Source organism: Streptomyces sp. XD-27 (genome assembly GCF_030553055.1).
In the GTDB taxonomy this organism is placed as follows: Bacteria; Actinomycetota; Actinomycetes; order Streptomycetales; family Streptomycetaceae; genus Streptomyces.
In genome coordinates this window covers 6,897,746-6,951,662 of record NZ_CP130713.1, presented here as the reverse complement: position 1 = coordinate 6,951,662, position 53,917 = coordinate 6,897,746, and the positions used below count along the sequence as shown (strand labels likewise).

At 72.4% G+C, this 53,917-nt stretch carries 60 protein-coding genes and 6 pseudogenes (2 of these 66 cut by a window edge); 32 read left to right on the top strand and 34 right to left on the bottom strand.

The annotated features are described in order from the left end of the window. Positions 1-1,311: the 5' portion of a hypothetical protein gene (locus Q3Y56_RS30445; protein WP_304465870.1), read on the bottom strand. Its footprint begins 933 nt before the window's first position; 1,311 of the gene's 2,244 nt are visible here — the first part of the coding sequence; its start codon is at positions 1,309-1,311; its stop codon lies beyond the left edge, outside the window. Between the two features lie 418 nt (positions 1,312-1,729). On the opposite strand from Q3Y56_RS30445, the gene Q3Y56_RS30440 reads away from it, so the two are divergent. The 3 genes from Q3Y56_RS30440 (at position 1,730) to Q3Y56_RS30430 (ending at position 3,574) form a co-directional block, all read left to right on the top strand. After that, entirely contained in the window at positions 1,730-2,578 is an 849-nt protein-coding gene (locus tag Q3Y56_RS30440; RefSeq protein WP_304464975.1) for a DeoR/GlpR family DNA-binding transcription regulator, read from the top strand. A 117-nt stretch (positions 2,579-2,695) separates the two neighbouring features. Beyond that, a complete protein-coding gene (locus tag Q3Y56_RS30435; RefSeq protein ID WP_304464974.1) occupies positions 2,696-3,025 on the top strand; it encodes a hypothetical protein in 330 nt (109 codons plus the stop codon). 66 nt (positions 3,026-3,091) lie between these two features. Further along, on the top strand, positions 3,092-3,574 hold the full coding sequence (locus Q3Y56_RS30430) for an SRPBCC family protein (protein ID WP_304464973.1): 483 nt from the start codon (positions 3,092-3,094) through the stop codon (positions 3,572-3,574). A gap of 34 nt (positions 3,575-3,608) precedes the next feature. On the opposite strand, the gene Q3Y56_RS30425 is transcribed toward Q3Y56_RS30430, so the two are convergent. Further along, positions 3,609-4,739 (bottom strand): PLP-dependent cysteine synthase family protein, encoded by a 1,131-nt coding sequence (locus Q3Y56_RS30425; RefSeq protein ID WP_304464972.1) that lies wholly within the window; start codon positions 4,737-4,739, stop codon positions 3,609-3,611. A gap of 161 nt (positions 4,740-4,900) precedes the next feature. Here Q3Y56_RS30425 and Q3Y56_RS30420 point away from each other — a divergent pair, with 161 nt between their 5' ends. The 5 genes from Q3Y56_RS30420 to Q3Y56_RS30400 all read left to right on the top strand — a co-directional run bounded on the left by Q3Y56_RS30420 (position 4,901) and on the right by Q3Y56_RS30400 (position 7,905). Further along, positions 4,901-5,236, top strand: a complete 336-nt coding sequence (locus tag Q3Y56_RS30420) for a hypothetical protein (RefSeq protein ID WP_304464971.1) — start codon at positions 4,901-4,903, stop codon at positions 5,234-5,236. Between the two features lie 188 nt (positions 5,237-5,424). Further along, positions 5,425-5,988 (top strand): ATP-binding protein, encoded by a 564-nt coding sequence (locus Q3Y56_RS30415; RefSeq protein ID WP_304464970.1) that lies wholly within the window; start codon positions 5,425-5,427, stop codon positions 5,986-5,988. Between the two features lie 160 nt (positions 5,989-6,148). Beyond that, positions 6,149-6,280: a hypothetical protein gene (locus Q3Y56_RS30410; RefSeq protein ID WP_304464969.1), complete on the top strand. Its 132-nt coding sequence runs from the start codon at positions 6,149-6,151 to the stop codon at positions 6,278-6,280. A gap of 102 nt (positions 6,281-6,382) precedes the next feature. Further along, positions 6,383-6,967: a DUF4865 family protein gene (locus Q3Y56_RS30405; RefSeq protein ID WP_304464968.1), complete on the top strand. Its 585-nt coding sequence runs from the start codon at positions 6,383-6,385 to the stop codon at positions 6,965-6,967. After that, a complete protein-coding gene (locus tag Q3Y56_RS30400) occupies positions 6,961-7,905 on the top strand; it encodes a phosphotriesterase (RefSeq protein ID WP_304465869.1) in 945 nt (314 codons plus the stop codon). The genes Q3Y56_RS30405 and Q3Y56_RS30400 overlap by 7 nt, the downstream gene beginning before the upstream one ends. Here the strand turns inward: Q3Y56_RS30400 and Q3Y56_RS30395 are convergent. After that, complete coding sequence (locus tag Q3Y56_RS30395; protein WP_304464967.1) at positions 7,890-8,297, bottom strand: PPOX class F420-dependent oxidoreductase; 408 nt, start codon at positions 8,295-8,297, stop codon at positions 7,890-7,892. The two genes, Q3Y56_RS30400 and Q3Y56_RS30395, sit on opposite strands and share 16 nt — an antisense overlap. 169 nt (positions 8,298-8,466) lie before the next feature. Continuing rightward, complete coding sequence (locus tag Q3Y56_RS30390; protein ID WP_304464966.1) at positions 8,467-9,681, bottom strand: ROK family protein; 1,215 nt, start codon at positions 9,679-9,681, stop codon at positions 8,467-8,469. 107 nt (positions 9,682-9,788) lie between these two features. Between Q3Y56_RS30390 and Q3Y56_RS30385 the strand changes: the two genes are divergently transcribed. The 4 genes from Q3Y56_RS30385 to Q3Y56_RS30370 are packed head-to-tail and all read left to right on the top strand — an operon-like array spanning position 9,789 to position 12,331. Then, positions 9,789-10,574, top strand: a complete 786-nt coding sequence (locus Q3Y56_RS30385) for a maleylpyruvate isomerase family mycothiol-dependent enzyme (protein ID WP_304464965.1) — start codon at positions 9,789-9,791, stop codon at positions 10,572-10,574. A 22-nt stretch (positions 10,575-10,596) separates the two neighbouring features. Further along, entirely contained in the window at positions 10,597-11,109 is a 513-nt protein-coding gene (locus tag Q3Y56_RS30380) for a DUF4442 domain-containing protein (protein ID WP_304464964.1), read from the top strand. Between the two features lie 3 nt (positions 11,110-11,112). Continuing rightward, positions 11,113-11,394: a DUF6332 family protein gene (locus Q3Y56_RS30375; protein ID WP_304464963.1), complete on the top strand. Its 282-nt coding sequence runs from the start codon at positions 11,113-11,115 to the stop codon at positions 11,392-11,394. A 37-nt stretch (positions 11,395-11,431) separates the two neighbouring features. Then, positions 11,432-12,331 carry a DUF2797 domain-containing protein gene (locus tag Q3Y56_RS30370; RefSeq protein WP_304464962.1) on the top strand — a complete coding sequence of 300 codons (900 nt, stop codon included), beginning with the start codon at positions 11,432-11,434 and terminating at the stop codon, positions 12,329-12,331. 38 nt (positions 12,332-12,369) lie between these two features. Here Q3Y56_RS30370 and Q3Y56_RS30365 read toward each other — a convergent pair whose 3' ends face one another. From Q3Y56_RS30365 to Q3Y56_RS30355, 3 genes are all read right to left on the bottom strand, one after another. Further along, positions 12,370-13,035, bottom strand: coding sequence for a response regulator transcription factor (locus Q3Y56_RS30365; protein WP_304464961.1), 666 nt, complete (start codon positions 13,033-13,035; stop codon positions 12,370-12,372). Further along, on the bottom strand, positions 13,032-14,357 hold the full coding sequence (locus Q3Y56_RS30360; RefSeq protein WP_304465868.1) for a sensor histidine kinase: 1,326 nt from the start codon (positions 14,355-14,357) through the stop codon (positions 13,032-13,034). The genes Q3Y56_RS30365 and Q3Y56_RS30360 overlap by 4 nt, the downstream gene beginning before the upstream one ends. A 404-nt stretch (positions 14,358-14,761) precedes the next feature. Beyond that, complete coding sequence (locus tag Q3Y56_RS30355; RefSeq protein WP_304464960.1) at positions 14,762-15,967, bottom strand: geranylgeranyl reductase family protein; 1,206 nt, start codon at positions 15,965-15,967, stop codon at positions 14,762-14,764. Positions 15,968-16,165: 198 nt separating this feature from the next. On the opposite strand from Q3Y56_RS30355, the gene Q3Y56_RS30350 reads away from it, so the two are divergent. Next, complete coding sequence (locus Q3Y56_RS30350) at positions 16,166-17,533, top strand: dipeptidase (protein ID WP_304464959.1); 1,368 nt, start codon at positions 16,166-16,168, stop codon at positions 17,531-17,533. Between the two features lie 153 nt (positions 17,534-17,686). Here the strand turns inward: Q3Y56_RS30350 and Q3Y56_RS30345 are convergent, their stop codons facing one another. Beyond that, entirely contained in the window at positions 17,687-18,721 is a 1,035-nt protein-coding gene (locus Q3Y56_RS30345) for an NUDIX hydrolase (protein WP_304464958.1), read from the bottom strand. Positions 18,722-19,019: 298 nt separating this feature from the next. After that, positions 19,020-19,976, bottom strand: a complete 957-nt coding sequence (locus Q3Y56_RS30340; RefSeq protein WP_304464957.1) for an ROK family protein — start codon at positions 19,974-19,976, stop codon at positions 19,020-19,022. A gap of 204 nt (positions 19,977-20,180) precedes the next feature. Here Q3Y56_RS30340 and Q3Y56_RS30335 point away from each other — a divergent pair, with 204 nt between their 5' ends. Then, positions 20,181-21,176 carry a LacI family DNA-binding transcriptional regulator gene (locus tag Q3Y56_RS30335; RefSeq protein ID WP_304465867.1) on the top strand — a complete coding sequence of 332 codons (996 nt, stop codon included), beginning with the start codon at positions 20,181-20,183 and terminating at the stop codon, positions 21,174-21,176. Positions 21,177-21,268: 92 nt separating this feature from the next. Here Q3Y56_RS30335 and Q3Y56_RS30330 read toward each other — a convergent pair whose 3' ends face one another. The 5 genes from Q3Y56_RS30330 to Q3Y56_RS30310 form a co-directional block, all read right to left on the bottom strand. After that, positions 21,269-22,549, bottom strand: a complete 1,281-nt coding sequence (locus tag Q3Y56_RS30330) for an aldolase/citrate lyase family protein (RefSeq protein WP_304464956.1) — start codon at positions 22,547-22,549, stop codon at positions 21,269-21,271. A gap of 151 nt (positions 22,550-22,700) precedes the next feature. Beyond that, entirely contained in the window at positions 22,701-23,663 is a 963-nt protein-coding gene (locus tag Q3Y56_RS30325; RefSeq protein WP_304464955.1) for an electron transfer flavoprotein subunit alpha/FixB family protein, read from the bottom strand. 52 nt (positions 23,664-23,715) lie between these two features. Then, entirely contained in the window at positions 23,716-24,501 is a 786-nt protein-coding gene (locus tag Q3Y56_RS30320; protein ID WP_304464954.1) for an electron transfer flavoprotein subunit beta/FixA family protein, read from the bottom strand. A 186-nt stretch (positions 24,502-24,687) separates the two neighbouring features. Beyond that, on the bottom strand, positions 24,688-25,194 hold the full coding sequence (locus Q3Y56_RS30315; protein ID WP_304464953.1) for a flavin reductase family protein: 507 nt from the start codon (positions 25,192-25,194) through the stop codon (positions 24,688-24,690). 148 nt (positions 25,195-25,342) lie between these two features. After that, positions 25,343-25,660 carry a thioredoxin family protein gene (locus Q3Y56_RS30310; protein WP_304464952.1) on the bottom strand — a complete coding sequence of 106 codons (318 nt, stop codon included), beginning with the start codon at positions 25,658-25,660 and terminating at the stop codon, positions 25,343-25,345. A gap of 243 nt (positions 25,661-25,903) precedes the next feature. On the opposite strand from Q3Y56_RS30310, the gene Q3Y56_RS30305 reads away from it, so the two are divergent. Continuing rightward, complete coding sequence (locus Q3Y56_RS30305; RefSeq protein ID WP_304464951.1) at positions 25,904-26,635, top strand: 1-acyl-sn-glycerol-3-phosphate acyltransferase; 732 nt, start codon at positions 25,904-25,906, stop codon at positions 26,633-26,635. Positions 26,636-26,685: 50 nt separating this feature from the next. On the opposite strand, the gene Q3Y56_RS30300 is transcribed toward Q3Y56_RS30305, so the two are convergent. The 5 genes from Q3Y56_RS30300 to Q3Y56_RS30280 all read right to left on the bottom strand — a co-directional run bounded on the left by Q3Y56_RS30300 (position 26,686) and on the right by Q3Y56_RS30280 (position 32,168). Further along, complete coding sequence (locus tag Q3Y56_RS30300; RefSeq protein WP_304464950.1) at positions 26,686-28,131, bottom strand: glyceraldehyde-3-phosphate dehydrogenase; 1,446 nt, start codon at positions 28,129-28,131, stop codon at positions 26,686-26,688. 58 nt (positions 28,132-28,189) lie between these two features. Continuing rightward, on the bottom strand, positions 28,190-28,801 hold the full coding sequence (locus Q3Y56_RS30295) for a transglutaminase family protein (protein ID WP_304464949.1): 612 nt from the start codon (positions 28,799-28,801) through the stop codon (positions 28,190-28,192). A gap of 72 nt (positions 28,802-28,873) precedes the next feature. Continuing rightward, positions 28,874-29,980 (bottom strand): low specificity L-threonine aldolase, encoded by a 1,107-nt coding sequence (locus Q3Y56_RS30290; protein ID WP_304464948.1) that lies wholly within the window; start codon positions 29,978-29,980, stop codon positions 28,874-28,876. Then, complete coding sequence (locus Q3Y56_RS30285) at positions 29,959-30,744, bottom strand: SDR family NAD(P)-dependent oxidoreductase (protein WP_304464947.1); 786 nt, start codon at positions 30,742-30,744, stop codon at positions 29,959-29,961. The genes Q3Y56_RS30290 and Q3Y56_RS30285 overlap by 22 nt, the downstream gene beginning before the upstream one ends. A 26-nt stretch (positions 30,745-30,770) precedes the next feature. Then, positions 30,771-32,168, bottom strand: a complete 1,398-nt coding sequence (locus Q3Y56_RS30280; RefSeq protein ID WP_304464946.1) for a DUF6421 family protein — start codon at positions 32,166-32,168, stop codon at positions 30,771-30,773. Positions 32,169-32,510: 342 nt separating this feature from the next. Here Q3Y56_RS30280 and Q3Y56_RS30275 point away from each other — a divergent pair, with 342 nt between their 5' ends. Beyond that, entirely contained in the window at positions 32,511-33,194 is a 684-nt protein-coding gene (locus tag Q3Y56_RS30275; protein ID WP_304464945.1) for a glycerophosphodiester phosphodiesterase family protein, read from the top strand. 220 nt (positions 33,195-33,414) lie between these two features. Here Q3Y56_RS30275 and Q3Y56_RS30270 read toward each other — a convergent pair whose 3' ends face one another. Continuing rightward, positions 33,415-33,969 (bottom strand): GNAT family N-acetyltransferase, encoded by a 555-nt coding sequence (locus tag Q3Y56_RS30270; RefSeq protein WP_304464944.1) that lies wholly within the window; start codon positions 33,967-33,969, stop codon positions 33,415-33,417. Between the two features lie 150 nt (positions 33,970-34,119). Between Q3Y56_RS30270 and Q3Y56_RS30265 the strand changes: the two genes are divergently transcribed. The 5 genes from Q3Y56_RS30265 (at position 34,120) to Q3Y56_RS30245 (ending at position 38,510) form a co-directional block, all read left to right on the top strand. Further along, positions 34,120-34,512 (top strand): VOC family protein, encoded by a 393-nt coding sequence (locus Q3Y56_RS30265; RefSeq protein WP_304464943.1) that lies wholly within the window; start codon positions 34,120-34,122, stop codon positions 34,510-34,512. Positions 34,513-34,834: 322 nt separating this feature from the next. Beyond that, a complete protein-coding gene (locus tag Q3Y56_RS30260; protein ID WP_304464942.1) occupies positions 34,835-35,458 on the top strand; it encodes a DUF5134 domain-containing protein in 624 nt (207 codons plus the stop codon). Between the two features lie 308 nt (positions 35,459-35,766). After that, a complete protein-coding gene (locus Q3Y56_RS30255; protein WP_304464941.1) occupies positions 35,767-36,702 on the top strand; it encodes a M56 family metallopeptidase in 936 nt (311 codons plus the stop codon). A 153-nt stretch (positions 36,703-36,855) separates the two neighbouring features. After that, positions 36,856-37,545 carry a phosphatase PAP2 family protein gene (locus tag Q3Y56_RS30250; RefSeq protein WP_304464940.1) on the top strand — a complete coding sequence of 230 codons (690 nt, stop codon included), beginning with the start codon at positions 36,856-36,858 and terminating at the stop codon, positions 37,543-37,545. Continuing rightward, positions 37,542-38,510 carry a pirin family protein gene (locus Q3Y56_RS30245; RefSeq protein ID WP_304464939.1) on the top strand — a complete coding sequence of 323 codons (969 nt, stop codon included), beginning with the start codon at positions 37,542-37,544 and terminating at the stop codon, positions 38,508-38,510. Before Q3Y56_RS30250 ends, Q3Y56_RS30245 begins: the two co-directional genes overlap by 4 nt. A gap of 528 nt (positions 38,511-39,038) precedes the next feature. On the opposite strand, the gene Q3Y56_RS30240 is transcribed toward Q3Y56_RS30245, so the two are convergent. Next, on the bottom strand, positions 39,039-39,347 hold the full coding sequence (locus Q3Y56_RS30240) for a glyoxalase (protein WP_304464938.1): 309 nt from the start codon (positions 39,345-39,347) through the stop codon (positions 39,039-39,041). Between the two features lie 138 nt (positions 39,348-39,485). On the opposite strand from Q3Y56_RS30240, the gene Q3Y56_RS30235 reads away from it, so the two are divergent. After that, positions 39,486-40,265, top strand: a complete 780-nt coding sequence (locus Q3Y56_RS30235) for a transposase (RefSeq protein WP_304461596.1) — start codon at positions 39,486-39,488, stop codon at positions 40,263-40,265. A 124-nt stretch (positions 40,266-40,389) separates the two neighbouring features. On the opposite strand, the gene Q3Y56_RS30230 is transcribed toward Q3Y56_RS30235, so the two are convergent. From Q3Y56_RS30230 to Q3Y56_RS30215, 4 genes and pseudogenes are all read right to left on the bottom strand, one after another. Next, on the bottom strand, positions 40,390-40,668 hold the full coding sequence (locus Q3Y56_RS30230) for a hypothetical protein (protein WP_304461597.1): 279 nt from the start codon (positions 40,666-40,668) through the stop codon (positions 40,390-40,392). 68 nt (positions 40,669-40,736) lie between these two features. Beyond that, positions 40,737-41,006: an SH3 domain-containing protein gene (locus Q3Y56_RS30225; RefSeq protein WP_304461598.1), complete on the bottom strand. Its 270-nt coding sequence runs from the start codon at positions 41,004-41,006 to the stop codon at positions 40,737-40,739. A gap of 273 nt (positions 41,007-41,279) precedes the next feature. Further along, positions 41,280-41,399 (bottom strand): TetR family transcriptional regulator, encoded by a 120-nt coding sequence (locus Q3Y56_RS30220; protein WP_304464937.1) that lies wholly within the window; start codon positions 41,397-41,399, stop codon positions 41,280-41,282. 109 nt (positions 41,400-41,508) lie between these two features. Further along, positions 41,509-41,625 (bottom strand): annotated as a pseudogene (locus tag Q3Y56_RS30215) (IS5/IS1182 family transposase); the annotation flags it as partial. 354 nt (positions 41,626-41,979) lie between these two features. Between Q3Y56_RS30215 and Q3Y56_RS30210 the strand changes: the two are divergent. Then, positions 41,980-42,728: pseudogene (locus Q3Y56_RS30210) on the top strand (class I SAM-dependent methyltransferase). A gap of 45 nt (positions 42,729-42,773) precedes the next feature. Continuing rightward, positions 42,774-43,647 (top strand): IS5 family transposase gene (locus Q3Y56_RS30205; RefSeq protein ID WP_304464936.1). Its coding sequence is split into 2 segments (ribosomal slippage): positions 42,774-43,159 and positions 43,158-43,647, totalling 876 coding nucleotides; the frame shifts between segments, so codons are not numbered across the junction. Between the two features lie 21 nt (positions 43,648-43,668). Here the strand turns inward: Q3Y56_RS30205 and Q3Y56_RS30200 are convergent. From Q3Y56_RS30200 to Q3Y56_RS30185, 4 genes are all read right to left on the bottom strand, one after another. Next, positions 43,669-44,451, bottom strand: coding sequence for an SDR family oxidoreductase (locus tag Q3Y56_RS30200; protein ID WP_304464935.1), 783 nt, complete (start codon positions 44,449-44,451; stop codon positions 43,669-43,671). Between the two features lie 76 nt (positions 44,452-44,527). After that, a complete protein-coding gene (locus Q3Y56_RS30195; protein WP_304464934.1) occupies positions 44,528-45,106 on the bottom strand; it encodes a TetR/AcrR family transcriptional regulator in 579 nt (192 codons plus the stop codon). An 80-nt stretch (positions 45,107-45,186) separates the two neighbouring features. Next, a complete protein-coding gene (locus Q3Y56_RS30190) occupies positions 45,187-45,387 on the bottom strand; it encodes a hypothetical protein (RefSeq protein ID WP_304464933.1) in 201 nt (66 codons plus the stop codon). Beyond that, positions 45,387-45,575, bottom strand: a complete 189-nt coding sequence (locus Q3Y56_RS30185) for a hypothetical protein (RefSeq protein WP_304464932.1) — start codon at positions 45,573-45,575, stop codon at positions 45,387-45,389. The genes Q3Y56_RS30190 and Q3Y56_RS30185 overlap by 1 nt, the downstream gene beginning before the upstream one ends. A 441-nt stretch (positions 45,576-46,016) precedes the next feature. On the opposite strand from Q3Y56_RS30185, the gene Q3Y56_RS30180 reads away from it, so the two are divergent. Then, on the top strand, positions 46,017-47,030 hold the full coding sequence (locus Q3Y56_RS30180) for a helix-turn-helix domain-containing protein (protein WP_304464931.1): 1,014 nt from the start codon (positions 46,017-46,019) through the stop codon (positions 47,028-47,030). 52 nt (positions 47,031-47,082) lie between these two features. Then, on the top strand, positions 47,083-47,667 hold the full coding sequence (locus Q3Y56_RS30175; protein ID WP_369696823.1) for a 2'-5' RNA ligase family protein: 585 nt from the start codon (positions 47,083-47,085) through the stop codon (positions 47,665-47,667). 212 nt (positions 47,668-47,879) lie between these two features. Here Q3Y56_RS30175 and Q3Y56_RS30170 read toward each other — a convergent pair whose 3' ends face one another. Beyond that, positions 47,880-48,275 carry a Dabb family protein gene (locus Q3Y56_RS30170; protein WP_304464930.1) on the bottom strand — a complete coding sequence of 132 codons (396 nt, stop codon included), beginning with the start codon at positions 48,273-48,275 and terminating at the stop codon, positions 47,880-47,882. Positions 48,276-48,358: 83 nt separating this feature from the next. On the opposite strand from Q3Y56_RS30170, the gene Q3Y56_RS30165 reads away from it, so the two are divergent. The 4 genes and pseudogenes from Q3Y56_RS30165 (at position 48,359) to Q3Y56_RS30150 (ending at position 50,816) form a co-directional block, all read left to right on the top strand. Beyond that, positions 48,359-49,057 (top strand): TetR/AcrR family transcriptional regulator, encoded by a 699-nt coding sequence (locus Q3Y56_RS30165; RefSeq protein ID WP_304464929.1) that lies wholly within the window; start codon positions 48,359-48,361, stop codon positions 49,055-49,057. Positions 49,058-49,131: 74 nt separating this feature from the next. After that, positions 49,132-49,791, top strand: a pseudogene (locus tag Q3Y56_RS30160) (IS701 family transposase); the annotation flags it as partial. 10 nt (positions 49,792-49,801) lie between these two features. Further along, positions 49,802-50,293, top strand: a pseudogene (locus Q3Y56_RS30155) (IS5 family transposase); the annotation flags it as partial. Between the two features lie 34 nt (positions 50,294-50,327). Next, complete coding sequence (locus tag Q3Y56_RS30150; RefSeq protein ID WP_304464928.1) at positions 50,328-50,816, top strand: hypothetical protein; 489 nt, start codon at positions 50,328-50,330, stop codon at positions 50,814-50,816. 270 nt (positions 50,817-51,086) lie between these two features. Here the strand turns inward: Q3Y56_RS30150 and Q3Y56_RS30145 are convergent, their stop codons facing one another. Genes Q3Y56_RS30145 through Q3Y56_RS30135 form a run of 3 tightly spaced genes read right to left on the bottom strand, consistent with a single transcriptional unit; the run spans position 51,087 to position 52,354 of the window. Beyond that, the gene (locus Q3Y56_RS30145; protein WP_304464927.1) at positions 51,087-51,716 is read right to left on the bottom strand and encodes a zinc-binding dehydrogenase; all 630 of its coding nucleotides are present in this window, start codon (positions 51,714-51,716) and stop codon (positions 51,087-51,089) included. Next, on the bottom strand, positions 51,709-52,134 hold the full coding sequence (locus Q3Y56_RS30140; protein ID WP_304464926.1) for a site-specific integrase: 426 nt from the start codon (positions 52,132-52,134) through the stop codon (positions 51,709-51,711). The genes Q3Y56_RS30145 and Q3Y56_RS30140 overlap by 8 nt, the downstream gene beginning before the upstream one ends. Further along, positions 52,127-52,354 carry a hypothetical protein gene (locus Q3Y56_RS30135; RefSeq protein ID WP_304464925.1) on the bottom strand — a complete coding sequence of 76 codons (228 nt, stop codon included), beginning with the start codon at positions 52,352-52,354 and terminating at the stop codon, positions 52,127-52,129. The genes Q3Y56_RS30140 and Q3Y56_RS30135 overlap by 8 nt, the downstream gene beginning before the upstream one ends. Positions 52,355-52,450: 96 nt before the next feature. Between Q3Y56_RS30135 and Q3Y56_RS30130 the strand changes: the two are divergent. After that, positions 52,451-52,615: pseudogene (locus Q3Y56_RS30130) on the top strand (pirin family protein); the annotation flags it as partial. Positions 52,616-52,675: 60 nt separating this feature from the next. Here the strand turns inward: Q3Y56_RS30130 and Q3Y56_RS30125 are convergent. Beyond that, positions 52,676-53,323, bottom strand: coding sequence for a helix-turn-helix transcriptional regulator (locus Q3Y56_RS30125; RefSeq protein WP_304464924.1), 648 nt, complete (start codon positions 53,321-53,323; stop codon positions 52,676-52,678). Positions 53,324-53,595: 272 nt separating this feature from the next. On the opposite strand from Q3Y56_RS30125, the pseudogene Q3Y56_RS30120 reads away from it, so the two are divergent. After that, positions 53,596-53,917 (top strand): annotated as a pseudogene (locus tag Q3Y56_RS30120) (aminopeptidase P family protein); it runs 1,144 nt beyond the window's last position.

Genomic DNA, 53,917 nt, shown 5'->3' with positions numbered 1-53,917 from the left:
CAGCCGGGCCCGCACCCGCCATACGCGGACGGCGAAGACGGCGGCCAGGAGCAGCAGCAGGAGCACCAGCACGGGGACGGCGGCGGCCTGCCAGGACAGGATGACCGGCGGGCCCGGCATCGGCCCCGCGCCGGGGACGGCCGGGCCGTCCAGCCAGTCGGCCATCCGCTGGGTGACGCCCCCGGTCAGCAGCGCGCCCAGGGCGCAGGCGAACATGGCCACCGCCGCCCCGCCGAGCCCGAACAGCGGGGTACGCGGGGTGCGGTTGGCGCGGTGCAGCAGCAGGGCGCACACCGCGATGCCGGTGACCAGCGCACCCTGGACGAGGACGATGAGGCCGAAGGTCTGGTCGCCGGGCAGCTGCCGCCCGGCCGAGGACCAGTCCGGGCGGGACCAGCCCGCGTACAGCATCGACAGCGCGAGGCTGCCCAGCGCGGCACTCGGCAGCGCGGTGACGGTGAGCCGGTCGAGGTGCTCGTCCAGCCTGCTCTCGCTGCGGCCGCGGCTGCACACCACGTAGAGCACCATCAGTTCGACGACGACCAGTACCGCGGCCAGCACCCAGCTGAAGACGTCCAGTGCCGCGCTGCCGCCCGGCGCGTGGTCGTAGCGGGCGGCGGGGGCGGCGACGGCCGACGCGACGGTGAGGAAGCCCGCGGCGGTGTGGGCGGCGCGCAGCCGGGCCACGAGCCGGCGGCCGTACCAGAAGCCGGGCAGCCGCAGCGCCGGTCCTTCGCCGGACTCCGGGTCGGTCTCCTCGACCGGGAGCCCGAGGGGCGGCTGCGACTCGTAGGCGCTCCAGGTGCGGTTCGACAGGTACCACAGCAGCCCGGTCAGCGCGGCGGGCAGCAGGGCGGCGAGGGCGAGCCTGCGGCCCGGCTGGCTCCACCAGCCGTCGTGCCCGGCGGACATGAAGCCGAGCCAGGGCCGGTTGTCGGCGCACGAGCCGGTGCCGGCGCACTGCCAGGCGACCAGGTCCAGGGCCACTTCGCAGGCCGCGGCGATCAGCACCACGGTCAGGCTGAGGGCGACGAGCCGGACGAGGACGCCGTAGGCGCGTACCGTCCGGGTGCGGCCGGGCGCGGGCGGCCGCATCCAGTGGGCGAGGTTGGCGACCATGAAGGGCAGCAGGAGCAGCCACAGGGCGCGGGCGCCGTTGCCCGAGGTGAGGTTGGACCAGCAGTACGCCTCGCGGACGGGTTCGCGGCGGTAGTCGCCGGGGCGGTCCTCGGCGTCGCCGTCCTCGGTCCGGCGGTGGACGCCCGCGGTCTGGTCGCCGGTGACCCGGACGACGCGCGGGTCGGCCAGCATCTCCTGGGGCGTCGCGCCGCCGACCCCGTGGACCAGCAGCTCCAGCTCCAGCCGCGGCCGCTTGCCGTCCGGCGCCCTTTCCGGCCCGTTGTCCGACTCGGTGTCCGGCTGCCCTTCCGGCCCGTCGTCCGGCGCGGCGTCCGGTGCCGTGTCCGGTGTCCCGTCCGGCTGCTCCTGCCCTCGTGCCGTGCCGTTGTCCCGCGTGGTCGTCGCCACCGTCGCCCCCCGATTCCGGTGTCCCCATGAGGTCTGGGACATCCCCCATGAAGCATCCCCGCCGCGCGGCGTGGTCGTGGCGCGACACGGGCGGGTGAACCGAAATCGTAACCCTGTGCGCTCATCCGGCCGCCTGTCATCGGCGCGTGGGAGGATGAGCTCACCTGGGCGGGTGGCTGATCGGAAGCAAGGTGGGAACACCGTGAGTGACAACCAGAACCTCCTCGCGGAGCAGCGGCGTGCTCTGATCCTCGACGAGGTCAGGCGGCGCGGCGGGGTGCGGGTCAACGAACTCACGCGCAAGCTGAACGTGTCGGACATGACGGTCCGTCGCGATCTGGACGCCCTCGCCCGGCTGGGTGTGGTGGAGAAGGTGCACGGCGGTGCGGTGCCGGTCGCGGAGGCGAGCACCTACGAGCCCGGGTTCGAGGCGAAGTCGGCGCTGGAGCTGAGCGCGAAGGAGGACATCGCGCGGGCCGCGGCGGCGATGGCGGCGCCCGGCAGCGCGATCGCCCTCGCGGGCGGGACGACCGCGTACGCGCTGGCCCAGCGGCTGCTGGAGGTTCCGGATCTGACGGTCGTGACGAACTCGGTCCGGGTCGCCGACGTCTTCTACGCGGCGCAGCGCTCGGCCGCGGGCGGCGGCGCGGGCGCGGCGCGCCCGGGGGCGGCGACGGTGGTGCTGACGGGCGGGGTGCGGACGCCGTCGGACACCCTGGTGGGTCCGGTCGCGGACGCCGCGATCCGTTCCCTGCACTTCGATGTGCTGTTCCTCGGGGTGCACGGGATATCGGTCGAGGCGGGGCTGTCGACGCCGAACCTGGCGGAGGCGGAGACCAACCGCCATTTCGTGCGGTCGGCGCGGCGGGTCGTGGTGGTGGCGGACCACACCAAATGGGGCACGGTGGGCCTGAGTTCCTTCGCCTCGCTGGACGAGGTGGACGCGCTCGTGACGGACGCGGGCCTGCCCGCGCGGGAGCGGGCGGAGATCGCGGAGCACCTGCCGGAGCTGATCGTGGCGGGCGAGCCGTCGGACGACGGGCAGCCGTAGCGGGCGCCGAGCGCGTTCCGCCGGTCGGGACAGCGACCCGAACGGGCGAGTCCGGGCGAACCCTATGGTGCTCCGCGTCGTTCACCCGGCATGCCAACACGTGAGATCGCAAGCTTTGTGGCAGTCACCGCGGCGGCAGCGGGTGCGGTGCTCGGCGTCGCGCCCGTCGCCGGGGCGGCCACGCTGTCCGACGGCCCCCCGAACGTGTCGTTCGAGAACAACTGCACCGTCACCAACCACGGCGGAGGCAGTGGCGGAGGCAGCGGCGGTGACTCCACCGACCTGCCCAGGCACCTCCTGCCCCTTCCGCGTCACGGGTCCGTCGGCGACGACCACATCTCCACGCCGCTCAACGGCAGGATCAACCACTGCGGGGACTCGTTCCTCACCCAGGGCCCGAGGGATCTCGCCAAGTGGGGCATCAACCTGGCGCCGGTGACCCGGTGACCGAGTGACCCGGTGACCGCGGTGAGCAACCTGCCGACTTGACGGCATGTCAGCTATGGTGCGGCCATGACACGCCGCCTGCGCCCCGTCGGGCTCGACTTCCTCGGGGCCGCCCCGTTGCGGCTGGTCTTCCATGCCGAGGTGGCGGCCGCCCCCGACGCCGTCTTCCACCAACTGCGAACCACCGCGGACTGGCCGCGGTGGTTCGCCGCCGTCGCCGAGGCGCGCCCGGTGGACGGCGGGCGGGGCCGGGAGGTCCGGCTGCGGGGCGGCACCCGGTTCGCCGAGACGGTCCTGGCGGCCGAGCCCGCCGAGCGGTACGCGTACCGGGTGGACGCGACCAACGCCCCGGGGCTGCGGGCCCTGCTGGAGGAGTGGCGGCTGACGCCGTCCGGCAACGGAGCCGGCACCCGGGTCCGGTACACCTTCGCGGTGGACGCCCCGGCGCCGCTGCGGTGGGCGATGACACTGGGCCGGGCGGGCGTGGGGCGCGCGTTCCGGCGCGCGATGCGGGCCCTGGACCGCCGCGTGGCGTCCGCCGGGCGCTAGCGCCCGGCGGCTCGGTGCGTGCCGCGCGGCGCGGTCAGCTCGACCACTTCCCCGTCGCCAGGAAGCCCTCGATCGCCATCGCGTACGGCGTGATGTCCAGCCCCTGCTCCGCCAGCCAGGCGTCGGAGTAGTACTTGTCCAGGTAGCGGTCGCCCGGGTCGCACAGCAGGGTGACCACGCTGCCCGTACGTGACTCGGCCACCATCTCCGCGACGATCCGCAGCGCGCTCCACAGCCCCGTGCCGGTCGAGCCGCCCGCCTTGCGGCCGATGGCGCCCTCCAGCGCGCGCACCGCCGCAACGCTCGCCGCGTCCGGCACCTTCATCATCCGGTCGATCGCGCCCGGTATGAAGCTCGGCTCCATCCGCGGTCGGCCGATGCCCTCGATCCGCGAGCCGCAGTCACTGGTGGCGTCCGGGTCGTCGTTCACCCAGCCGTCGAAGAAGCAGGAGTTCTCGGGGTCCGCGACGCAGACCCGGGTGTCGAAACTCATGTAGTGGACGTAGCGGGCGATCGTCGCGGAGGTGCCGCCGGTGCCCGCGGTCGCGACGATCCACGCAGGCTCGGGGAACCGCTCCAGCCGCAGCTGCTGGTAGATCGACTCGGCGATGTTGTTGTTGCCCCGCCAGTCGGTGGCGCGCTCGGCATAGGTGAACTGGTCGACGTAGTGGCCGCCGGTCTCCGCCGCGAGCGCCGCGGCCACCTCGTACATCCGCCGGGAGTCGTCCACGAAGTGGCAGCGGCCGCCGTGGAACTCGATCAGGCGGCACTTCTCGCGGCTGGTGGTGCGCGGCATCACGGCGATGAACGGCACCCCGATCAGCTTGGCGAAGTACGCCTCGGAGACCGCGGTGGACCCGCTGGACGCCTCGATGACGGGCTTGCCGGGCCTGATCCACCCGTTGCACAGCCCGTACAGGAACAGCGAGCGGGCCAGCCGGTGCTTGAGGCTGCCGGTGGGGTGGGTGGACTCGTCCTTCAGGTACAGGTCGATGCCCCACTGCTCGGGCAGCGGAAAGCGCAGCAGGTGGGTGTCGGCCGAGCGATTGGCGTCGGCCTGGACCTTTCGGACGGCTTCTTTCAGCCAGTCCCGATAAGCGGTGTCACTCCGGTCCACGTCGATGGTGCCCATGATCGCCTGCTGTGTGGTGCCCGCGCCGTTCATACCGCTTCCCTGTGCTCGCGTTCCGACCTGACTGAAAACAGTCGGTCATCTCGATCATATGTGGGTACTGGTGTCCAGTCGCTGTCACGGGCAGACTGCGCAACAGGGACAATGGGAGAGCGGGCGCGAGCCCGCTGGGGAGATTCGGGGAGGCGGTCCACGTGGCGGAAACCGAGTTCAACGCCCGAGGAGTGCGGATCGAGAAGAATCTGCGCTCCGTCACGCGTGCCGGACAGGTCCTGATCAAGGACGGCAGGCTGGAGCTGCTGACCAGCAACGGCCGGGAGATCGACAGCGCTCCGGTGCAGTCGGTCCGGGCCGGCAGGCCCTGGTTCACCGACGGGGACCAGGCACGCGCCACGGTCAACGGTACGCGCTATCGCCTCACCCTCGCGGAGCAGGACGCGGCGGCCCCCGCCGCACCCGCGGAGGGGGGCGCCGCCAGCCGGTTCCTGGACGCGATCCGCAGCGCACGCGGCCGCGCCGGGAAGGACTGAGCACCTTCGAGTTGCGCATCTGAGCGGGTGGGCCGACGCTTGACGCGTATGAGTATCACTGAGGGTTAACCGGCGGTGACGCTGAGAACCGGCCCTCCGGTCGTGTACGGCTGCCCGCGCGGCCGCGCACGTTCATCGCCCGCATCTGAATCAGGCTAGCCCTAACTCTTCTTCAGGGAGTCGCAGCCGTGATCAGTCTTCCTAGCAGGCATTGCACGGTGGAGTTGCAGGCTCTGCCGGCGCGGATCGGCCAGGTCCGCAGAATCGTCTCGGCGCAGCTGCGCTACTGGCACATCGACGCGCTCATCGACCCGGCGGCGCTGTGCGTCACCGAACTGCTGACCAACGTGCACCGGCATGCGGAGCCGGACAAGCAGTGCACGGTGGAGATCGTTCTCATGCTGGACCGGCTCACGGTCTCGGTGCGCGACCGGGACCCACGGCTGCCGCGGGTGTGCGAGGCGGACCCGGTGAGCACCCATGGTCGCGGGCTGACCATGGTGGCCGCCGTCAGCGAGAGCTGGGGCATGCACGCCGGGGACGACGGCAGCGGGAAGGTCGTGTGGTTCACGCTCGCCGCGCCGCGGGGGCTCACCACTGGCACGTCCCCGCTCGCGGCGCACGGCGCGGGGCGCGCGCCCGCCGCCGAGCGTCGCGCGGCGGCCCCGCCGGACCGCAGGGGCGGCACGCGACCGGGGCCGGTGGCCGCCGCACGCGAGCGCACGGCGGTCCGGTCGGCCGTCTCGGGCTGACGGAGTTCGGAGGGCGCCATCGGCCGGGCCTGCGGGTGACTGCCCGTCACCCAGCCGGGGGCGCCCGGCTTTCCGCGCGACGCCCACCGGATCACCCCGCGCCGGGCACCGGATCGCCCCGCGCTGGAATTCTGTACTTACTAGTATGTACAGTGTGCTCATGAGCACTCCGGAACGCCTGATCGAGAGCACCCAGGACCTGCTGAGGGGCGCGTACGCCCGCATCCGCGACGACCACGCGGTGCGCGGACTGCCCGCCCTGTTCGCGACGCGGACCGTCGACCGCCTCTGAACGACGGCCCGTATCAGGGCCCTTGAGCGACGACCACTTCCAAGGCCCCCTACGACGGCCGGGGACACCGTCCGCCGCCCGTCCACCGACAGGAGCAGTTCCGTGCACGCCATGCAGTACCGCATCACCCTGCCCGCCGACTACGACATGGAGATCATCCGCCGCCGGGTGGCGACGCGGGGACACCTGCTGGACGACTTCCCCGGGCTCGGGCTCAAGGCGTACGGCATCCGCGAGCGGGGCGTCGACGGCTCGCCGGTGAACGCCTACGCGCCGTTCTATCTGTGGGCCTCCCCCGAGGCCATGAACCGCTTCCTGTGGGGCGCCGGGTTCCGCGGCCTCGTCGAGGACTTCGGCCGTCCCACCGTCGAGCACTGGCAGGGGCTGGCCTTCGAACGCGGCCCGGCCGCGGACCGCGCGCCGCGCACCGCCACCCGCCGCGCCGAGCCCGTCCCGCCCGGCGCCGATCCGGCCACCGCCGTGGAGCGGGCGCTGGCGGAGACCGGCGAACGCGCCCGCACGGAAGGGGTCCACTCGACGGCTCTGGCGATCGACCCGCGGCACTGGGAGCTGCTGCACTTCACCCTCTGGCGGGACGACGCGCCCGAGGCGGCGGGCGACCGCTTCCAGGTGCTGCACCTGTCCGCCCCGCATCTCGACGCGCTGCCGCAGGGGCGGCACTGGTGAACGCCGCCGCCATCCGTACCGTCCTCGGCGACATCCCGCCCGCCGAGCTCGGCGTCTGCGACGCCCACGACCACCTGTTCCTCCGCAGCCCGCTGCTCCCGGGGCAGGAGCTGGACAACGCGTCGGCCGCCGCCGACGAACTGCGCGCGTTCCGCGGGCTGGGCGGCGGATCCGTCGTGCAGTGGACGCCGTACGGCATGGGGCGCGGGGCCGGGGCCCTCGCCGGGCTGGCCCGCGCCACCGGCGTCCACGTCGTCGCCGCCACCGGACTGCACCAGGCGGTGCACTACCCGCCGCGGCTGCTCGACGACGTACGGGACCGGCTCGCGGACCTGTTCACCGAGGAGCTGACGCGCGGCATCGGCGGGGACGGGCCCCGGGCCGGGCTGATCAAGGTGGCCGGCGGCTTCCACGGGCTCGACGCGCACGCCCGGCACACGATGACCGCCGCAGCGCGGGCCCACCACCGCACGGGGGCGCCCATCGGGGTGCATCTGGAGCTGGGGACGGGCGCTTGGGACGTGCTCGACCTGCTGTGCGGGGAGTTGGGGGTACCGCCGCGGCGGGTGCTGCTGGGCCATCTGAACCGCTCGCCGGATCCGACCGACCATCGACGGCTCGCCGAGACGGGCGCGTACCTGGCCTTCGACGGGCCGTCACGCGCCCACCACGCCACGGACTGGCGGCTGCCGGAGGCACTGGCCGCGCTCGCGGACGCCGGGTACGCGGACCGGCTGCTGCTGGGCGGCGACACCACGACCGCCGCGGCCCGGGCGGCTACCGGCGGCGGCCCCGGCATGCCGTACCTGCTGCGGCGGCTGCGCCCGCGGCTCGCCGCCGACCTGGGCGAGGAGTTGGTGGAGCGGATCCTCGTCGGCAACCCGGCTCGGGCGTTCGCGGTCGAGTGGCGGGCGCCGAGCGATCAGCCCGCGGGCTGATCGGCGGGCCGGAAGGTGACGGCGATGCCGACGTGCCGGAGCCGGCCCCGGAACAGCAGCTTGTGGGCGCGGTCCACCATCCGGAACCGCCACCGGTACTTGCGGGCCATCGCCGCGTGCACCCGGGCCACCCCGGCCGGGTCCGCCAGCACCCGGCCGGTCGCGGGCACCGCCGCGGCCCCGCGCACGGCGCGGCCGCGAAAGCCGCACGGGGTGACGGTGACCCGGGGGTCGTTGCGCAGCCGCCTGACCTTCCAGCTGTCCGCCCCTGTCCAGACGAGCAGCGTGTCCCCGGCCGCCACCGCCCAGACAGGGGTGGGCACGGGGGTGCCGTCGCGGCGGTAGGTGACCAGGCTGACGTACGCGCTGCGGGCGATCTCGTGGGGAACCATCCCGGCAGCCTGGTCCACGTCCCGCGAGCATCGGTCGAGCACCGCAGGACACGCCCCGGCCGACTTCTCCGGACCCGAATTCCCCCGGACCCGGGCTCCCCCGGACCTGGGCTCCCCCGGACCTGGGCTCCCCCGGATCCCGGCCGCCTCGCGTCTCCCGCCGGCCTCCTCAGACCGTCGCGCCCAGCGCCGCCAGCGGGTCGTCGAGGATCGGCTGCCAGGCCAGCTCGGCCGCGCCCACCAGGCTGTTGTGGTCGAGGGTGCACGGCAGGATCGGGACGCCGCCGCTGCGCCCCCACAGGCTGCGGTCGGCGACGACCGCCCGCAGCCGCTCCGGGTCGGCCGCCAGCAGTTCGCGGTGCAGGCCGCCCAGGATGATGCGGTCCGGGTTGAGGATGTTGACCAGCCCGGCGAGCCCGAGCCCGAGCCGGTCGATGAGCTGGTGCGCGGACGCGCGGACGCCGGGGTCCTGCGGGTACACCTCGCGCAGCAGCGTGCGGGCCTGCTGGAGCAGCGACTCCTCCGGGCCCGGTTCGCGTCCGGCCGCGGTGAGGAAGGCCAGCGGGTCGGCCTCGATGTCCAGGCAGCCGCGGCTGCCGCAATGGCAGGGCGCGCCCTCGGGGTTGACGGTCAGATGGCCCACCTCCAGCGCGAGGCCCGCGCTCCCGGTGTGCAGCCGCCCGTCGAGGACCAGCGCGCCGCCGACGCCGCGGTGGCCGGTGGCGACGCACAGCAGGTGCTGGGCGCCGCGCCCCGCCCCGTGCCGGTGCTCGGCGAGGGCGGCGAGGTTGACGTCGTTGCCGGCGAACGCGGGGTGCGGGAGCCCGGCGGCATCCAGGCTGCGGTGGAACAGCTCGCGGACGGGCGCGCCCGCGGGCCAGGCCACGTGCAGCGGGTTGAGCGCGGTGCCCTCCGGCTCGGCGACCGCGGACGGCACGGCCAGCCCCGCGCCCACACAGCGGCGGCCGGTCTCGCGGAGCAGCCCGGCGCCCGCCGCGACGACGGCGTCGAGGACCTGCGCGGGGTCGGCGGAGACCGTCATGCAGCCGGGCGCGGTGGCCACGATCCGGCCGCCGAGTCCGACCAGCGCGGCGCGGAAGCCGTCCGCGTGCACCTGCGCGGCGAGCGCGACCGGGCCGCGCGGGGCGATGGCCAGGCGGTGCGAGGGGCGGCCCTGGCCCCCGGCCGCGCCGCCGGGGCGCGCGTCGACCTGGATCAGGCCGAGCGCCTCCAGTTCGGCGGCGACGGCACCGGCGGTGGCGCGGGTCACGCCGAGTTCCGCGGTGAGCACGGCGCGGGTGGGCGCGCGGCCGGTGTGTACGAGCTCCAGCGCCGGGCCGAGGGCGCCGCGGCCCCGCTCCAGCCTTGTCCGTGTCTGGGTCACGTCTCCATTCTCACTTTGTGACGACGTGGAACAAAATAAGGGGCGCGCGTTCGCCCGGCCGGGGCACGGTCGCCGGGTCCGGCGGGTCAGCCTGGCAGACTCCGCCCATGGAGACCGACGAGTTCATCGAAGTGCTGGAACGCGAAGGACAGTTGCTGGGGGAGGCCGCCCGGATCGCGGGGACGGGCGCCCCGGTGCCCTCCTGCCCCGCGTGGCGGGTCAGGGACCTGGTGGCGCACACCGGAGTGGTGCACCGGTTCGCCGCCCGGTTCGTCGCCGAGGGCCTGCCCGCGCGCGTACCGCCGCCCGAGGAGCCCGGATTCGACGGTGACGCGCTCCTCGACTGGTACCGCGACGGGCACCGCGCGCTGGTACGGACCCTCACCGAAGCCCCGCCCGACGTCGACTGCTTCGCCTTTCTGCCCGCCCCCACCCCGCTCGCCTTCTGGGCCCGCCGGCAGGCCCACGAGACGGCCGTCCACCGGGTGGACGCCGAGACCGCGGCGGGCGCCGGGCTCTCCCCCTTCGACGCCGGCTTCGCGGCCGACGGCATCGACGAACTGCTCGCCGGCTTCCACTCCCGGCCCCGCAGCCGGGTGCGCACCGAGGTGCCGTACACCCTGCGGGTACGCACCACCGACACCTCGGACGTGTGGACCGTCCACCTCACCGACGACGTGCCCCGCACCGTACGGGACGGGACCGGCGCGGCCGACTGCGAACTGCGCGGCACGGCCGCCGACCTGTACCTCGCGCTGTGGAACCGGCCGCCGGTCGGCACGGTCGGGACGACCGGCGACGAGGCGGTGGCCCGGCTGTGGCGCGAGACCTCGGCGATCACCTTCGGACAGCCCCCGCACCGGTCGGATCAAGCCAAGGCTACCGACGAGTAACAAACCGTGTTAGCGTGCCGCCATGTCGCGTAGAACGCTGTCGCCGCAGACCCTGCGCCGCGGTATGAACCTGTGGCCGCCCTTCCTCTTCTCCGGCGTACGGGTGGTCCACATCGCCGAGGACTGGAGCAGTGCGCGCGTCCGGTTGCGGATGCACCGCTTCAACCGCAACTACGTGGGCACCCACTTCGGCGGTTCGCTGTTCGCGATGAGCGACCCGTTCTGGATGCTGCTGGCCATGCACAACCTCGGCCGGGACTACATCGTCTGGGACAAGGCGGGCGAGATCGACTTCGTCGCGCCGGGCCGCGGCGACGTGTTCGCCGACTTCACGCTCACCGAGGACCGGCTGCGGGAGATCCGCGAGGCGACCGCCGACGGCGGCAAGGCGCTTCCGTGGTTCGAGAACGAGGTGGTCGCGGCCGACGGTACGGTGGTGGCACGCGTACGCAAGCAGCTGTACGTGCGCCGCAAGTCGGCGAAGGAGAACGGGGCCTCGCCGCAGGGCCGCCCCGTGCAGCGCACGAAGGGCTGACGTATGGGGGCGGGGATCCGGGACCAGGCCGCGCGCGACGCGGTGACCGTGGAGATCGGGTTCGCCGTCGCCACGGGGCTGCTGCTGGCGGGCGCGCTGTTCCTCGCCGCCGCCTCCCCGGCGCTGGCCGGCGTGCTGGACCCCGCCTGGGAGGGCGCCTGGTTGCGGGGCGCCGGGCTCGTCGCCGGCGCCGGTTTCGCCGCGCGCGTGGTCGGCGTCCTGCGGCGGTTCGGCGCCAAGCGGCGGGTGACCGATGACGGGCGTGCGGTGACCGGGCGCCCGTGACGCGATCGACGGCGATGACCGCGGTGGTGGGACGGCGATGACCCCGGCGGCCGAATGGCGGTGCGCCGGGCTGCGCTGGGACCCCTCCGGGCCCGCCCTGGTCTGGCGGCACGGGACCCGCGGTGAGCGGACCTCCCCGCTGCCGCCGGGGCGCCCGCTGGCGTTCACCACCGGAGCGCGGCGGGAGTGCGCAGGGGTGACCCGGGGCGCGCGGCACACCCCGTGCCCCGCGGCCGCCGAGGTGTCCGACTCCGCCGTCTCCGCGCAGTGCCCGGACTGTGCGCGGCTGGACCGCTCGTACTCCGTCGCGGCCGACACCCGCACCGACGACCCGCGCCCCTACGACGTCTATCTGGCCTGGTTCGCCCCGGGCCTGATCAAGGTCGGGATCACCGCGGCCGAGCGCGAAGGCGCCCGGCTGCTGGAGCAGGCCGCGCTCTCCTTCACGCTCCTGGGCCGCGGGCCGCTGATGGCCGCGCGGCGCGCGGAAGCCGTGCTGGGGGCCGGACTCGGCGTCCCCGACAGGTTCCCGTACACGGCCAAGCGCGCCGCGCGGCGGGATCCGCCGGAGCGGGAGACACGCGCCGCCGAACTGGCCGCTCTGCACGGCAGGGCGCGGGCGCTGCCCGGGCTGCCGGAGTCCCTGGCCGCGGCCCCCTTCGCGCCGGTGCACCACGACGCGGTCTTCCACCTCGACCGGGTGCGCGGCGCGGGGGCGGCACACGGGGTGGTCTCGCTCGCCGCGGGCCGTACGGTCGCGGGCGAGGTCGAGGCGGTGGCCGGGCCGGACGTGTATCTGCGCGCGGCGGACGGGCGCGGACTCCTGCTGGACGTACGGCAGCTCGCTGGCTGGGCCCTGGAGGCGGCCGCGCCGGATGCCGTGGCGACCGCTCAGGTGCGGTTCCCGGCGGCCCCCGAACCGGAGGCGCTGTTCTGAGGGGCCCGGCCTTGGGGCCGCGGTGAACGGCGCCGCCGTCAGCCGAGCCAGCCCGGGCGGACCAGGCCGGACTCGTAGGCGAGGACGACCAGCTGGGCGCGGTCGCGGGCGCCCAGTTTGACCATGGTGCGGCTGACATGGGTCTTGGCCGTGAGCGGGCTGACGACGAGGCGGCGGGCGATCTCCTCGTTGGACAGCCCGATGCCGACCAGCGCCATCACCTCCCGTTCCCGCTCGGTCAGTTCCGCCAGCCGCGCGTCCGCCGCGGGCTCCTTGGAGCGGGCGGCGAACTCGGCGATCAGGGTGCGGGTGACGCCCGGCGAGAGGAGCGCGTCGCCCTCGACCACCGCCCGTACCGCGCGCAGCAGTTCGTCCGGCTCGGTGTCCTTGACAAGGAAGCCGGAAGCGCCGGAGCGGATCGCCTCGAAGACGTACTCGTCGAGTTCGAAGGTGGTGAGGATGACCACCCTGACCTCGGACAGGTCCGGGTCCGAGGTGATCCGGCGGGTCGCGGCGAGCCCGTCGAGCAGCGGCATACGGATGTCCATGAGCACCACGTCGGGCCGGAGCGCGGCGACGTGCGCGACCGCCTGCTCGCCGTCGGCGGCCTCGCCGACCACCTCGATGTCGGGCTGAGCGTCGAGCAGGGCGCGGAATCCGGCGCGGACCAGGACCTGGTCGTCGGCGAGGGTGACGCGGATCAAGACGTCTCCTTCCCAGGAGCGGGGGCGGGGGTGGGCTCGGGGCCAGGGGCGGGGGTGGGCTCAGGGCCAGGGGCGGGGGTGGGCTCAGGGCCAGGGGCAGGGCCGGGCTCGGGGCCAGGGGGCGTCGGCTCGCCGGCGCCGGGGCCGACCGGCAGACGGGCGTGGACGCGGAAGCCGCCGTCGGGGCGGGGGCCCGCCGCCACCGTCCCGCCCAGGGCCGCGGCTCGCTCCCGCATGCCGATCAGGCCCCTGCCGCCGCCGGTGAGGCCCCCGTCGCCGGTGGCGGGATCGCCACCGGTGGCGGGCCCGTCGTCGTCGACGGTGACCTCCAGCGCCCGGGGCGCGTAGCGCAGCAGCACTCGCGCGGTGCGTGATCCGGAGTGCCGCACGACGTTGGTCAGCGCCTCCTGCACGATCCGGAAGGCGGCCAGGTCGGCACCGGGCGGCAGCGGGGCCCGCGGGCCCTCGGTGGTGACGTCCACCGCCAGCCCGGCGCCCGCCGCCTGCGCGGTCAGCTCCGGCAGCCGGTCCAGGCCCGGCGCGGGCGCGCGCGGCGCGGCGCCCGGCGCGCGCAGCGCGTCCAGCACCCGGCGGACCTCGCCGAGCGCCTCCTTGCTCGCGGACTTGATGGTGGTCAGCGCGGCGCGGGCCTGCCCGGGGTCCTGGTCGAGCAGGGCGAGCCCGACCCCCGCCTGGATGTTGATCACGGAGATGCTGTGGGCGAGGACGTCATGCAGTTCGCGGGCGATCCGCAGCCGCTCCTCGTCCGCCCGGCGGCGCTCGGCCGCCGCCCGCTCCGCGCGCTCGCGGGCCCACTGCTCGCGGCGGGAGGCGGCGAGTTCCGAGGCGGCGAGCACCGCCGTGACGTAGGCGGCGACCGCCAGTTCCTGCCCCCATCCGGCCGCGTGGTCACCGGCCGGTGGCAGCCACCGGTAGAGCCAGTGGGTGATCAGCAGATGGCCCGCCCACAGCATGCCGAGCGCGGCCCAGGCCGCGTGCCGGCGGCCCGCCACGACCGCCGCGTACGAGGCGACGACGACGCTGACCAGGATCGGCCCGTACGGATAGCCCGCGCCGAGGTAGAGCAGGGTCGCCGCGGCGACCGCGTGGACGGTCGGCGCCGGATGGCGGTGGCGCAGGACCAGCAGGGCGGGGGTGAGGACGAGCAGCGTGAGGGCGAACGGGTCCACATCCGCGCGCTCGGGCTGGTTCCGCGCGGCGAAGCCCGTACCGACGAGCGTGAAGAGCAGCAGCAGGGTAGTGGACCGCCAGGGCAGCCGGGACGGGCCGTCCGCGCCGGACCCGCCGCCGTCGGGCGACATGCGCGGATACGGGCCGGGAGGCAGCCAGTGCCGCGGTCCCGACCCGCCGTCGCAGGGCCGCGTCCGTCCCTCGCCCTCACTCATACGGCCACGCTAGACCCGGCGGGCGCGCGGTGGCGTCCGCCGGGCGCGGTGATCGCGCGTACTCCCCGGGGAGTACCCCGCAGGACGCGCCCTGGCCGGTCGCCGCCCCCGGCTCCTGGGCCACGCGCAGACCGGCCGTGCGTCGCGCGGCGCCGCCTCGGGCAGCGCGGCGGCGTCCGGGACGCGCGGCAGGCCCGCGTCGTGCGCGTCCCGGCGACGGCGAGCGGCGCCAAGCCGCCCCGCGCCACCCGGTGTTCCGTACCACCGCCGTGTGACGCAGGGCATCCGGCTCCTACCGCGAGCGGGGGGAGGAAAAGGCCCTAGCCGCGGTCCATCGCCGACAGCGCCCGCCGGGCCGTCGGATGCGTACGGACGATCTCCGCCACGCTCGTCGTGCCGCGCGTGATCTTCGTGAACGCCCGCCACGCCGGGCGGAACCCGGTGACCGCCGCGTGGAACACCCCCGGGCGGCGGGAGAACGCCGTGTGCAGCCGCCGGCCGACGCCCATCTCGACCCCCAGCCCGGCCTTGATCGCGAAGGCGTAGTTCAGGGCCTGGCGGCGGGCGTCGACCGCGTCGTTCGCCTCGGCGATCCGTACCGCCCACTCCCCCGCGAGCCGTCCCGAGCGCAGCGCGAAGGAGATGCCCTCGCGCGTCCACGGCTCCAGCAGGCCCGCGGCGTCGCCGCAGACCAGCACCCGGCCGCGGGACAGCGGGGAGTCGTCGGAACGGCACCGGGTCAGGTGCCCGGAGGAGATGCTCGGCTCGAACCCGGCGAGGCCGAGCCGGGCGATGAAGTCCTCCAGATAGCGCTTGGTGCCCGCGCCCTCGCCCCGCGCCGAGATCACACCGACCGTCAGCGTGTCGCCCTTGGGGAAGACCCAGCCGTAACTGCCGGGCATCGGGCCCCAGTCGAGGAGCACCCGGCCCGCCCAGTCCTCCGCGACCGTCGGCGGAACCGGGATCTCCGCCTCCAGGCCGAGGTCCACCTGGGCGAGCTTGACCCCGACATGTGCTCCTATGCGGCTCGCGCTGCCGTCCGCGCCGACCACCGCGCGCGCCAGCACCGTCTCGCCGTCCGCCAGCACCACGGCGACCGTCCGCCGGTCGGGCACGGACGGGCCATGCTGTTCGACCCGTGAGACGGCGGCGCCGGTACGGATCTCGGCACCCGCGTCCCTGGCCGCCGCCACCAGCCCGGCGTCGAACTCCGGGCGGTTGATGAGCCCGAACAGCGGCTGCTTGGAGCGGCGGGTGCGGGTCAGCTTGCCGTTCAGCGAGAACGTCACCGCGTGCACCCGGTCCCGCAGCGGCAGCTCGAACCCCGGCGGCAGGGCGTCGCGGGACGGGCCGATGATGCCGCCGCCGCACGTCTTGTACCGAGGCAGCTCGGCCTTCTCCAGCAGCAGCACCCGGCGTCCCGCGCAGGCTGCCGCGTAGGCCGCGGAGGCGCCCGCGGGCCCTCCCCCGACCACGACGACGTCCCACACCGAACCCTTGCCCTGGGCTGCGTTGTCGCTGCTCACGTGTGCTTCCGCTCCCACTCGACTGACCTCGGACCCGTCGCTTCCGGCTGTTTCCGCATCCTACGGCGCGAGGGGTCCGAGGCTCACTGTGGGATGATCGACAGCACACAACAAGTCGCACAAACGTGCCCGAGCAACGTGCCGACAAGGTGCGTGCCAACAATGTGCCCAACGCCGTGCACCCCAGGAGCGTTCCCCATGGATCTCGCCACGTCCGTCGCCGCACTCATACCGCGGGCCAAGAGCGAACTGACCGAATTCGTGGCCTTCCGCTCGGTCGCGGACCCGTCGCGGTTCCCCGTGAGCGAGTGCGAGGGCGCCGCGCGCTGGGCCGCGGACGCCCTGCGCGCCGAGGGGTTCCAGGACGTCGAGCTGCTCGACACCCCGGACGGCACCCAGTCCGTCTACGGCTTCCTGCCCGGCCCGGCCGGCGCCCCGACGGTGCTGCTCTACGCCCACTACGACGTGCAGCCGCCGCTGGACGAGGAGGCGTGGCTCTCCCCGCCGTTCGAGCTGACCGAGCGCGACGGCCGCTGGTACGGGCGCGGCACCGCCGACTGCAAGGGCGGCCTGATCATGCACCTGACGGCGCTGCGCGCGCTCAAGGAGCACGGCGGGGTCCCGGTCGCCGTCAAGGTGATCGTGGAGGGCTCGGAGGAGCAGGGCACCGGCGGCCTGGAGCGCTACGCCGAGGCCCACCCGGAGCTGCTGGCCGCGGACGCCATCGTCATCGGCGACTCCGGGAACTTCCGGGTCGGGCTGCCGACCGTGACCGCGACGCTGCGCGGCATGACGATGCTGCGGATCCAGGTCGACACCCTCGAAGGCAACCTGCACTCCGGGCAGTTCGGCGGCGCCGCACCGGACGCACTCGCCGCGCTGATCCGCATGCTGGACTCGCTGCGCGCGGAGGACGGCTCCACCACCGTCGACGGGCTGACGGTGGACACGTCCTGGGACGGACTCCAGTACGGCGAGGACGACTTCCGCGGCGACGCGAAGGTGCTGGACGGCGTCGAGTTGATCGGCTCCGGCACGGTCGCCGACCGCATCTGGGCGCGCCCCGCCGTGACCGTGATCGGCATCGACTGCCCGACGGTGGCCGCCGCCACCCCGTCCGTCCAGGCGAGCGCGGGGGCTCTGGTGAGCCTGCGCGTGCCGCCGGGCACGGACGCGGCCGAGGCGACGAAGCTGCTGACGGCCCACCTGCACAACGCGGCGCCGTGGGGCGCGCGGGTGGCCGTGGAGCAGGTCGGCCAGGGCCAGCCGTTCCGCGCGGACACCGACAGCCCGGCGTACGCCGCGATGAGCGAGGCCATGCGCGAGGCGTACGACGGCCAGGAGATGGCCATCGCCGGACAGGGCGGCTCCATCCCGCTCTGCAACACCCTCGGCGCGCTGTACCCGGAGGCGGAGATCCTGTTGATCGGCCTGAGCGAGCCGGAGGCGCAGATCCACGCGCCCAACGAGAGCGTGTCGCCGCAGGAGCTGGAGCGGCTGTCGCTGACGGAGGCACTGTTCCTGCGCAAGTACGCGGCGGCCGAGGCAACCCGCGGCCGCGCGTAGGCGCCTCCCGGCGAGGGGCCGTGGACGGGGTACCCCGCGCCGCGGGGTACGCCCTTCGGGGCGGGCGGGGCGCGCTCCCGCCGAGCGCCCCTGCACGGCCCCTCCTGCCGCCCCGCAGGACGCCACCGGCCAGGCGGCGGACCCCGGCCCGCGTCAGCCCACCGGCTCGCCCGCTTCCAGGTTGATCGGGCGGCCCCGCTCCCGCGCTCGCAGCGCCCACGTCAGGCGGTGGAGCCGCTCCGGCGGCAGCAGGTCGGCCGCCTCCTGCTCGGTGACGAAGCGCCAGCCGCGCAGCTCCTCACCGGGCAGGGTCACCCGCCGCGCCGCCTCCGGATCCAGCCGACCGCCGTCGAACAGCAGCCGCAGGCCCCCGTGGCCGGGCGGCCGGGGCGGCTCCCAGTCGACGACCAGCAGCCGCAGCGGCCCGTCGAGCCGTACCGCCAACTCCTCGGCGACCTCGCGGATCCCGGCGCGGGTCGGCGGTTCCCCGCTCTCCACGACCCCGCCGGGGAACTCCCAACCGGGTTTGTACGTCGGGTCCACGAGCAGTACCCGGTCCTGGTCGTCGAAGAGCAGGACCCCGGCCGCCACGGTCGCGGTCCTCGGCTCCGGGGTCTGCACGATGTCGCAGGCGCCCGCCCCGCGGCGGACGGCGTCGACGATCCGCTCCGCGGTCTGCGCGGGCGTCAGCCCTGTGGTGTCGACGACGTGGGCGTCGGCACCCAGCCAGCTCAGCGCGGTCCGGTACGGCACGAGATGGTCCCGGCACCAGCGGCGCACCGACTCGTTCGCCTCGGGGTCGCCGGGCACCTCCTCGCGTTGGTCTATCCGCTGGCGAAGGATCGTTTCGTCGGGACGCAGCAGGACATGGCGGACCGGTATACGGCGGGAAGCGAAGCCTCCGAAGATCTCGTCGCGGTAGTCCTGCCGCAGCAGGGTCATGGGTGCCACGAGCGGGCCGCCCGTCTCCGCGTGAAGCGCCGCCCCGGTCTCCACCACCAGCCGTCGCCAGGACGGCAGATCCTGATAGTCCGTCACCTCCGCCAGGCGTTTCCGCGGCAGCATCATGCGCAGGCCGTCGCCGACCAGCTCCGGGTCGTACAGCGTGCTGCCGGGGAGCAGATCCACCAGCGCGCGGGCCGCGGTGGTCTTGCCCGCACCGAACGCGCCGTTCAGCCAGACGATCACGTTTTTCCCCCTTTTGTCGCCACCCGAGAATTGCCCGCATTACCCTGCCACGGAAACGCCGGCGGCGCGGCGGCGCCTGCCACCCATGCCATCGGTCCCGGTCGGCGGCGACCCATGGCCGATCCGGTACAGGTGCACGACGTTCCGGGCCGCGTTGTGGTCGGCGTCGCCGAACCCGCGGCGGCCCTGCACGCCACCGGACCAGCGGCGGGCCCGCACGCCATCGGTGGGCGCGGGTGCCCCCAAGTCCGGCGCCTGTACGCCGGTGCCGGTGGCCGGTCCGGCCACCCGGCGCCCGTCACACCATGGTCGCGAACCCCGCCAGCCCGGTCTCCTGCGCGGCCGCCGCCGCGGCCCCGACCAGGCCCGCGTCCGTACCCATCTGGGCGGGCACGACCGTGAGTTCCCGTACGAAGGACAGCGTGGCGAAGTCGCGCAGCGTCCGGCGCAGCGGGGTGAACAGGACGTCGCCGGCGCCCGCCACCCCGCCGCCGATCACCGCGACCTCGATTTCCACCAGGGCCGCGGTCGCCGCGATGCCGGCGGCCAGCGCCCGCGCGGCGCGCGCGTACGAGGCCCGGGCCACCGGGTCGCCCGCGCGGGCCGCCGCGGCCACGGCGGCGGCGCTGATGTCGCCGTCGGGGCCCGGTCGCCAGCCGTCCGCGAGCGCGCGGCGGGCGATGTTGGGGCCGCTGGCGATGCGTTCGACGCAGCCGCGCGCGCCGCACGGACACGGGTCGCCGTCCAGGTCGACGCAGATGTGCCCGATGTGCCCGGCGTTGCCGGTGGGGCCGGGGTGCAGCTTGCCGCCCAGGACGAGGCCGCCGCCGACTCCGGTGGAGACGACCATGCACAAGGCGTCGCCGCGGTCGCGGGCGGCGCCCTGCCAGTGCTCGGCGGCGGTGATCGCCACCCCGTCGCCGACCAGCGTGACCGGCAGCGCGCCGGTGGTCTCGCGGACCCCCGCCACCAGCGGGAAGTCCCGCCAGCCGGGGATGTTGACGGGGCTGACGGTGCCGACCGAGGCGTCCACAGGACCGGCGCTCCCGATGCCGACGGCGGCCACTCGCGACCACTGCGGACCGGACGTCAGCTCGCCGAGGACCTCCGAGACGGCGCCCATCACCGTCGCGCCGTCCTCCTGCGCGGGCGTCGCGCGCCGGGACCGTACGAGGAGCTTGCCGCTGCCGTCCACCAGGGCGCCCGCGATCTTGGTGCCGCCGATGTCGAGCGCGGCGATGAGGTCACGTGGCATGCGAGTCGGTTCTCCTGGCGCGGGGCGGGACGATACAGGGGTCGCACACAGTCTCCCCGGCCTTGACAACGTTGTCCAGGGGCTATGCTCGTCACCTCATTCCTACCCTGAAATCCCCCTCCACCGGCGACAGAACAGGAAAAGCGCACCGTGGCCGACCCTGTCCACAGCTCCGTCCCGCGCCGCTACGGCACCCGGCCCACGATGAAGGACGTCGCGGCGCGCGCCGGAGTCGGCCTCAAGACGGTGTCCCGGGTCGTCAACGGAGAGCCGGGGGTCACCCCGGACACCGAGCGGCGGGTGCAGGAGGCCATCACCGCCCTCGGCTTCCGGCGCAACGACAGCGCCCGCATCCTGCGCAAGGGCCGCACCGCCAGCATCGGCCTGGTCCTGGAGGACCTCGCGGACCCCTTCTACGGGCCGCTGAGCCGCGCGGTGGAGGAGGTCGCGCGGGCGCACGGCGCCCTGCTGATCAACGGCTCCAGCGCCGAGGACCCCGAGCGCGAGCAGGAGCTGGTCCTGGCGCTGTGCGCCCGCCGGGTGGACGGCCTGGTGATCGTCCCGGCCGGGGACGACCACCGCTATCTGGCGCCGGAGATCGCCGCCGGCGTCGCCACCGTCTTCGTGGACCGCCCGGCCGCGCGGATCGACGCCGACGCGGTGCTCGCCGACAGCTTCGGCGGCGCCCGCACCGCGGTGGCCCACCTCATCGCGCACGGCCACCGCCGGATCGGCTTCATCGGCGACCAGCCGCACATCCACACGGCCGCCGAGCGGCTGCGCGGCTACCGGGCCGCGATGGCCGACGCCGGGCTGCCGGTGGACGAGGCGTGGGTGTCGCTGGGCCCCACCGGTCCCGAGCGGGTACGGGCCGCGGCGGAGGCGATGCTCGACCGGCCCGCCCCGGTCACCGCGCTGTTCGCGGGCAACAACCGGGTCACCGTCACCATCGTGCGGGTCCTGGCCGGCCGGCTCCGGCCCGTCGCCCTCGTCGGGTTCGACGACTTCGAACTGGCCGACCTGCTCTCCCCCGCCGTCACCGTGGTGGCGCAGGACCCCGCCCAACTGGGCCGTAAGGCCGCGGACATGCTCTTCCGCCGCCTCGACGGCGGAGCGGACGCGCCGCGCCGCGTGGTGCTGCCGACCCGTCTCATCGTGCGCGGCTCGGGCGAGTTCCCCCCGCCGCCGGACGCCGCCTGACCCGGCCCGTACGGGTCACGGGCGTCGCGCCGGGCCGGTACAGGTCTGTACGGGTCACGGGCGCGGCGCCGGGTCCGGTGTCGGTGTCGGCGCTACGGGCGCGGTGCCCGACCGGCGAGTTCGTCGAGGCCGGCCCGCGTCAGCCCGGTCAGCGACTCGACCTCGTCGGCGTCGACCGCCCCGCAGTCCAGGCCGCGCAGCAGATAGCCGCTGAGCGCCTTGGCGGTCGCGGGCTCGTCCATCACGTCGCCGCCCGCCCGGCTCACGTAGGCCGCCAGCCGCGCCGCGGCCTGCTCCAACCCCTCGCGGTAGAAGGCGTACACAGCGGCGTAGCGGGTGGGCAGATGGCCGGGGTGCATGTCCCAGCCCTGGTAGTAGGCGCGGGCGAGGGAGCGGCGTACGAGGCCGTGGTGGAGCCGCCAGGCGTCGTGCACGCGCTCGGTGGGGCCGACGGGGAGGACGTTGGTGGAGCCGTCGGAGAGCCGGACGCCGGTGCCCGCGGCGGCGACCTGCATCACGGCCTTGGCGTGGTCGGCGACGGGGTGGTCCATCGACTGGTACGCGGCGCTGACGCCGCAGGAGGCGCTGTAGTCGAAGGTGCCGTAGTGCAGGGAGGTGGCGCGCCCCTCGGCGGCGTCGATCATGCGGGCGACGGTGGCGCGGCCGTCGGGCCCGAGGATCGCCTGGGTGGTCTCGATCTGGATCTCGAAGCCGATGCGGCCCGCCTCCAGTCCGTGGGCCTTCTCGAACTCCTCGCACAGCCGGGCCATGGCGGTGACCTGCTCGGCGTAGGTCACCTTCGGGAGGGTGAGGACGAGGCCCGCGGGGAGACCGCCCGCCTCCGTCAGTCCGGTGAGGAAGATGTCGAGGGTGCGGATGCCTCGGTCGCGGACGGCCGCTTCCATACACTTCATACGGATGCCCATGTACGGCGCGGCCGTGCCCTGCGCGTACGCCTCCGCCACCAGCCGGGCGGCGCGGGCGGCGGCGGCGTCCTCCTCGGCGTCGGGGCGCGGGCCGTAGCCGTCCTCGAAGTCGATCCGCAGGTCCTCGACGGGCTCGCGCTCCAACTTGGCGCGCACGCGCGCGTGGACGGGCTCGGCCAGTTCGCCGGGGAGGCCGAGGACGGCGGCGAGGGCGGCGGCGTCCGGGGCGTGCGCGTCCAGGGCGGCCAGCGCCTGGTCGCCCCACTCGCGGATGGTGCCGGCGGTGAAGGCGTCGGCGGGGACGTAGACGGTGTGGACGGGCTGCCGGGTGCCGGGGTCGCCGGGGTAGCGGGCGGCCAGTTCGGCGTCCACCGCGGCGAGAGAGGCCGCGATGTCCTCGTGCACGGCACTGCCGAGGCTCGTCGTCACCGTCTCGTGCTGCCCCATACCCACACCCTCCATCTTTTCCGCTGCACGGAATCAACAATCCGTAGAGCGAAGTTATCCGGGGCATGCGCGCAGGTCAACACCCGTCTGGCACGCGGACGGCCCCCGTACGCGGTGCGTACGGGGGCCGTCCTGGGCACAGCCGGGCGGGTCAGCCCTTGCGGGCCTTGACCTCCTCGGTCAGCTGCGGAACGACGTCGAACAGGTCGCCGACGACGCCGTAGTCGACCAGCTCGAAGATCGGGGCCTCCTCGTCCTTGTTGATGGCCACGATGGTCTTCGAGGTCTGCATGCCGGCGCGGTGCTGGATCGCGCCGGAGATGCCCGCCGCGATGTACAGCTGCGGCGAGACGGACTTGCCGGTCTGGCCGACCTGGTTGGTGTGCGGGTACCAGCCGGCGTCGACGGCGGCGCGGGAAGCGCCGACGGCCGCGCCGAGCGAGTCGGCGAGCGCCTCGATGACCGGGAAGTTCTCGCCACCGCCCACGCCGCGGCCGCCGGAGACCACGATCGCGGCCTCGGTCAGCTCCGGGCGGCCGGTGGACTCACGCGGCGTACGGGAGACGATCTTGGTGCCGGTGGCCTGCGCGCCGAAGCTGACGGCGAGCTGCTCGACGGTGCCCGCGGCCGGGGCGGCCTCCACGGCGGCCGAGTTCGGCTTGACCGTGATGACCGGGGTGCCCTTGCCGACCCGGGACTTGGTGGTGAACGCGGCGGCGAACACCGACTGGGTCGCCACCGGACCCTCGTCGCCGGCCTCCAGGTCGACGGCGTCGGTGATGATGCCGGAGCCGATCCGGACCGCCAGGCGGGCGGCGATCTCCTTGCCCTCGGCGGAGGACGGGAAGAGCACGGCGGCCGGGGAGACGGCCTCGTAGGCGGCCTGTACGGCGTCGACCTTCGGGGCGACGAGGTACTCGGCGAACTCCGGCGCGTCGGCGGTGAGGACCTTCACCGCGCCGTGCTCGGCCAGGACCGGGGCGGCGGTGTCGGCACCGGCGCCGAGGTGGACCGCGACCGGCTCGCCGATCCGGCGGGCCAGGGTCAGCAGTTCGAGGGTGGGCTTGCGGACGGCGCCGTCCACGTGGTCGACGTAGACGAGGACTTCAGCCATGGTTCTGCTCTCCTGCGGGAAAAGTGACGGCGGTTGAGGGGCGGCGCGAGCCTTAGATGAACTTCTGGCCCGCGAGGAACTCGGCGAGCTGCTTGCCGCCCTCGCCCTCGTCCTTGACGATCGTGCCCGCGGTGCGCGCCGGGCGCTCCGTGGCCTCCTCGACCTTGGTCCAGGCGCCCTCGAGGCCGACCTCGTCAGCGTCGATCTCCAGGTCCTCCAGGTCCCAGGACTCCACCGGCTTCTTCTTGGCGGCCATGATGCCCTTGAAGGACGGGTAACGGGCCTCGCCGGACTGGTCGGTCACCGACACGACGGCCGGCAGCGAGGCCTCCAGCTGCTCGCTGGCGGTGTCGCCGTCGCGGCGGCCGGTCACCTTGCCGTCCTCCACCGACACCTCGGAGAGCAGCGTCACCTGCGGCACGCCCAGGCGCTCGGCGAGGATCGCCGGGAGCACGCCCATGGTGCCGTCGGTGGAGGCCATACCGCAGATGACCAGGTCGTAGCCGGTCTTCTCGATGGCCTTGGCGAGCACGAGCGAGGTGCCGATCACATCGGTGCCGTGCAGGTCGTCGTCCTCGACGTGGACGGCCTTGTCGGCACCCATGGACAGCGCCTTGCGCAGCGCGTCCTTGGCGTCCTCCGGACCCACGGTCAGCACGGTGATCTCGGCGTCGTCCGCCTCGTCGGCGATCTGCAGCGCCTGCTCGACCGCGTACTCGTCGAGCTCCGAGAGCAGGCCGTCCACGTCGTCGCGGTCGACGGTCAGGTCCTCGGCGAAGTGCCGGTCGCCGGTGGCGTCGGGCACGTACTTCACACAGACAACGATCCTCAAGCTCACGCCGGCTCTCCTACTGCATCGTCTCTTGAGCTGCCTTGTGCTGGCAGCATAGGCGCCTCGTGGGCCGGATCCCGGTCGGGGCGTCCCACTCGCCGAACGAAATATTACTCGTCAGTACACCGAGTGGTTTCCCGAGAGGCAAGGCCACTGAACTGTGACCTTTCCAACGGCCGCGGGCGCAACGTCTCAGTCCCGCAGCGCGTTGAAGCGGCCTTGGTGGTACAGGAGCGGGCGGCCGCTTCCCGAAGGGTCGCCGGCGACGGCCTCGGCGATGACCACGTGGTGGTCCCCGGCCGGTATTCGGGCCGCGATCCGGCACACCAGCCACGCCAGCACTCCGTCCAGCAGCGGCACGTCCTCCGGTCCGGTGCGCCAACTGGTGGGCGGCGCGAACCGGTCGGCACCGCTGCGCGCGAAGATGGCGGCCAGCTCCCGCTGGTCCTCGCCGAGGATGTGCACCCCGACGTGCTCGGCCTCGGCGAGCACCGGCCAGCAGGAGGAGCCGTTTCCCACCCCGAAGGAGAGCAGCGGCGGCTCGGCGGCCACGGAGGTCAGGGAGGTGGCGGTGAAGCCGACGGGGCCGCTGCCCCGCGCCGTGATCACCGCGACGCCGGCGGCGTGCCGGCGGAAGACGGAGCGGAAGAGTTCGGGGGCGGCGAGCCGATGCGTGGCGAGGTCGGGCGTTGCCGTCATGGGGTGGTTGCCCTCCTGTACAGAAGCTGGGATCGGCGTCGTATGGGCGTCACCGCGTCGAGCGCCGTACGCGCCGTCACGTGCGGTCCGCGGGCCGGGCACGCGCGACCGGCGCGGAGGTCCCGGACAACGGGTCAGGCGTACCGGATCAGACCGCCCGGCCGAGCGCGGCGATCACGTCGGCCCGGCGCGGCTGGCCCGCAGCGCGGCGGACGATCCGGCCCCGGGCGTCGAGGATCAGCACGGTGGGGGTGCGCAGGATACCCAGTTCGCGCACCAGCTCCAGCCGCGCCTCGGCGTCGATCTCGACGTGGGCCACGCCGTCGACCATGGCGGCCACCTCGGCGAGGGTGCGGCGGGTGGCGCGACACGGCTGGCAGAAGGCGCTGGAGAACTGCACGAGCGTGGCCCGCTCCCCCAGTCGGCCTCCGATCCGGTCGGCTGTCAGCCGCACCTCGTCGCTCACGCCTTCCCTCCCGCCTGCACCGGTCCTGATTCCCTGGCTGTAGCGTGCCGGACGGAGGAGCTATTCCCGTGTGGACGCCAGGGCATCCGCCGTGTGACGTGACGAGAATCTCCTGGCCAGCGGGGTCCCCGCGGTAGCAGACCGGGCCGACATGGGGCACGATCTGCCGAAAGCCCTAACCTACGGCCGCGTAACTTCCATCGGGAGAACCCTCCCAGGAGAACAGGAAGGGTCCCCCCACCCATGGCTGAACTCGTCTACCCGCCGGTGATCGGTGCCTGCCGCACCATGTTCAAGGCGCTCGACCTGCGCTTCGACATCAAGGGCACCGAGAACATCCCGCGGCAGGGCGGGGCGGTCCTGGTGAGCAATCACATCGGCTATCTGGACTTCATCTTCTGCGGCCTGACCGCCCGCCCGGCCAAGCGGCTGGTGCGCTTCATGGCGAAGGAGTCCGTCTTCCGGCACCGGGTGTCGGGGCCGCTGATGCGGGCGATGAAGCACATTCCGGTGGACCGGGCCGCGGGCATGGAGGCGTACAAGCACGCGCTCAAGGCGCTCCGCTCCGGCGAGATCATCGGGGTCTTCCCGGAAGCGACGATCTCTCAGTCCTTCACGCTGAAGAACTTCAAGTCGGGGGCGGCCCGGCTGGCCCAGGAGGCGGGGGTGCCGCTGCTGCCGATGGCACTGTGGGGCACCCAGCGGCTGTGGACCAAGGGCCACAAGCGAGATCTGGGCCGCAACCACTTCCCCATCACGGTGCGGGTGGGCGAGCCGGTGGAGGCCGATCCGGCGGAGCACCCCGACAAGATCACCGACCGGCTGCGCTCCCGCGTGCAGGACCTGCTGGAGGCCGCCCAGCGGGCCTACCCGGTCCGCCCCAAGGGCCCGGAGGACACCTGGTGGGTGCCGGCGCACCTGGGCGGGACGGCACCGACGCCGGAGCAGGCGGTCGCACTGGACCGCCGCGGCTGACGCCCACCCGGCCTGCCGAGAGGCCGGGTGGGGCAGTCCATCCGCCGAGATCAGGCCACCGGGGCCGGGTAGGTCGGGTACTCCACCCCGGAGACGTGCTGGACGACCCGGATGACCTGGCACGAGTAGCCGAACTCGTTGTCGTACCACAGGTAGAGGATCGCGTTGTCGCCGTCGACCTTGGTGGCGCCGGCGTCGACGATCGAGGCGTGCCGCGAGCCGATGAAGTCGCTGGAGACCGCGTCCGGCGCGGTGGTGAAGTCGATCTGGCGCTTGAGCGGCGAGGTCAGCGACACGTTGCGGAGGTGGTCGAGGACCTCCTCGCGGGTGGTCTCGCGCCCGAGCCGCAGGCTGAGGATCGCGATCGAGACGTCCGGCACCGGGACGCGGATCGAGCTGCCGGTGATGGGCGCCTTGAGGTCGGGCAGCGCCTTGGCCACGGCGGAGGCGGCGCCGGTCTCGGTGATGACCATGTTGAGCGGCGCCGAGCGGCCGCGGCGGTCGGCCTTGTGGTAGTTGTCCAGCAGGTTCTGGTCGTTGGTGAACGAGTGGACGGTCTCCACGTGGCCGCGCAGGACGCCGTACTCGTCCGCCATGGCCTTCAGCGGCGGCACGATCGCGTTGGTGGTGCAGGACGCGCAGGACAGGATCCGCTCGTCCGGCTTGATCATGTCGTGGTTGACGCCGTGGACGATGTTGGGCACGTCGCCCTTGCCCGGCGCGGTCAGGACGACCTTGTCGATGCCGGGCCGGAGGTGCTCCGACAGGCCCGCGCGGTCGCGCCACTTGCCGGTGTTGTCGATGAGGATGGCGTCCTTGATGCCGTACGCCGTGTAGTCGACCTCCGACGGGTCGCTCGCGTAGATCACCTGGATCTCGTTGCCATTGGCGATGATCTTGCTGTTCGCCTCGTCGACGGTGATCGTGCCCTGGAACTGGCCGTGGATGGAGTCACGGCGCAGCAGCGAGGCGCGCTTGACGATGTCCTGGTCGCCGCCTCCGCGGACGACGATGGCGCGCAGCCGCAGGCCGTTGCCGGAGCCGGCCTTCTCGATGAGCAGGCGGGCGACGAGGCGGCCGATGCGGCCGAAGCCGTAGAGGACGACGTCGCGCCCCTCGCGGCACTCGATTTTGTTGGCACCCGTGGCGCCGGCGACGGCCTCGGCGGTGAACTCCGCCACGGACAGACCGCGGTCGTCGGTCTTGTACGTCGCGGCGAGCATGCCGATGTCGATCTGGGACGGGCCGAGATCGAGCGCGGTGAGAGCCTGCAGGAACGGGAGCGTCTCGGTGACCGAGAGCTCCTCTCCGGCGATCTGCCGGGCGAATCGGTGGGCCTTGAGGATGCTGACCACCGACTTGTTCACCAAGGAGCGGCTGTGCAGCAGGACCGTGACGTCCCGCTCGCGGTGCAGCTTCCCGATGATCGGGATCATCGACTCCGCGATCTCCTCGCGGTTCTTCCAGTTAGTGAACGAGTCGTCATTGACAGTCACAGATTTATCTTTCGAGCTAGGCGGCGCTCATATGCTAACCCGACGCCTTTTTGAGCATTCAAGCGGGCAGCCGGAGGCCGGTGGGGAGCAGTTGCCACAGGTGCGGCCGGTCGGTGGCGCCTTGCAGGGCGGCCAGCACGGCGGGCGGCGGCGCCGCGTACACCGTCGGGTAGTCGGTCTCGCCCAGTTCCGGGCGCGGCACCCACGCCAGCCGCTCGCCGTCGAGGCTGAACTGCGCGTCCACGCCGGGCTTGTTGCCGCGCGGGTCCTGGCGCAACCAGCCGTCGTGTTCGGGCAGCCGGAGCGCGATGAGCCCGTGGACCAAGGGGTTCGAGCCGTCGTCGTCGGCCAGCCGCTGGTAGCACAACCCCGCGGGTATGCCCTCGGCGCGCAGCAGCGCGGCGAGAGTGTGCGCCTTGGCGTGGCAGATGCCGGTGCGCTGGGCGAGGACGTCGGAGGCGCGCCAGGTCACGCGCGGGTCGTCGACGTCCGCCGAGTGCGGGATGGTGTCGCGCACGAACGCGTAGGCGGCGCGGGCGTACGCGGCCGGCGCGGGCGCTCCGGCACGCAGCCGGGCGGCGGTGTCCCGCACCAGCGGGTGCTCGTGGTCGATGGCGTCGTCGGCGGCAAGATAGGCGGACGGATCGGCCGTCTCAGGAATCAGCTCCATGACTACGGAGCGTAGCGAAGCACCCGGCCGCGCGTCAATGGATTTACGGCCGGGTGCATACTCATGCGTCGACTAGCGCTTGCCCATCTCCTCGGCGATCGCCTCGGTGAAGTCGTCGACGTCCTCCGGGGTGGTGTCGAAGGAGCACATCCAGCGCACCAGTCCGGCCGCCTCGTCCCAGAAGTAGAAGCGGTAGCGCTTCTGGAGCCGCTCGGCGACGTCGTGCGGCAGGGTGGCGAAGACCGCGTTGGACTCCACCGCGTACTTGATCTCGACGCCGTCGATGGCCCGTACGCCCGCGGCCAGGCGCTTGGCCATCTTGTTGGCGTGCCGCGCGTTGCGCAGCCACAGGTCCTTGGCGAGCAGCGCCTCCAGCTGTACGGACACGAAGCGCATCTTGGACGCGAGCTGCATGGACAGCTTGCGCACATGCTTCATGGCCCGTACGGCGTCGGGGTTGAGGACGACGACGGCCTCGCCGAAGAGCATGCCGTTCTTGGTGCCGCCGTACGACAGCACGTCCACGCCCGCGACGTTGGTGAACGTCCGCATCGGAACGTCCAGCGTCGCGGCGGCGTTGGCGATGCGGGCGCCGTCGAGGTGGACCTTCATCCCGCGCTCGTGGGCGTGCTCGCAGATCGCGCGGATCTCCTCGGGCGTGTAGCAGGTGCCCACCTCGGTGGTCTGGGCGATCGAGACCACCTGCGGCATGGCACGGTGCTCGTCGTCCCAGCCCCACGCCTCGCGGTCGATGAGCTCGGGGGTGAGCTTGCCGTCCTCGGTCGGGATGGTCAGCAGCTTGAGCCCGCCGACGCGCTCGGGCGCGCCGCACTCGTCGACGTGGATGTGCGCGGTGCCGGCGCAGATGACCGCGCCCCACCGGTCGGTCATCGCCTGGAGGGCCACGACGTTGGCGCCGGTGCCGTTGAAGACCGGGAAGGCCTCGGCGGACGCCCCGAAGTGGCTGCGTATGACGCTCTGCAGGTGCGAGGTGTACTCGTCCTCGCCGTAGGAGACCTGGTGGCCTCCGTTGGCGAGGGCGAGCGCGGCGAGTATCTCCGGGTGGACCCCGGCGTAGTTGTCGCTGGCGAAGCCGCGCAGCTCGGGGTCGTGATGGCGCCGCGCGTCGGTCCCGGCGGTGTCGGCGGGATCGGCGGTCACGGCTTTTCGGTCAGCCACAGACGGGTTCCGTTCACTTCCTGGGCGGGCCGGTCCCAGACACCGGCGATGGCCTCGGCCAGCTCGCGCACGTCCGTGAAGCCCGCGAACTTGGCATTCGGGCGCTCCTCGCGCATGGCGTCGTGCACCAGCGCCTTGATCACCAGGATGGTAGCCGCGGCCGGCAGAGCGCTCTCGCCCGCCAGCTTCTTGAAGGAGTCGGCGAGGGCCAGCGTCCATGCCTCGGCGGCGGCCTTGGCGGCGGAGTACGCGGCGTTCCCGGCGGTCGGCTGGGAGGCGCCCGCGGCGCTGATCAGGACGTAGCGCCCCTTGCCGCTGCGCTGGAGCGCGTCGTGGAAGGCCAGCGAGGTGTGCTGGACGGTCTTGATCAGCAGGTTGTGCAGGGTGTCCCAGTGGGCGAGCGGGGCGTCGGCGAAGGTCTTGCCGCCGCGCCAGCCGCCGACCAGGTGCACCAGCCCGTCGATCCGGCCGAACTCCTTCTCCGTACGGTCCGCCCAGGCGCGGGTGGCCTCCAGGTCGAGGAGGTCGACGGTCTCGCCGGTGACGGTGGCGCCGCCGTGGGCGTATCGGGCCGCGTCGACGGCCTCGGCGAGCCGCCCGGGGTCCGCGTCGCAGGCGACGACGGTCGCCCCGGCCTCGGCCAGCCGCAGCAGTGCCGCCCGGCCCGCCGGTCCGGCGGCCCCCGCGACGGCGACGACGGCGCCGTCCAGCGGCCCCTTGCCGTTCGGCTCGTTGGGGGTCGGGCTCGACGTGGGAGTGGTCATCTCGGTCGTCTCCTCCTGCCCCGCGCTCACGCGGCGGCCTGGATGTCGCTGCGGGCGGTGATGCCCTGGGTGGACTTGATCACGCCGCGCAGCTTCTTGGCGAGGGCCTCGTAGAACATGCTGAGCGGAAACTCGTCGGCGAGCACCTCGTCCACCAGTTTGCGCGGCGGCTGCGTGAGGTCCAAGGCGTCGGGACCCTTGGCCCATACGGAGCCGGGGTGCGGGGCGAGGTAGGTGGAGACCAGCTCGTACGCCTTGAACCAGTGCACGAGCTTGGGGCGGTCGATGCCGTCGCGGTAGAGCCGCTCGATCTCGCCGCACAGCTGGTTGGTGACCTGCGGGGCGCGCTCCCAGTCGATGCGCAGGGTGTTGTCGGTCCAGCGCACCACGTCGTGCTTGTGCAGGTAGGCGAAGAGCAGCTGGCCGCCGAGGCCGTCGTAGTTGCGGACCCGGTCGCCGGTGACCGGGAAGCGGAACATCCGGTCGAAGATCACGGCGTACTGCACGTCGCGGGCCTGGGCGAAGCCCTCGGCCTCCAGCTGCACGGCCTCCTTGAAGGCCGTGAGGTCGCAGCGCAGCTCCTCCAGCCCGTACATCCAGAACGGCTGGCGCTGCTTGATCATGAACGGGTCGAAGGGCAGGTCGCCGTGGCTGTGGGTGCGGTCGTGGACCATGTCCCACAGGACGAACGCCTCCTCGCACCGCTTCTGGTCGGCCAGCAGCAGCTTGATGTCCTCGGGCAGGTCGATGCCCAGGACGTCCACGGCGGCCTCGCTGACCTTGCGGAAGCGCGCTGCCTCGCGGTCGCAGAAGATGCCGCCCCAGGTGAAGCGCTCGGGGGCCTCGCGTACGGCGATGGTCTCCGGGAAGAGGACCGCGGAGTTGGTGTCGTAACCGGCGGTGAAGTCCTCGAAGGTGATGCCGAGGAACAGCGGGTTGTCGAAGCGCGTGCGCTCCAGCTCGGCCAGCCACTCCGGCCACACCATGCGCAGCACGACGGCCTCGAAGTTGCGGTCCGGGTTGCCGTTCTGCGTGTACATCGGGAAGACGACGAGGTGCTGGAGGCCGTCGACGCGCCGCTGGGCGGGCTGGAAGGCGAGCAGCGAGTCCAGGAAGTCGGGGACGCCGAAGCCGTCGTCCGCCCAGCGGCGCAGGTCGGCGACGAGCGCCTGGTGGTACGCGGCGTTGTGCGGCAGCAGCGGGGCCAGGTCCTCGATGGCGGCGATCATGCGGTCGACGGTGGCCCGGACGGTGTCACCCGAAGGGGCGTTCCCGGCGTCGAGATCGATCGAGCCGTCCGCGGACTGCCAGGGCCGGATCTCCTCCACGGCGGCCTTGAGCACGGGCCAGGCAGAGTGGTCCACCACGCGCTGGGCGGGCAGAACCGCACTGTCTGTCGCCTCGGGCGCAAGAATTTCCGTCATGTCACAACCTCCACAGGAGAACCTCGCGTAAGCCCACCGTATCCATGCGCGCTTCCCCCGCTCAAGTGATCCAACGGGAAATTATCCGGCGTCATCAGACCGTGACCGATGTTTTTCCTGTCACGTCCGGGAGCATTCGGGGCGCCTCCGGGTCGTCCACCGGGCCGCCTACGGGACGCCTCCAGGTCGTCCACGGGGCCCCGCCTACGAGACGTCTCCAGGTCGTCCACGGGACGACTCCGGGCCGCCCGCAAGCATCGCGCCGTTCACCAACAGACGCCCGGCGGCCGCTAGGCTGTCCGCCGCCGAGTGGAGCCGCCGCCGACAGAAGGCGAGACTGCGTTGACCTTTCTCACCATCGGACACCGCGGATTGATGGGCGTCGAACCGGAGAACACCCTCCGGTCGTTCGTCCGCGCCGAACGCGAGGGCGTGGACGTGATCGAGCTGGATCTCCATCTGAGCAAGGACGGCGCGCTGGTGGTGATGCACGACGCCGAGGTGGACCGCACCACCGACGGCTCGGGCCCCATCAGCGTGCAGACCCTGGCCGAGCTGCGCGAACTCGACGCCGGGCAGGGAGAGCGGATCCCGCTCTTCGAGGAGGTCCTGGACGCGGTGCAGGCGCCGCTCCAGGCCGAGATCAAGGACAGGGCGGCGGCCCGGGCGCTCGCCGAGGTGATGGTGCGGCGTGACCTGCTGGGCCGCGTCGACGTGCTGTCGTTCCACGACGAGGCGCTCGCCGAGATCCGCGGCCTGCTGCCCGCGGTGCGCACCGCGCTGGTGGCCAGCAGGTACGGACCGGATGTGATCGACCGGGCGGAGGCGGTCGGCGCCAGGATGCTCGTCCTCAACATCCGCCGCCTCACCCTGGAGCTGGTGGAGCGGGCGCACGCGGCCGGGCTGAAGGTGATCGGGTGGACCGTGAACACCCAGGACCAGCTGCGGCTGGCCCGGGGACTCGGGCTCGACGGCGGTACGACGGACTTCCCGGAGATCCGGCGCGCGACCCGCTACACGGCGTAGGTCCGCTGCACGGCGCAGGTCCGCTGCACGGCGCAGGTCCGCTGCACGGCGCAGGTCCGCTGCACGGCGTAGGTCCGCTGCACGGCGTAGGTCCGCTGCACGGCGCAGACCTGCTCGGGTGGGCCCGCTCGGTGGGCCCACCCTGTGGGGCGGGCCTTCGCGCGGGTCCGGCGAGGCGGGCCTACGCCGCGCGTTCGGCGGGGCGGGCCTTCGCGCGCGTTCAGACCAGCGGCTTGACCAGCAGCTCGAACTGCAGGTCCATGCGGCGCGGGACACCGAAGCGCTCGTCGCCGTACGGGAACGGGCTCATCTGCCCGGTGCGGGAGTAGCCGCGCCGCTCGTACCAGGCGATCAGCTCATCCCGCGCGGAGATCACGGTCATGTGCATCTCCCGCGCCCCCCACTCGGCGCGCACGAAGCGCTCGGCCTCGGCGATGATCACCTTGCCCAGGCCGGCTCCCTGGAGCGTGGGCCGCACCGCGAACATGCCGAAGTACGCGTGCTCGCCCCGGCGCTCCACCTGGCAGCAGGCGATCAGCTCGCCGTCCCGCTCGACGGTCAGCAGTCGGCTGTTCTCGGCGTCGATCACGGCCGCGACGCCCTCGGGGTCGGTGCGCCGGCCGTCCAGCAGATCCGCCTCGGTCGTCCAGCCCGCCTTGCTGGCCTCGCCGCGGTAGGCGGACTCTATGAGCGCGACGAGTTCCGGCACGTCGGACCGGGTGCCCGCCCGGAAGGTCAGCGCGTCGGCGGTGGGGGCGGTGTCGGCGGTCTCCATCGGTGTGCGGGTGTCCTTCCCTGCGGTGTACGGCGCGGCCGACACTAGCGCGGGACGCGGATTCGTGTGCGGGCGGGCACCGCCACCGGGTGCGCGGTTACGCGTGCGCGGTTACGGGCGTGCGAGGGCGCGACTGCGTAGGGTCGCGGCATGGTGCACGTATTGGGCAGCCGGGTGCTGCTGCGGCCCACCGACCCGGAGCGGACGCGGGCCTTCTACGGATCGACGCTCGGCCTCGCGGTCTACCGCGAGTTCGGCACGGGGCCGCTGCGCGGCACGGTGTACTTCCTCGGCGGCGGCTTCCTGGAGGTGTCCGGGCAATCCGACACCCCGCCGGCGCCCGGCCTCGAACTGTGGCTCCAGGTACCGGATGTGCGCGCCGCACACGAAGAGCTGGCGGAGGCCGGGGCCACCGTGCTGCGGCCGCCCCGGCAGGAGCCGTGGGGGCTGGTGGAGATGTGGGTCGCGGACCCGGACGGGGTCCGCATCTGCGTGGTGGAGGTACCCGCGGACCATCCCCTGCGGTACCGCCCGGGAATCTGACGCCGGCCCGCCGCCTGCGTCAGGGCACGCGCCGGCCGGGAACCGGCCTGATCGCCCCGGGGGAACTCCTCCCCTGCCCCCCGGGGGGCGGGGCTGAAGCGTTGCCGCGCTCCCCGGCTGCGCCCGTGCACTGCCGTACGTCGGGCGCGCGCGGGGCATGCTCCGGACGTGCCCTCCCCCGGCCTCCGGCCCGATAGCCGGATGCCGGACGCCGGACGCCGGACGCCGGACGCCGGACGCCGGACGCCGGACGCCGGACGCCGGACGCCGGACGGGAGGGTAGGCCCAGCGGTACCCGGGAGTGCTCCCACGGAGGTGCGCCGTGCACGGACCACCGTTCGTCGGCTGGCTGCTCGTGGCGCTCGGCGCCGCGACAGGGGCGTACTGCCTGCTGCGGCTGCGCGCGGCCCCGCCGAACCTGCGGCAATCGGCCGGGGCGGAGGCGCTCATGGCATGGGGCATGGCGGTGATGGCGGTCCCGGCAGTCCCGGCGGTCCCGGCCGCGGCACTCGGCCAACACGCCTGGGCCCCACCGGCGTTCGTGGCGGTGTTCGGCGCGGCGGCGGTGCACGCTCTGCTGCCGCTGCCGAACCGGTGGGGCGGCCGGCCGCCGTCCCACCGGATGCATCACGCCGTCGAGGCCTGCGCGATGGTCTACATGGCCGTCGCGATGGCGGCGGGCGGCACGAGCGGCCCGGGCGGGCACGCGGACCACACCGGCGGCCCCGCGGAGGGCATGCGCGGTGGCGAACCGCTGCTCACCGGCGCACTGCTGGCCTACTTCGCGGCGTACGTCATACGGGGCGGGGCCCGGCTGGTATCGGTCGCGGACACGGACCTGCCCCGCGGCGCGGGCCATGTCGCCTGGTCGCAACGGCCCGAGGTGCTCGACGCGTGCCGCGTCGCGATGGGCACGGGGATGTGCGCGATGCTGCTGACCCTGTGAGCGGAGGCGGAGGCGGAACCAGGGGCCACGGCAGACGCAGACGCGGCAGATGCGTCCAGCGACGGCCGGTCGGCAGTCGTGCGTCCAGCGACCGCCGGTCGGCAGTCGGCAGTCGGCAGTCGGCAGTCGGCAGTCGGCAGTCGGCAGTCGGCAGTCGGCAGTCGGCAGTCGGCAGTCGGCAGTCGGCAGTCGGACCTACCACTCCCCCGCCTGCCGAACCATCGGCCACCCCACGGAAACCGTGGCGTGCGTCACTTCCCCCGCGCGACCGTACCGCCTGATAGGGCCTCGCTCATAGGCTGATCGCCATGATGGTCCCGCTCGCGCTGCTGGTTCTCGGCACGCTGGCCGCGGCGATGGCACCGCGACTGCTGGCCCGCTCCGACTGGCCCGACCGCGAACCCGTGCTCGCCCTGTGGATGTGGCAGTGCGTGGTCGTCGGCGTGCTGCTGTGCTGCGGGCTCGCGATGGCGCTGAGCGCGGCCGCCGCCTCCGAGGCCGTGCGGGGCAACGTCTTCGCGCCCGCCCCGCAGGGTGTGGTCGAGGCGTATGCCCTCGGCCTCTACGGTCCGTGGGCCGCGCCGGTCGCCGTGGCCCTCGCCGCCGGCGCCGTATGGACCGCTGTGATGCTCACCCGCGAGGTCCGCGGGGCGCGCGCCCGGCGCAGGCAGCGGCGCGCGGAGCTTCTCGTACGCTCCCCGCTGATGCCCGGCGAGGAGCCGCGCGGGGAACGGCTCGTGGTGCTGGAAGGCGAGCGGCCCGGCGCCTGGTGGCTGCCCGGCGCCACGCCTCAACTGGTCCTGACCACCGCGGCGCTGCGCCGGCTCAAGGGCCGGCAGCTGGACGCCGTCCTGGCGCACGAGCAGGGGCACGCGCGGGCCCGCCACGACTGGTTGCTGCACTGCGCGTCCGCGCTGGCCACCGGCTTTCCGCAGGTGCCGGTCTTCGCCGCGTTCCGCGACGAGGTGCACCGGCTGGTCGAACTGGCCGCCGACGACTCCGCCTCCCGTCGCTTCGGGCGGCTGACCACCGCGCTGGCGCTGGTCGAACTCAACGAGGACCGCGGGGTGTTCGGCCCCTGTCCGGCGCCGCTCGCCGCGGTGCCGCGCCGGGTGGACCGGCTGCTCGCGCCCGCGTCCCGGCTGTCGGCGGCACGCCGACTGCGGCTCACGGCCGCGGCGGCCCTCGTCCCGGCGGTCCCGGTGCTGGTGACCTTCGTCCCGGCGCTGCGCGTGCTCGGCTGAGCGAGGCCGCCGACCGTGCCCGCCGGGCACGGCCCGGCTCACCAGGTCCGTCGACCCGTGGGGCACGACTCACCGGGTCCGGAGCGCGGCCGCGGCCCGTCCGGCCCACCCGATCCGCTTGGCCCCCGTCCGGCTCTGCGCGATCATCGGTCCATGCTGGTGCCGACCACCCGTGCCGCCCGCGGCGCGACGCTGCTCGCCGGACTGTTCCTCCTGCTCCTGGTGCCGGTGGCGGCCGACTGGGGTCCGCTGGACTCCGCCGACCGGGAGATCTCCCGGTCCTTGCACCGCTGGGCGGTCACACACGACGGCTGGACCGACGCCAACCGCGTCCTGACCGACCGGGTCTGGGACCCGATGACGATGCGCGCGCTGCTGGCCGTGGCGGTCGGCTGGCTCGCGTGGCGGCGGGAGTGGCGGCTCGCGCTCTGGGTGGTGCTCACCTCGGCGCTGGGCACGCTGCTCCAATGGACCGTCAAGGCGACGGTCAGGCGGGAGCGCCCGCACTGGCCGGACCCGGTCGACTCGGGCAACTACTTCGCGTTCCCCTCCGGGCACGCCGTGACCGCGGCCGTCTCCTGCGGACTCGTGCTCTGGCTGCTCGCACGGCACGGCGCGCGGCCCCGATGGCTGGCGCTCGCGGCCGCCGTCGCGGCCGTGTCGGTCCTGGGCGTGGGCTTCACCCGCGTCTACCTGGGCGTCCACTGGACGAGCGATGTCGTGGGCGGCTGGTTGCTGGGCGCCGCGCTGGTGGCCGCCGCCGTGGCCACGTACGAAGCGGCGGGGACCGGCGGTGCCGGCCGCGACCAGGACCACGTCCGCGATGGGAGAGTTCCGTCATGAGCAATCTCGACCTCAGGCCCCCGGCGACGGTGTGCGGCGGGCGCGCCGATGTCACCGCCCGCCCGGTCCGCGAACTGCTGACCGGCCGGAGCGTTCCGCTCGGCGAGTCGACCGTGGTCCGCCGCCTGCTGCCCCACCTCGGTCGGCGGATGATCGGGGCGTGGTGCTTCGTCGACCACTACGGGCCCGACGACATCGCCCAGGAGCCGGGGATGCAGGTCCCACCGCACCCGCACATGGGGCTGCAGACGGTGAGCTGGCTGCACGACGGCGAGGTGCTGCACCGGGACAGCCTGGGCAGCCGCCAGACGCTGCGCCCCGGCGAGTTGGGGCTGATGACGTCCGGCCGGGCCATCGCGCACTCCGAGGAGTCGCCGCGGGAGCACGCCCGCTTCCTGCACGGGGCGCAGCTGTGGGTCGCGCTGCCGGACGGCGACCGGCACATCGAGCCGCGCTGGGAGCACCATGCCGAACTGCCTCGGGTCACGGGCGGCGGCGGCCTGCGGGCCACCGTCATCCTGGGCGAACTGGACGGCGCGGCCTCCCCCGGCAGCACCTTCTCCCCGCTCGTGGGGGCCGACATCGCGCTCGCGGCGGGCACGGACACCCGGCTGCCGGTGCGGCCCGACTTCGAGTACGCCGCGCTCACCATGTCCGGTGAGGCCGAGGTCGACGGCGTGCGGCTGGCCCCCGGCTCGCTGCTGTACCTGGGCTGCGGGCGCTCCGAACTGCCGCTGCGCGCCGACGTGGACAGCGCGTTCATGCTGCTGGGCGGCGAGCCGTTCGAGGAGCGGATCGTGATGTGGTGGAACTTCGTCGGGCGGTCGCACGAGGACATCGCGCGGGCCCGCGAGGACTGGATGTCCGGGTCCCGATTCGGCGAGGTGCATGGCTACGGCGGCGCCCCGTTGCCCGCTCCCGAACTGCCCCCGCTCCCCCTGAAGCCACGAGGGTGGGAGCGCTGACCTGCGCCTACGCACTTTGAACAGCGCGCTGCCGAGTGCGGCCACTACCTCGCCGAGCCGACCGCCGCCAGATGCCCCGCCAAGCTCGGCACAGGAGCCCTTCAAGCGGCACGAAGAGTTGCAGGTTCGACCATCCGTTACCAGCTCTAGCCGTCCTTATGCTGACCCATTGCTGACCCTACTGACGGTTTGTCACACCACGATTGAGAAACTCGATGCGGTCCGTCGGGGCGGCGGCAAGATCCACCCGAGGCCCTCGGCGATCGGCAAGGAGCACGCCACCTCGAACTGACCTACGGCCCGATCGGCGACTTCATCTAGATCGCGTGTATCGACCGCAACGGCAACGCCGCCGTCCGGCGACGGCGGCCTGGTCGACACTACATGGCCGGCAACGTCACCGAGGCCCTAAAGGGGGATCAACATAGACATGAAGGTCAAGTACAAGGAGACGGCCCGCGGCGGACTCGCGGTCAACGTCATCGAGTGCTGAGGAAACAGGGCCTGACCTGGGTTTCGATCCTTTCCTCAGCGAAACGTCCCTGAAAAGTCCCTGGGAAATCCCAGACCAGTAGGCGCCTGACCAGCGCAACCCTTCTCCCGCATGACCGCATAGGCCGCATCCACGTCGTCCACCTCGACGCTCATATCGGGGGTAACAGGCGCGGTCTTGTCGCTGGTCATGATGCTGATCTGCGCTGCCGGGCTGGACGGGGAGGCGAGCGTCATGATCCAGCCGTGGTTCATGACCTCCTCGAAACCCAGCAGGCCATAGAACTCCCGGCTCCCCTGCGCGGCCTCCGACTGGATGTTGGGCACGACACAGCGAACGGCCATCGACGACTCCAAGTGAGAACAAACGCGTCTCTATGTCTCCCCAGGTGTACTACGGCACGTCCGTCGCCGCACACACCTTCGCAACACGTCCTAAAGCCTGTCTCGTAACTCGCGGTCGGGTGCGGCGTTGAGCTAGTCGTGCAGGTTGTCACGGCTCAACGACGTGAGCTCATAGAGGTGTTCACCGGGCTCCGCCCGCGTCAGTTCCAGCGTCTGGTGCGGGCTGTCCACCGCAACGGTGGCCGGGCTCTGGACCCGGACCGGCCGGGCCGCCCGTGGGCACTGCCCCTGGAGGACCGGGTCCTGCTCGTGGCGATGTACTGCCGTACGAACCTCACCATGCGCCAGCTCGCCCCGCTCTTCGGGATCTCCCCCGCGGCCGTCGGCCGGATGATCGGCCGGCACGGGCCCCTGCTGGCCCTGGCCCCGGGCAAGCACAAGCCCGGACGGCACCACATCCTCATCGTGGACGGCACACTGGTGCCCACGAGAGACCGGACGGTGTCGGCCTCGTCGAAGAACTACCGGTACTCAGCGAACCTCCAGGTCCTGATCAAAGCGGACACCCGGGTGGTGCTGGCCGTCGGCCGCCCGCTGCCCGGCAACCGCAACGACTGCACCGCCTTCGCCGAGTCCGGCATCAAGGGGGCATGCGGCACCGCGACCGTCCTCGCCGACGGCGGCTACCAGGGCACCGGCGTCCTGATGCCCCACCGTCGCCAGGCCGGGCAGGACCGGCTGCCCGACTGGAAGGAACAGCACAACACCTCCCACCGGCGGGTACGCGCCCGCGTCGAGCACGCCTTCGCCCGCATGAAGAACTGGAAGATCCTGCGCGACTGCCGCCTGAAAGGCGACGGCGTCTGGTGGGCCACCAGCGGCGTCGCCCACATGCACAACCTCGCCCTCAGCCACTGATCACAGCGTCACGAGACAAGCTTTAAGAAGGGTTCACCGGGAGCATGGCTTGCCACACTCCCGGTGAGGGGTGCGGACGCATAGCGCCGGACGCGCTTAACGGCCAGGGGTCACCCAGCGACCCTCATCCCAAAGCGTCCGTCTGCACGGCCATCTCGTTGCTGCCGGCGGTCAGCGCGAACTCGCGCTTGTCGCGCCATTCGGTGAAGACCGAACGCACACCGGCGGCGAGTCGTCGTTCGGCGGTGCAGCCGGTCGCGTCGGCGTGCGCCAGGCACTTGGCTATGAACAGGTCGAAGCGCATGTCAGGCTCGTGCTCCCATGAAGGAGTGGCGGCTTCCGGCGCGGCCATCAGGGTGTCCGGTTCCTGGCTCTCCCCAAGGGGCGGGTTGGGACTGTTCACCGGCCTGATCGCGGTGGGTATCGGGACATGTGTTCTTCCGCCTGGAACGGGGGGTGGGCGCTGGCCGGTCAGTTCGCGAAGCCCCAGAAGTAGGCGCCCCAGATCCAGCCGGTCCGGCCGGTGTTGGCGCCGCTGGTGACCTTGACCCGGTACCACTGGTACTGGGAGTGGCCGTCCCACCAGAGGCAGTTGGAGGTGACGCGGGTGCCCTTGCTCAGGACCCCGAGGGCCGTCGAACTGGTGGAGTGGTTCGACCGGAGTGTCACCGTGGCCGTCGTCTTGCCCTTCTGCGTCCAGGAGTTGCACGAGGCCGCTGCCGCTTCCGGGGCGGTTGCCACTGCCCCTCCCAGTGCTGCAGCTGTGATTACCGCTGCCGCTATGGCGCTGCGGATCTTGTTCTTCGTCATCGGATGAGCTCTTTCTTGCATGCGCATGGCGCGGGCTTTCATGGAGTTGATGGTGGGGGATCTGTTGGTCAGGCTGCGGAGCGCCGGGTGCGGCGTACTCCGGCCGCGAAGTCGCGGGCGACCTCGGCGGCAGCGGTTACCCGGACGACGTCACCGTGCAAAGCCTCTACATGGACGCCCAGCAGGATCGGCGCCTGCAGCAGGTCACCGAAGCCAGTCGTCGACCGTTGTCTGGGCGTAGCCGCGCTCCGCGAACAGCCGTGCGGCCGCATCGAGAAGCTCCGCCCGCTTGGCCTTGCTCCGCTCCTGGACTGGTCGCCGCACTGTTCTTGCCTCCTGTGGATCCAATGCACTGCTGCCCTGGCCCGAGCCGCAGCCTCGCTCGCCCTCCGGCCTGGATCGGCAGCCTCCGGTCGTCCACCGCATCCGTGCCCTCCCGGTCGCCGTGCCGACGCCGGCCGCCGCCCTGAGGCCGGGTAGGCGCTTCCGGCACCACCCGCTGGAACAACTCCCACAACTGATCCGGCACCAGCCGCTCCACGATCCCCACGCCCGCAGGCTACCGGAGGAGTCCAAATGAGATGACGTCTAAAAGGCGATGGCGTCCACCACGCCATGCTCGGCATCGCCCGCCTGCACAACCTCGCACTCGCCGGGTGAGCGAGCACGCCGCCCATCAGACGAACGCGGCCAGACCGACTCAGAGATCATTTGCGGGACAGCCCTTAGCTGCGACCAGCACGGTCGCCTCGTAGCGGATGGCGAGCTTGTCGTATCTCGTGGCGACTGCGCGGTGGCGCTTGAGTCGATTGATTCCGCATTCGACCGCGTGGCGCTCGCGATAGTCGATCTTGGCCGAGGACGCGCCCTGTTCCGGAGTGGCGGCCTGCGGAATAGTCGGGGCGTGACGTACGACATCCCCGCCCACGAACGGGCTCTGGCCTTCGACCGGGCCGCGGGCGCGTACGCCGCGCACCGGCCGCAGTACCCCGCGGCCGTCTTCGAAACCGTGGAGGAGTTCAGCGGGCAGCGGCTTGCCGGGGCCCGGGTGGCCGATGTGGGCACCGGGACGGGGATCGCCGCCCGGGATCTGCATGAGCGCGGGGCCCGGGTGGTGGGCGTGGAGCCAGGCGCCGGGATGGCAGCGCAGTTTCGGCGCGAGCTACCGGGGGTCCCGCTCGTGCGCGGGGACGGCAACCGGCTGCCGCTGGCCGACGGCTCGCTCGACCTCGTCTCGTACGCCCAGTCCTGGCACTGGACCGACCCCGCACGCGCCGTCCCGTCCGCCCTGCGGGCCCTGCGTCCCGGGGCGCTCTCGCGTTGTGGTGGAACGACCCGGACCCGTCCGTGCCATGGGTGGCGGAGCAGGGGGCCAGGATCGAGGAGTGGCTGGGGCCCGGCTTCTACATCTCCAATGTGGAAACACCGGCCGGGCTTTGCTGGAGGACCCGTGCGCTGCGCTGGTCGCGCCGGGTCTCCGTCGACTTCCACCTCGCGAAGCTGGCCACTCATTCAGCCTTTATCGTGCTCGGCGAGCCCAGGGCCTCGGCTTTCCTTGCGGCGGAGCGGAAGTACCTCGCCCGGCACTTCCCCGGTGGTGAGCTGGACGAGCCGTACGTGACGTCCGTGGCGGTAGCCGTCCGCCCCGCCTAGGGTCTGTTTGCGAAAGTGGATCTTGGTCGTGAATGATCACGCTCTGTGGGACGTGGGGATCTGACGAACGGCCAGTGGGACCAGCTTGAACCGCTGCTGCCGCAGGGCATCAAGCCGGGCCGTCCGCCAGTGTGGACACGGCGGCAGCTGATAGATGGCATACGGTGGCGGACTCGGACCGGCGCCCCGTGGCGAGACGTACCCGACAGGTACGGCCCGTGGGACCGGGTCTACGACCTGTTCCGACGCCGGCAGCGGGACGGCACCTGGGCCCGGATCGTCACCCAGCTCCAGGCCGAGGCGGACGCGAAGGGCCTGATCACCTGGGACGTGAACGTCGACTCGACTGTCTGCCGGGCCCACCAGCACGCCGCCGGAGCGGCAAAAAGGGGACGCTCAGAAGGAGCCGCCCGGCGGAATCGCCGTCGAGCCGGCCGACCACGGCCTCGGACGCTCCCGAGGCGGCCTGACCAGCAAGATCCACCTCGCGGTCGAGCAGGGCCAGAAGCCGCTGTCCGTGGTAATCACCGCCGGTCAGTGGGGTGATTCCCCGCAGTTCGAGCCGGTCCTGGAGGCAATCCGGGTTCCCTGGCTGGGCCCGGGACGGCCACGCAAGCGACCGGACCGAGTACGGGCCGACAAGGCGTACGACTCCCGCAAGAACCGCGCCTACCTGCGCAGACTCGGCATCGAAGCAACGATCCCGGTCCCTGCGGACCGCATCCGCAACCGGCAGAAGCTCGGCTCTGGCGGCGGCCGACCGCCGAAGTTCGACAAGACCGACTTCCGCGAGCGCCACGCGGTCGAATGCGGAATCAATCGACTCGAGCGTCACCGCGCAGTCGCCACGAGATACGACAAGCTCGCCGTCCGCTACGAGGCGACCGTGCTGGTCGCAGTCCTCTACGAGTGGCTGTGACCAGCACTTTCACAACAGGCCCTAGACCGTCTTGACGGCGCCGCCGTCGATGCGCAGTTCCGCGCCCATGATGCTGCGTGCGTGGTCGGACAGCAGGAACGCCACCAGGGCCGCGACCTCCTCGGGTTCGGTCATCCGGGCCGTGGTCATGCCGATCATGCTGGGCACCTGCGCCAGGAACTCCGGCAGTGCCATGCCCGCCCTTTCGGCGAGCTCCGCCCCGAAGCCCTCCCCCGCCTCCCACACGGCGGTGCGGACCGGCCCGGGCGAGACGGTGTTGACCCGGACGCCGCGCGGCCCGAACTCCTCGGCCAGCGACTTCCCGAGCGCCTTGAGCGCGGCCTTGGCGACGGTGTAGTCGACCGGGCCGCTGGAGGGGACGCTCGCTCCCATCGAGCCGATGTTGACCACCGCGCCGTGTCGCTCCAGCAGGTCGGGCAGGGCTGCCCGGGTGACGCGCACGGCGCTGAAGAGGGTGATGTCGAAGGTGGCCTTCCAGACGTCGTCGGTCGCGGCGAGGAAGCCGTCCGTCGCATAGGCGTCGCCGATGCCGACCCCGTTGACCAGCAGGTCGATGCCGCCGAGGGCGGAGCGCGCGGCGCCGACGGCGTGCTCGGCGCCGTCCGGGGTGGCCAGGTCGGCCGCGACGGTGACGGCCCCGGTGGCCTTCAGCTCGTCGGTGATCGTACGGGCCACGCCGACGGTCCGTACGCCCTCCGCGGCGAGCCGGCGGACGGTGGCGAGGCCGATGCCACGGCTCGCGCCGGTGACGAGGGCCGTCTTGCTGGTGAGGTGGAGGTCCATGGCACTTCCTCTTTTTCTTGACCTGTGGGTACAAAATTTGGGTACGCGTGAACCCGGGCCGTCGGGGTGGCGTGTCTTAGAGGGCGTCGAGTGCGGCGTCGACGACGCGGCGCAGCCGTTCGGGCCCCTCGGCCGTCCTGGCAATGACCCGCATGCCGATCACGGTCGCGAGCAGCAGGCTCGCCACCGCGCGGGCGTCCCGGCCCCCGTCAATCTCCCGCGCGCGCTGACCGCGCTCGACAGCGATCCGCAGGGCGTCCTCCGTCCGCGCGAACATCCACCGTACGAGGTCGGTGGACTTCTCGTCCGCGCCCGCGAGTTCGGTGGCCGTGTTGACCGCGAGGCAGCCTCGCCGGTCCGGGTCGCCGAGGTCGATCTCGATCAGCAGCTCCAGCGCCTCGCGCAACAGCGGCCGCACAGGCCCCGGCCGGTCGAGGAGCTCGACCAGCTGGGCGGCCCGGGTGTCGCGGTAGCGCTCCAACGCCCGCTCGAACAGGGCGTGTTTGCTACCGAAGGCGTGGTAGAGACTGCCCTTGCCGATGCCGATCTCGTCGACGAGGTCCTGCGGCGTCGTCGCGGCGTAACCCTTGCGCCAGAAGACGTCCATGGCCTTGTCGATCGCCACGTCCGGGTCGAACTGCTTGGGTCTACCCATGAGAAGACCCTAACACCCTTCTTGACTTACAGGTCAAGAAAACATGCGGGTGCCGCGGTGGGCGGGCAGAGCCTTGCCGGTCACCGGGGCACCTCCACGGCCGGGATGTCGAACGCCTCCGCACAGCCCGGGCACGCGCGCAACGCGGCACGGACCGTGGAGAGCAGCGGGACGGGGTACCGCGCGGAGGCGGTGTCCGAGCACCAGCAGCACGACGTGCCTGCCCGCTGCCACGGGCTCAACTTCTCCAGCACCAGCGCGGGCGCCACCGTCGAGGCCATCACGACTCCGCCCCCGCCCGCGCGCGGTCGACCTCGTCCGGCAGCGCCTGGCGCAGGGCTCCGGGAACCGCCTGCCAGCACTGGCCGCCGCGGATCGGCTGGACCAGCACGGGCGAGGGCGGACCGTCGAGCCGGCCGACGGACTCGATGCAGCCGACCGCGAGACTGTCGGCATCGACGTCGCGCACGAGGTCACCTACCTTGGGCTGGTACGTCGGTACCGCGATACCGCGGCCCGGCGAAGGGCCGGGTGTGCCTGGGCTGCGCTGGTGCATGTCGCATCGCCCTCCGAGCATGGGGAGTTGGGCGCGGTCGAACCGCCGCTGCTCATGCGCGACGGCGCGTTCCGGCGACAGGGTCGCCCCGGGGAGACGGTGAGACTCCCTGCCGCCGGGCGGAACACCTTCGCAGCTCGCCACCGGGCCGTCACGGGCACCGGCGACCAACTTTTTTGGACACCGATGCCCATGCGCGCCCCGCGCCGCCGCCCCTACGGTTGAGGGCCGACCAACCCCCTTGTCCGGCGTGGAGGTGCGTGATGGGTCCGTACCCGTCGAAAGCAGGCCGGGACCGGCTCCGGCAGACGCTGGCGCAGCTGGGCAACCACCCCCAGGGAGATCGCCCAGGAGATGCGCGCCCGGCTGTCGCTGCGCCCCCGAGAAGCCTGGCGGCACGCGCACGGCCTGACTCTCCAGCAGGCCGCCGACAAGGTGAACGATCTCGGCGCGCGACGTCCCGGTGAAGCGGTGTCGGCGGACGCCTCGCTGATGAGCAAGTGGGAGCGCTGGCCAGCCGCCTCGGGCCGACGGCCCACCCCCGCGACCCTGCCGGCCCTCGCCGCAGTGTACGAGTGCGAGGTCGAGGAGCTGCTGGACCTGGAGGACCGACAGGCGATGCCGCCCGGCGAGCTGCGGCTCCTCCAGCGCCCCCACGACCTAGCGGCACCGGTCACCAGCGAGGCCCTGGTCCGCTCGGCCGCCGAGGAGTCAGCCGACTGGGCCCGATGGGCGGAAGCGTCGAACTGCGGCGAGACCCCCGTGCAGCAGCTGGTCGCCACCACCCGCTCCCTGGCCCGCGACTACCTCACCCACGCCGAACCGGTCCGGCTCTTCCACCGCGCCCGCCGACTCCGCGACACCGCCTTCGGCCTGCTGAAGGGGCATCAGTATCCGCGGCAGACGGCCGACCTGTACGCCGTCGCTGGCTACCTGTGCACTCTCCTGGCATGGATGAGCTCCGACCTCGGCCAGCTCGACGACGCCGACACCCAAGGCCGCACCCCCTGGGTCTGCGCCCAGAAAGCCGACTCCGACGACCTACGCGCGTGGGTGCTGTCCACCCGAGCCAAGATCGCCTTCTGGAACGGCCATCTCCACGCCGCCGTCGACCACGCCCAGCACGGCCAGACCTACCGCGGCAGCGGCACCGTCGGCACCCTGCTCGCCTGCCAGCAAGCCGACGCCCTGGCCCAGCAACGCCGGATGGACCCGGTCACCCGCCGACTGGGCGAACTCGCCGCAACCGCCGCCCGCAGCACGCTCGCCGACAGTCGCCCAGGCCGCGAGCTGCAGGGGCGGATTGAGGCGTTCTGCCGACACTCCGCGCCCCGGCTCGCCCTCTCGCCAGGCACCCTCTGCTCCTGATTGGTTCTCACGGCATGACGACGACGCAGCACGCTTCGATGGCGGATCACTGGTGGTGGCGGCCCGGCTGGAGCGTCGGCCGCCGCTTCTACACCTGGCACCTCACTTCGCCCACGCCCCCGACGTCCACCGGTACGCAGCCGCTTATCGCGACGCGCTGGCCCACCTGCCCGGCCTCGACCCCATCCCCGACCAGTGGCTGCACCTGACCATGCAGGGACTCGGTTTCATCGACGAAGTCGACGAGCGGGACGTCCAGGCCATCGCCGCCGCCGCCCAACGGCGCCTCGCGGACCTGCCAGCGCTGGAACTCACCCTGACGGACGTGATCGTCACTCCCGAGGCGGTCCTGGCCCCCGCCCAGCCCACCGACGCCGTCACCGCGGTCCGCGAAACCATCCGCTCTGCCATCGCCGAGGTCTGGCCCACCGTCCCCGAAGCTCCGGACGGATTCCGCCCGCACGTCTCGATCGCCTACAGCAACTCCGAAGCACCGGCCGAACCGGTCTACCAGGCCCTGAGCACCGTCAACACCGCCCCGGCCACGGCCCGCATCACCGCAGCCGACCTCATCGTCATCCACCGCGACCAGCGCATGTACGAATGGGAGCCCTACGCCCACGCACCAATGCGGTGACAATGGGGTCCCAGTAGTACTCGCGCCCGCAAGCGCGGCAAGACCATCGATGCGGCGCGCAGCCCAGAACCTGACGGTCCCGCCCGGCCACAACCCTTGTTGCTCACAGGCGGGAACGGCCGCAGACGTTCCCACTCCGCATCATTTGGATCGCCGCGCCCCATGCCCAGAGCAACGGTCCAGGCACGAGGCAGTCACATGGCCCGACGGACTCAGGCGAGAGTGAGGAGCGGTTCGAGCTGCGCTGCCCACTGCGGATACCGGGCGGCCTTCTTCTCGTGCATCGCCATGATCTCGTCGGCCAGCGCCGGGTCCATGTCGTCGGAGAGGTCAGGGCCGATGGCGATCCTGGCCAGGTGCGGAATGATCTCGGGGTCTCCAGCCAGGTGGACCGGGTCGTACATGTACCGCTCCAGGGCCGCCAAGTCCTTGATGCCCACGCAGTAGGCGTGGGTGAAGCCGTCGGCGGGGTCGGCCAGGCTCTGCCCGACCGTTGCGAAGGAGACCGATTCGACGGACGCCGTGCGCCGCATCAGTGTGAGCACACGGGCCTTCTGCTCTTCGGTCGTCCCGTCCTTGAAGGCGAACCGCAGCATGTGAACGATCATGGGTTTCCACTTCCTTGAGTGACCTTGATTGAACTAGCCGGTTCAGAAAAATTTCCCAGCGAGTAGTTCACTAGAATGAACGCATGAGTTCAGCGGCGTCAAGCAGACCCAAGGCTGTCCCGCGCGGGCGCGCCGACAAGCGGAACGCGATCCTGAGCGCTGCCTTCGCCGTCTTCGCGCGGCGCGGATACGCGCAAGCGTGCGTTCAGGAGATCGCGGAGGAGGCAGGGGTCGCCAAGCCGACCGTCTACAGCCATCTGAACGACAAGGAGACCCTCTTCCGCCATACCGTCGAGGCCGCGGCTGACGCCCTCATGGCGGAGCACCTCACGGCGATCGAGCACCTTCGCGATCGGGCGCCGGAGGAGGATCCGCGGGCTGCGCTGACGGACCTGGCGCACCGGCTGGCGCGCATCTGCTGCGGCGAACGCGCCCACGCGCTGCGCCGGCTGACCTACGCACAAGTGGCACAGTTCCCCGACCTGGTCGAGATCGTGCAGGAGCGCACCGCACACCGCCCAAACGCGGCACTCGCCGACCGACTGGCCCGCCTCTCACTGGCCGGCCGCCTGCGCCCATGCGACCCGGAGCAGGCCGCCGAGCACTTCTTCGCCCTGCTCACCGGCCCCCTGGAGTCCCGCTCCCGGCTGGGCACGCGCCGCGTCCTGGCCGCCGAGCTGCGCGGCACGGCGGAAGCGGCCGTGGACACCTTCCTGCGCGCGTACGCGAGCGAACAGGACTGCCCGGCAGATCAAGGCGGAAACCCCGCCTCCACGGCATGATCGGCCGGACAAGTCCTAGTAGCGCTCTGTTAGCTGGTCTTGTCACGGTTGGTGTTCGGTAGTTCCTTGCCTGTATGAGGGCGGGTGAGCTTGCTGCGTGTCGGGGCCGGTTGGAGGAGTTCGTCGGGGAGGTGTTCGCGTCGCTGGCACGGCGGGACCAGCGGGCGAAGGGTGCCTTGTATCTGCGAGGGCTGCTGCTGGACGGCCGGCGGAAGTCGATGCAGCCGATAGCTGAACGGCTCGGTGTCGACCACCTGCAGCTGCAGCAGTTCATGACGTCCTCGACCTGGCCGGTCGAGCAGGTGCGGGCCCGGCTGGCATGGTGGGCGGTGGCCGCGGTTAGGCCGCAGGTGTGGGTGTTGGACGACACCGGCTTCCCCAAGGACGGCCGTTCCTCGCCTGGGGTGGCCCGGCAGTACTCCGGCACGCTGGGCAAGGTCGGCAACTGCCAGATCGGCGTCAGTGTCCACGCCGCCTCCGACACCGCCTCAGGCCCCCTGTCCTGGCGCCTGTTCCTACCCGCCACCTGGGACGGGCCCGACGCCGAAGCCCGCAGGCGGTCCTGCCGGATCCCCGACACCGAGCACCACCGGCCCAAGTGGCAGCTCGCTTTGGACATGCTCGACGACCTCGCCGCCGCCGGTCTGCGGCCCGCCGTCCTGGTCGCGGACACCGGCTACGGCGCGAACGCCGACTTCCGGCGTGGTCTGGACGGACGCGGCCTTGCCTGGGTGCTTGGCGGGCGAGCCTGATGACCACGCCCTGGGGCGCTCGCGGGGCGGCCTGACCACGAAGATCCATCTTGCGGTCGACTCCTCCATGCACGTGCTTTGCGGCCGTGGTCACCGCCGGACAACGGGCTGATGCACCCCTGTTCACCGCAGTCATGGACTCCATCCGCATTCCCCGCGTCGGTGGCGGACATCCGCGCACGCGGCCCGACCACGTCCTCGCGGACCGTGCGTATTCCTCCCGGAAGATCCGTGCCTACCTGCGCCGACGGCAAATCCCGCACACCATCCCTGAGAAACGAGACCAGGCCGGACACCGCTTGCGGCGCGGCTCCGCAGGTGGCAGGCCGCCTGGCTTCGATCGCGAGCGATACAAGCGCCGTCACAAATCGAGTGCCGAATCGGCCTGCTGAAACAGGCACGGGGCGTCGCCACGAGATATGACAAGCTCGCCGTTCGCTACGAGGCAACCGTCTTGCTCGCCCTGATACGGCAGTCCCTGTGACCATGGGTCAAGGCTCGGCCTACGCTCTCGGGCCATGACATGGATCGCATTGCTGTCCACCGTTGTCGGAGCCATGGTTGGCCTGGGCTCAGCCCTGCTGTCGGACGGCCTGCGCTGGAAGCGAGAACGCAACGACCGTCGGCTCAGCGTGCAGAGGGAGATCTACGTTGCCTACCTGGGCGCTTTGCATCTGGCTAGCCAGTCCTTGCGCGCAGTCTCGCTGGGCGACCACTCGGAAGATGTCCCGCGAAACCTGGCCGCCAGGGCAGCCATGCGTGATGCGGGGCTGGTTGAAACCCGGGAGCATCTTGTGCTCACCGCCCCAGAGGCGGTCGTCCAGGCAGCAGATGCTGCATTCCAAAGTCTGCGCGTGCTACGCGACCGCATCGCTCAAGGCCAGGGCATGGGCTCCCCGGAGTACGAGGCCGACCTGTCGAGCTACAACCTCCACCTCCAGGTACTGCGCAACGCCGTCCGAGATGATCTGCAAGTCGGCTCCCTGCGCAGCGAAATCGCCCTCTGACCAGATATGTCTTAACAGGTGGTTGCAACCGCACGCCAACATCTCAAACACGGCCTAGGCTTGAGATTTAACGTCGCGAGTTGCAACCCGATACGCACCTCGGGTCTGGAGACAAGCGCCGATTGCCTCCAGACCCGACAGCTACAGGCGGTGTTGCCGATCCGGCGCTCCTGGGCGGGAGTTACGAAATCAACTGCTGACGCTTCGTCCTGACGGCTTCGCGGTCCGCGGGGTCGTCACGGGATCAGCAACGGACACCGTCCTGTCCGCTCAGTGGACATCGATGACGGCTTTGCCCGGCACGCGGCGGCCTGCCAGTTCGGCGGCTGCCCGTGCCACCTGGGTCCAGTCGGTGCGCAGGGCGACTTGCGGGTCCAGCTCGCCGCGGGCGGTGAGTGTGGCGAGCCAGGTGAGGTCCGCGCCCAGCCCGACGGCATCGTCCAGCAGGAAGTAGGTGGCGATCTGGCGGTTGTGGCGATGGGAGTTGCCGAAGAGGGCTCCGTAGGGGAACTGCTCGCCGTCGCCGGATATGTGCCCCGCAGCCACCAGCACTCCGTTCTCGGCGAGGGTGTCGTGTGCGGCGACCATATGGGCGCCGCCGACCAGTTCGACCACGCCATGCACCGGTTCGAGATGCTCGAGCGCGGCCAGGTCGGTGACGACCTCGTGGGCGCCGAGCTTGCGCAGTGCCTCGGCCTTCGACGTATCGCTGGTCAGCGCGGTGACGTGCGCGCCGCCCCGGGCGGCGAGCTGCAGGGTGAAGCGACCCACGCCGCCGCCCGCGCCGGTCACCAGGACGCGCCGCCCCAGGATCGGACCGATCCGGTGCAGGGCGCGCAGGGCCGTGCCCGCCGCGACCGGCAGCGTGCTGATCGGGCCGAGATCGGCTCCCTCAGGCACGGCGCCGATCAAATCGGTGTCCACGGCGCGCAGTTCGGCCCAGGCACCTTCGGCACTTGTGTCCCATCCACTCAGCGACGTCGGTGATCGGGATGCCGTTGGTCAAGCAGGTCGAGGCGAAGAAGTGCCGGAATCCGTACAGGACCATTCCTTCCGGGATGTCCACCTCACCAGCCCTCTTGATCCTCTTCCACTGGTTCGAGAGGTAGTAGTACGGGAGGGTCTTGCTGGGGTCCTGTGGATGCCGGAGCAGGTACCCGTCGACGGTGCCGTACTTGTCGGCGTACTCGATGGTGTCCTTGATCCGTGTGGGGAGGGGGACGTCGTGGTACTCGCCAACCTTCCGATGCTTGAGCCGCCCGTACTGCCTGGTGGTCTGGTTCACCTGCTCGGAGATCCGGTAGACGTCGTCAGCCACAATGTTGGGGAGGCTTGACGCCCTTCAAGGGGTTCTCGTCGAAGAGGCCCAGCCTGTGGGCGTCGAGGTGCCTCACGGAAGACTCGGCCAGGTCTCGCTGCCCGACCCCGTTGCGATACCTGATCTTGTACTCGTGAGGGCACTTGGACCACCTGGACTGGGGGTGCTCGCAGTCCTTGAAGAAGGTGCCCATGCCGCGGGCCAGGGTCTTGGTGGCCATGGTCGTGCTGACTCCCGGAGCGCCGATGCTGACGGTTTGCTGACCGCCGATAGTCCGAGACACTCCTGACCTGCACGAAGACGTGAAAGCTGTGGTATGTGGTGGAACTTCGTCGGGCGGTCGCACGAGGACATCGCGCGGGCCCGCGAGGACTGGATGTCCGGGTCTCGATTCGGCGAGGTGCATGGCTACGGCGGCGCCCCGCTGCCCGCTCCCGAGCTGCCCCCGCTGCCCCTGAAGCCACGAGGGCGGGAGCGCTGACCCATGTTCGTTAAACCGAACGACGGGAAGGCCACGACCTCCGAGGAGATACGCCAGCGGTCATGACGAGGCGGTGTCCTGCGGCGGTGGCCAGGCCGAGTCGCCGGGGCCGCAGGCGTTCGGGCCGGGATCGCTCAGGTGCAGCCGCTGTTCCGCGCGGTAGTGCAGCAGCAGCACCGAGCGCACGGCACCGTCGAGGGCCGTGTAGGAGTGCGGCATCGCCGCGTCGAACCCCACGTAGTCGCCGGGTCCCAGCTCCACCGTGCGGCCGTTCACCCGCACGCCGAGCCTGCCCGCCTGGACCACGGTGTGCTCGGTGCCGGTGTGGCCGAGTGACTCCTGCGTGCAACCGGCCCGTACCTGCTGGTCGTAGACCTCGAACATGGAGTCGCCGGACTCGATGCGGCGCAGCGGACGCAGGTCGACGCCCTCGCCGCTGAGGAGCTCGACGTCGGCGGCGCGGACGACGGTCACCCCGTCGGAGGGCCGCCGGTCCACCAGGTCGGAGATCGGCACCTCCAGGACGCGCGAGAGGCTGAACACGGTTTCGATGGTGGGGTTGCCCGTGCCCGATTCCAGCTGCGACAGGGTCGCCTTGCCGATCTTCGACCGCCGGGACAGCTCGGACAGCGACAGTCCCCGCTGGGTCCTCACCTGCTTCAGATTGGCGGCCAGCACGTCCCGGACCGATCCCTCGGCGACGCTCACGCTTCCTCTTTCCTCCGACTGGCGTTCGGTATAACGTACGAATCATGCCAGCGGACGAGGTCATTATGCCGGTCGCTCCCCTCGACGAAGGCGGAGAGCGAGCCGCAGCTCGACCGGACCGCTGACGTGGTCGAACGCGTCGACGTCCCACTCGCCGACAGCCTCCCGTCGCGGCGATACAGCACTCGGGCCAGGGTCGCCTGCGCCCGCCCACCCATGCCGGAGCTGCCCGCCGGAAGGCAGCCTGGACCGATTCGAGTCAGGAGACGGTTGTGACCGAGCGGACATCCGAGAGCCAGGAGCCCGAGGCCTCCGAGAGCGAGGGCAAGAAGCGGAAGAACGGCTTGTACGCGGGCGTCTCCGACGAGCTCGCCGCGAACATGAAGACCGGCTGGGCCGACACCGAGCTGCGCGACCTGGAGCCCCTACCGCAGGCCGCGCACACCGCGCGCCGCCGGGCCGCGCTCTCCGCCCGCTTCCCCGGTGAGCTGCTGGTGATCCCCTCCGGCAACCCGAAGGTCCGCTCCAACGACACGGACTACCCCTTCCGCCCTCCTCCGACTACGTCTACCTGACGGGTGACCAGTCGCAGGA

Coding starts and splice junctions, on each gene's coding strand:
- Q3Y56_RS30330 (WP_304464956.1), bottom strand. CDS start 22,549: ATGGGGCAGCACGAGACGGTGACGACGAGCCTCGGCAGTGCCGTGCAC.
- Q3Y56_RS30315 (WP_304464953.1), bottom strand. CDS start 25,194: ATGACGGCAACGCCCGACCTCGCCACGCATCGGCTCGCCGCCCCCGAA.
- Q3Y56_RS30360 (WP_304465868.1), bottom strand. CDS start 14,357: ATGTCGCCCGACGGCGGCGGGTCCGGCGCGGACGGCCCGTCCCGGCTG.
- Q3Y56_RS30305 (WP_304464951.1), top strand. CDS start 25,904: ATGGCTGAACTCGTCTACCCGCCGGTGATCGGTGCCTGCCGCACCATG.
- Q3Y56_RS30170 (WP_304464930.1), bottom strand. CDS start 48,275: ATGATCGTTCACATGCTGCGGTTCGCCTTCAAGGACGGGACGACCGAA.
- Q3Y56_RS30165 (WP_304464929.1), top strand. CDS start 48,359: ATGAGTTCAGCGGCGTCAAGCAGACCCAAGGCTGTCCCGCGCGGGCGC.
- Q3Y56_RS30270 (WP_304464944.1), bottom strand. CDS start 33,969: ATGGAGACCGCCGACACCGCCCCCACCGCCGACGCGCTGACCTTCCGG.
- Q3Y56_RS30135 (WP_304464925.1), bottom strand. CDS start 52,354: ATGGCCACCAAGACCCTGGCCCGCGGCATGGGCACCTTCTTCAAGGAC.
- Q3Y56_RS30335 (WP_304465867.1), top strand. CDS start 20,181: ATGAAGGACGTCGCGGCGCGCGCCGGAGTCGGCCTCAAGACGGTGTCC.
- Q3Y56_RS30380 (WP_304464964.1), top strand. CDS start 10,597: ATGTCGCGTAGAACGCTGTCGCCGCAGACCCTGCGCCGCGGTATGAAC.
- Q3Y56_RS30410 (WP_304464969.1), top strand. CDS start 6,149: ATGAGCACTCCGGAACGCCTGATCGAGAGCACCCAGGACCTGCTGAGG.
- Q3Y56_RS30280 (WP_304464946.1), bottom strand. CDS start 32,168: ATGACGGAAATTCTTGCGCCCGAGGCGACAGACAGTGCGGTTCTGCCC.
- Q3Y56_RS30265 (WP_304464943.1), top strand. CDS start 34,120: ATGGTGCACGTATTGGGCAGCCGGGTGCTGCTGCGGCCCACCGACCCG.
- Q3Y56_RS30425 (WP_304464972.1), bottom strand. CDS start 4,739: ATGAACGGCGCGGGCACCACACAGCAGGCGATCATGGGCACCATCGAC.
- Q3Y56_RS30200 (WP_304464935.1), bottom strand. CDS start 44,451: ATGGACCTCCACCTCACCAGCAAGACGGCCCTCGTCACCGGCGCGAGC.
- Q3Y56_RS30240 (WP_304464938.1), bottom strand. CDS start 39,347: ATGGCCGTTCGCTGTGTCGTGCCCAACATCCAGTCGGAGGCCGCGCAG.
- Q3Y56_RS30285 (WP_304464947.1), bottom strand. CDS start 30,744: ATGACCACTCCCACGTCGAGCCCGACCCCCAACGAGCCGAACGGCAAG.
- Q3Y56_RS30325 (WP_304464955.1), bottom strand. CDS start 23,663: ATGGCTGAAGTCCTCGTCTACGTCGACCACGTGGACGGCGCCGTCCGC.
- Q3Y56_RS30195 (WP_304464934.1), bottom strand. CDS start 45,106: ATGGGTAGACCCAAGCAGTTCGACCCGGACGTGGCGATCGACAAGGCC.
- Q3Y56_RS30255 (WP_304464941.1), top strand. CDS start 35,767: ATGATGGTCCCGCTCGCGCTGCTGGTTCTCGGCACGCTGGCCGCGGCG.
- Q3Y56_RS30180 (WP_304464931.1), top strand. CDS start 46,017: ATGCGCGCCCGGCTGTCGCTGCGCCCCCGAGAAGCCTGGCGGCACGCG.
- Q3Y56_RS30370 (WP_304464962.1), top strand. CDS start 11,432: ATGACCCCGGCGGCCGAATGGCGGTGCGCCGGGCTGCGCTGGGACCCC.
- Q3Y56_RS30395 (WP_304464967.1), bottom strand. CDS start 8,297: ATGGTTCCCCACGAGATCGCCCGCAGCGCGTACGTCAGCCTGGTCACC.
- Q3Y56_RS30190 (WP_304464933.1), bottom strand. CDS start 45,387: ATGGCCTCGACGGTGGCGCCCGCGCTGGTGCTGGAGAAGTTGAGCCCG.
- Q3Y56_RS30245 (WP_304464939.1), top strand. CDS start 37,542: ATGAGCAATCTCGACCTCAGGCCCCCGGCGACGGTGTGCGGCGGGCGC.
- Q3Y56_RS30250 (WP_304464940.1), top strand. CDS start 36,856: ATGCTGGTGCCGACCACCCGTGCCGCCCGCGGCGCGACGCTGCTCGCC.
- Q3Y56_RS30295 (WP_304464949.1), bottom strand. CDS start 28,801: ATGGAGCTGATTCCTGAGACGGCCGATCCGTCCGCCTATCTTGCCGCC.
- Q3Y56_RS30430 (WP_304464973.1), top strand. CDS start 3,092: ATGACACGCCGCCTGCGCCCCGTCGGGCTCGACTTCCTCGGGGCCGCC.
- Q3Y56_RS30340 (WP_304464957.1), bottom strand. CDS start 19,976: ATGCCACGTGACCTCATCGCCGCGCTCGACATCGGCGGCACCAAGATC.
- Q3Y56_RS30385 (WP_304464965.1), top strand. CDS start 9,789: ATGGAGACCGACGAGTTCATCGAAGTGCTGGAACGCGAAGGACAGTTG.
- Q3Y56_RS30350 (WP_304464959.1), top strand. CDS start 16,166: ATGGATCTCGCCACGTCCGTCGCCGCACTCATACCGCGGGCCAAGAGC.
- Q3Y56_RS30150 (WP_304464928.1), top strand. CDS start 50,328: ATGACATGGATCGCATTGCTGTCCACCGTTGTCGGAGCCATGGTTGGC.
- Q3Y56_RS30375 (WP_304464963.1), top strand. CDS start 11,113: ATGGGGGCGGGGATCCGGGACCAGGCCGCGCGCGACGCGGTGACCGTG.